Annotated in this window: 54 protein-coding genes (1 of these 54 running past the window's edge); 3 read left to right on the forward strand and 51 right to left on the reverse strand. The window is 42.7% G+C overall.

Annotation, left to right across the window (positions count from 1 at the left end; translation table 11 throughout):
• The 35 genes from D8877_RS08975 to D8877_RS09150 form a co-directional block, all read right to left on the reverse strand.
• On the reverse strand, positions 1–2796 hold a 2796-nt coding region (locus D8877_RS08975), incomplete at its 3' end, for an SPM autocatalytic domain-containing protein (protein ID WP_221761542.1).
• Positions 2797–3240: 444 nt separating this feature from the next.
• Positions 3241–4038: a formate/nitrite transporter family protein gene (locus D8877_RS08980; RefSeq protein WP_125341236.1), complete on the reverse strand. Its 798-nt coding sequence runs from the start codon at positions 4036–4038 to the stop codon at positions 3241–3243.
• Positions 4039–4151: 113 nt separating this feature from the next.
• The gene (mmuM, locus tag D8877_RS08985; RefSeq protein ID WP_061591817.1) at positions 4152–5099 is read right to left on the reverse strand and encodes a homocysteine S-methyltransferase; all 948 of its coding nucleotides are present in this window, start codon (positions 5097–5099) and stop codon (positions 4152–4154) included.
• Positions 5100–5224: 125 nt separating this feature from the next.
• On the reverse strand, positions 5225–5923 hold the full coding sequence (locus D8877_RS08990) for a glucosaminidase domain-containing protein (RefSeq protein WP_061591818.1): 699 nt from the start codon (positions 5921–5923) through the stop codon (positions 5225–5227).
• Between the two features lie 147 nt (positions 5924–6070).
• Positions 6071–6658, reverse strand: coding sequence for a ribosome biogenesis GTP-binding protein YihA/YsxC (yihA, locus tag D8877_RS08995; protein WP_002915299.1), 588 nt, complete (start codon positions 6656–6658; stop codon positions 6071–6073).
• Between the two features lie 10 nt (positions 6659–6668).
• On the reverse strand, positions 6669–7898 hold the full coding sequence (gene clpX, locus D8877_RS09000) for an ATP-dependent Clp protease ATP-binding subunit ClpX (protein ID WP_002917310.1): 1230 nt from the start codon (positions 7896–7898) through the stop codon (positions 6669–6671).
• 51 nt (positions 7899–7949) lie between these two features.
• The gene (locus D8877_RS09005; protein ID WP_002895584.1) at positions 7950–8120 is read right to left on the reverse strand and encodes a hypothetical protein; all 171 of its coding nucleotides are present in this window, start codon (positions 8118–8120) and stop codon (positions 7950–7952) included.
• Between the two features lie 2 nt (positions 8121–8122).
• The gene (locus D8877_RS09010; protein ID WP_125353101.1) at positions 8123–8635 is read right to left on the reverse strand and encodes a dihydrofolate reductase; all 513 of its coding nucleotides are present in this window, start codon (positions 8633–8635) and stop codon (positions 8123–8125) included.
• Positions 8636–8759: 124 nt separating this feature from the next.
• A complete protein-coding gene (locus D8877_RS09015; RefSeq protein ID WP_125353103.1) occupies positions 8760–9599 on the reverse strand; it encodes a thymidylate synthase in 840 nt (279 codons plus the stop codon).
• Positions 9600–9703: 104 nt separating this feature from the next.
• Positions 9704–10663 carry an ROK family glucokinase gene (locus tag D8877_RS09020; RefSeq protein ID WP_125353106.1) on the reverse strand — a complete coding sequence of 320 codons (960 nt, stop codon included), beginning with the start codon at positions 10661–10663 and terminating at the stop codon, positions 9704–9706.
• A gap of 755 nt (positions 10664–11418) precedes the next feature.
• Positions 11419–11829 carry a GNAT family N-acetyltransferase gene (locus D8877_RS09025; RefSeq protein WP_061591823.1) on the reverse strand — a complete coding sequence of 137 codons (411 nt, stop codon included), beginning with the start codon at positions 11827–11829 and terminating at the stop codon, positions 11419–11421.
• A gap of 71 nt (positions 11830–11900) precedes the next feature.
• Positions 11901–12488, reverse strand: a complete 588-nt coding sequence (locus D8877_RS09030) for a hypothetical protein (RefSeq protein ID WP_061591824.1) — start codon at positions 12486–12488, stop codon at positions 11901–11903.
• Entirely contained in the window at positions 12485–14353 is a 1869-nt protein-coding gene (locus D8877_RS09035) for an ABC-F family ATP-binding cassette domain-containing protein (protein ID WP_061591825.1), read from the reverse strand. Before D8877_RS09035 ends, D8877_RS09030 begins: the two co-directional genes overlap by 4 nt.
• A complete protein-coding gene (locus D8877_RS09040) occupies positions 14350–15549 on the reverse strand; it encodes a CCA tRNA nucleotidyltransferase (protein WP_125341237.1) in 1200 nt (399 codons plus the stop codon). The genes D8877_RS09035 and D8877_RS09040 overlap by 4 nt, the downstream gene beginning before the upstream one ends.
• Entirely contained in the window at positions 15546–16313 is a 768-nt protein-coding gene (gene dapB, locus D8877_RS09045; RefSeq protein WP_061591827.1) for a 4-hydroxy-tetrahydrodipicolinate reductase, read from the reverse strand. Before dapB ends, D8877_RS09040 begins: the two co-directional genes overlap by 4 nt.
• A 41-nt stretch (positions 16314–16354) precedes the next feature.
• Positions 16355–17203 (reverse strand): DegV family protein, encoded by an 849-nt coding sequence (locus D8877_RS09050; RefSeq protein WP_125341238.1) that lies wholly within the window; start codon positions 17201–17203, stop codon positions 16355–16357.
• Between the two features lie 2 nt (positions 17204–17205).
• Entirely contained in the window at positions 17206–17580 is a 375-nt protein-coding gene (locus tag D8877_RS09055) for a DUF1149 family protein (protein WP_002915309.1), read from the reverse strand.
• Between the two features lie 125 nt (positions 17581–17705).
• A complete protein-coding gene (locus D8877_RS09060) occupies positions 17706–19667 on the reverse strand; it encodes a PTS fructose transporter subunit IIABC (RefSeq protein WP_125353109.1) in 1962 nt (653 codons plus the stop codon).
• Complete coding sequence (pfkB, locus tag D8877_RS09065; protein ID WP_002906648.1) at positions 19664–20575, reverse strand: 1-phosphofructokinase; 912 nt, start codon at positions 20573–20575, stop codon at positions 19664–19666. Before pfkB ends, D8877_RS09060 begins: the two co-directional genes overlap by 4 nt.
• Complete coding sequence (locus tag D8877_RS09070) at positions 20572–21315, reverse strand: DeoR/GlpR family DNA-binding transcription regulator (protein WP_002897650.1); 744 nt, start codon at positions 21313–21315, stop codon at positions 20572–20574. The genes pfkB and D8877_RS09070 overlap by 4 nt, the downstream gene beginning before the upstream one ends.
• A 169-nt stretch (positions 21316–21484) precedes the next feature.
• On the reverse strand, positions 21485–22468 hold the full coding sequence (locus D8877_RS09075) for a CPBP family intramembrane glutamic endopeptidase (protein WP_048773311.1): 984 nt from the start codon (positions 22466–22468) through the stop codon (positions 21485–21487).
• 19 nt (positions 22469–22487) lie between these two features.
• Positions 22488–23111 carry a TIGR01906 family membrane protein gene (locus tag D8877_RS09080; protein WP_048773309.1) on the reverse strand — a complete coding sequence of 208 codons (624 nt, stop codon included), beginning with the start codon at positions 23109–23111 and terminating at the stop codon, positions 22488–22490.
• Entirely contained in the window at positions 23104–23874 is a 771-nt protein-coding gene (locus D8877_RS09085) for a TIGR01457 family HAD-type hydrolase (protein WP_125353111.1), read from the reverse strand. Before D8877_RS09085 ends, D8877_RS09080 begins: the two co-directional genes overlap by 8 nt.
• An 11-nt stretch (positions 23875–23885) precedes the next feature.
• On the reverse strand, positions 23886–24626 hold the full coding sequence (locus tag D8877_RS09090) for an acyl-[acyl-carrier-protein] thioesterase (RefSeq protein ID WP_125341245.1): 741 nt from the start codon (positions 24624–24626) through the stop codon (positions 23886–23888).
• A gap of 3 nt (positions 24627–24629) precedes the next feature.
• The gene (gene hemW, locus D8877_RS09095) at positions 24630–25760 is read right to left on the reverse strand and encodes a radical SAM family heme chaperone HemW (RefSeq protein ID WP_125341246.1); all 1131 of its coding nucleotides are present in this window, start codon (positions 25758–25760) and stop codon (positions 24630–24632) included.
• Between the two features lie 116 nt (positions 25761–25876).
• The gene (locus D8877_RS09100; protein WP_125341247.1) at positions 25877–26839 is read right to left on the reverse strand and encodes a phosphotransferase; all 963 of its coding nucleotides are present in this window, start codon (positions 26837–26839) and stop codon (positions 25877–25879) included.
• 65 nt (positions 26840–26904) lie between these two features.
• The gene (gene proC, locus D8877_RS09105; RefSeq protein WP_125353114.1) at positions 26905–27705 is read right to left on the reverse strand and encodes a pyrroline-5-carboxylate reductase; all 801 of its coding nucleotides are present in this window, start codon (positions 27703–27705) and stop codon (positions 26905–26907) included.
• 2 nt (positions 27706–27707) lie between these two features.
• Positions 27708–28970 carry a glutamate-5-semialdehyde dehydrogenase gene (locus D8877_RS09110; RefSeq protein WP_125341249.1) on the reverse strand — a complete coding sequence of 421 codons (1263 nt, stop codon included), beginning with the start codon at positions 28968–28970 and terminating at the stop codon, positions 27708–27710.
• A gap of 21 nt (positions 28971–28991) precedes the next feature.
• Entirely contained in the window at positions 28992–30101 is a 1110-nt protein-coding gene (gene proB, locus D8877_RS09115) for a glutamate 5-kinase (RefSeq protein WP_125341250.1), read from the reverse strand.
• A 115-nt stretch (positions 30102–30216) separates the two neighbouring features.
• A complete protein-coding gene (locus tag D8877_RS09120; protein WP_125341251.1) occupies positions 30217–31113 on the reverse strand; it encodes an RluA family pseudouridine synthase in 897 nt (298 codons plus the stop codon).
• On the reverse strand, positions 31097–31564 hold the full coding sequence (gene lspA / locus D8877_RS09125; RefSeq protein WP_125353116.1) for a signal peptidase II: 468 nt from the start codon (positions 31562–31564) through the stop codon (positions 31097–31099). The genes D8877_RS09120 and lspA overlap by 17 nt, the downstream gene beginning before the upstream one ends.
• 3 nt (positions 31565–31567) lie before the next feature.
• Positions 31568–32470 carry a LysR family transcriptional regulator gene (locus tag D8877_RS09130; protein ID WP_032908183.1) on the reverse strand — a complete coding sequence of 301 codons (903 nt, stop codon included), beginning with the start codon at positions 32468–32470 and terminating at the stop codon, positions 31568–31570.
• 119 nt (positions 32471–32589) lie between these two features.
• Entirely contained in the window at positions 32590–33447 is an 858-nt protein-coding gene (locus D8877_RS09135) for a GNAT family N-acetyltransferase (protein WP_185760210.1), read from the reverse strand.
• A gap of 111 nt (positions 33448–33558) precedes the next feature.
• The gene (locus D8877_RS09145; RefSeq protein WP_125347781.1) at positions 33559–35520 is read right to left on the reverse strand and encodes a peptide ABC transporter substrate-binding protein; all 1962 of its coding nucleotides are present in this window, start codon (positions 35518–35520) and stop codon (positions 33559–33561) included.
• Between the two features lie 284 nt (positions 35521–35804).
• Entirely contained in the window at positions 35805–38603 is a 2799-nt protein-coding gene (locus D8877_RS09150; protein WP_185760211.1) for a glycoside hydrolase family 3 N-terminal domain-containing protein, read from the reverse strand.
• A 236-nt stretch (positions 38604–38839) separates the two neighbouring features.
• Between D8877_RS09150 and D8877_RS09155 the strand changes: the two genes are divergently transcribed.
• Complete coding sequence (locus tag D8877_RS09155; RefSeq protein WP_125353122.1) at positions 38840–39580, forward strand: hypothetical protein; 741 nt, start codon at positions 38840–38842, stop codon at positions 39578–39580.
• Between the two features lie 94 nt (positions 39581–39674).
• Here D8877_RS09155 and D8877_RS09160 read toward each other — a convergent pair whose 3' ends face one another.
• The 11 genes from D8877_RS09160 to D8877_RS09210 form a co-directional block, all read right to left on the reverse strand.
• Positions 39675–41027: a vWA domain-containing protein gene (locus tag D8877_RS09160; protein ID WP_125353124.1), complete on the reverse strand. Its 1353-nt coding sequence runs from the start codon at positions 41025–41027 to the stop codon at positions 39675–39677.
• Between the two features lie 250 nt (positions 41028–41277).
• On the reverse strand, positions 41278–41571 hold the full coding sequence (gene rpmA, locus D8877_RS09165) for a 50S ribosomal protein L27 (protein ID WP_002895619.1): 294 nt from the start codon (positions 41569–41571) through the stop codon (positions 41278–41280).
• A gap of 17 nt (positions 41572–41588) precedes the next feature.
• A complete protein-coding gene (locus tag D8877_RS09170; RefSeq protein ID WP_002930300.1) occupies positions 41589–41933 on the reverse strand; it encodes a ribosomal-processing cysteine protease Prp in 345 nt (114 codons plus the stop codon).
• A gap of 15 nt (positions 41934–41948) precedes the next feature.
• Positions 41949–42263, reverse strand: a complete 315-nt coding sequence (gene rplU / locus D8877_RS09175) for a 50S ribosomal protein L21 (protein ID WP_002904398.1) — start codon at positions 42261–42263, stop codon at positions 41949–41951.
• A 315-nt stretch (positions 42264–42578) separates the two neighbouring features.
• A complete protein-coding gene (locus D8877_RS09180) occupies positions 42579–43169 on the reverse strand; it encodes a hypothetical protein (protein WP_260468721.1) in 591 nt (196 codons plus the stop codon).
• 104 nt (positions 43170–43273) lie between these two features.
• Positions 43274–43795 (reverse strand): methyltransferase family protein, encoded by a 522-nt coding sequence (locus tag D8877_RS09185; protein WP_125341260.1) that lies wholly within the window; start codon positions 43793–43795, stop codon positions 43274–43276.
• 21 nt (positions 43796–43816) lie between these two features.
• Positions 43817–45031, reverse strand: a complete 1215-nt coding sequence (gene thiI / locus D8877_RS09190) for a tRNA uracil 4-sulfurtransferase ThiI (RefSeq protein WP_125341261.1) — start codon at positions 45029–45031, stop codon at positions 43817–43819.
• Positions 45032–45034: 3 nt separating this feature from the next.
• Positions 45035–46177, reverse strand: a complete 1143-nt coding sequence (locus tag D8877_RS09195; RefSeq protein WP_125337399.1) for a cysteine desulfurase family protein — start codon at positions 46175–46177, stop codon at positions 45035–45037.
• 100 nt (positions 46178–46277) lie between these two features.
• On the reverse strand, positions 46278–48188 hold the full coding sequence (locus D8877_RS09200; protein WP_125341262.1) for a fructose-1,6-bisphosphatase: 1911 nt from the start codon (positions 48186–48188) through the stop codon (positions 46278–46280).
• Positions 48189–48229: 41 nt separating this feature from the next.
• Positions 48230–49048, reverse strand: coding sequence for a pyruvate, water dikinase regulatory protein (locus D8877_RS09205; protein ID WP_011836893.1), 819 nt, complete (start codon positions 49046–49048; stop codon positions 48230–48232).
• Positions 49049–49053: 5 nt separating this feature from the next.
• Entirely contained in the window at positions 49054–49683 is a 630-nt protein-coding gene (locus D8877_RS09210; protein WP_002915339.1) for a CBS domain-containing protein, read from the reverse strand.
• Positions 49684–49928: 245 nt separating this feature from the next.
• On the opposite strand from D8877_RS09210, the gene ppdK reads away from it, so the two are divergent.
• Positions 49929–52550: a pyruvate, phosphate dikinase gene (gene ppdK / locus D8877_RS09215; protein ID WP_125341263.1), complete on the forward strand. Its 2622-nt coding sequence runs from the start codon at positions 49929–49931 to the stop codon at positions 52548–52550.
• A 184-nt stretch (positions 52551–52734) separates the two neighbouring features.
• Entirely contained in the window at positions 52735–53151 is a 417-nt protein-coding gene (locus tag D8877_RS09220; RefSeq protein ID WP_125341264.1) for a DUF6556 family protein, read from the forward strand.
• A gap of 71 nt (positions 53152–53222) precedes the next feature.
• Here D8877_RS09220 and D8877_RS09225 read toward each other — a convergent pair whose 3' ends face one another.
• The 5 genes from D8877_RS09225 to murB all read right to left on the reverse strand — a co-directional run.
• Positions 53223–54293, reverse strand: a complete 1071-nt coding sequence (locus tag D8877_RS09225; protein ID WP_125341265.1) for an ABC transporter substrate-binding protein — start codon at positions 54291–54293, stop codon at positions 53223–53225.
• On the reverse strand, positions 54290–55063 hold the full coding sequence (locus D8877_RS09230; protein ID WP_125341266.1) for an ABC transporter permease: 774 nt from the start codon (positions 55061–55063) through the stop codon (positions 54290–54292). Before D8877_RS09230 ends, D8877_RS09225 begins: the two co-directional genes overlap by 4 nt.
• Complete coding sequence (locus tag D8877_RS09235) at positions 55060–55866, reverse strand: ABC transporter permease (protein WP_002895634.1); 807 nt, start codon at positions 55864–55866, stop codon at positions 55060–55062. Before D8877_RS09235 ends, D8877_RS09230 begins: the two co-directional genes overlap by 4 nt.
• Complete coding sequence (locus D8877_RS09240; protein WP_002904388.1) at positions 55847–57004, reverse strand: ABC transporter ATP-binding protein; 1158 nt, start codon at positions 57002–57004, stop codon at positions 55847–55849. Before D8877_RS09240 ends, D8877_RS09235 begins: the two co-directional genes overlap by 20 nt.
• A gap of 181 nt (positions 57005–57185) precedes the next feature.
• Positions 57186–57671, reverse strand: partial view of a UDP-N-acetylmuramate dehydrogenase gene (murB, locus tag D8877_RS09245; RefSeq protein ID WP_125341267.1) — the 3' portion only. Its footprint extends 420 nt past the window's final position; the window shows 486 of its 906 coding nt (coding positions 421–906); the start codon falls outside the window, past its right edge; it ends in the stop codon at positions 57186–57188.

Consider the following 57671-nt stretch of genomic DNA (forward strand, 5'->3'; position numbering starts at 1 on the left):
TGATCCTCCTTGAATCGTCATATCTTTGAGATAAGCTGAGATTGAATCATCGCTCTCAGTACCTTGAATGACTCTCAGAGGATGTGCTGCCGAATCCTGATCCAGAACTGTGCCGTCGTCAAACTCCAATATGAAGTTCCGGTTACTGCTGTCAGAGCGGAAATATTTGAGAGTCAACTGGTCTTCTGTACCCTTCACCTTGATAACGATATCTGAAGAACCACTGGCATAAGTTTGAAGATCAGATGGACGGATTCCATTGATAAATTTAATCTTGTTCCGACCATAACCATCAGAAATCGTATCCTGACCATAGCCTAATCCGAAGATGTAGGTATCATCACCATAACCGCCAGTCAACTCATCATTACCTACACCGCCGTCTAATATATTATTTTGCTTGTCTCCTTGGACATTATCATCTCCCCCGGAAGCCATAACAAAAGCTTGCCTTTCCGTCGCCTGTAAACTTTCTCCCTGTTCGCTACCCATTACGACCTCTCCAGCTCCTATCATAATAGCCTTGAGGTAGTCATGAGACATAGAGCCAAAGTAAGTCTTAAAGTCCTGATAACCACCGATACCCTGATTCTCCATGTGTTTGAGATAACCTGCTACATCGCTTAACTGGATTCCGTCTTTGACCTTCAGATAGCCCGGCAATACCGACTTGAGAAGCTCAAGATCAATGACCTTATCTTCCTTAATCTGTATAAGAGGTACTACACCAGAGAGGTGGCTGCTGCTCATCATAGCATAGTAATAATAATCTACCATCTTCTGATATAGTTCCTTGAGAATTGGTGCTGAACTTGCGTGTGGATTAGCCCCTGAAGTCCCAGTATAATCACGCCCTAGGAGAGCTTCTATAACCTGAAGCTGTTTGGCATCTATAGCAGTTCCTCGACTGTTAGAGGCAATATTTTGAGCTCCTGCCATCTGAGTTAGGATACTTTCAACTAGCTGACGTCTCTCTGCTACATCGTAAGACAAGATAAATCGACCCACCTTATCCTTGAGTTGACCTGTAACATCCATTGCCATTGCCTGATGGAGAGAAGGGATATTACCCGAACCAGCTACATTTGGCAAAAAGCGGACTTCCAGCGGAATAACAATATCATTGAGTATCTTAGTATCATAACCTCTCTTCTTGACCCAATATTCAGTCGCATCCCCAGTCTCACCGTTCGCCTTGATAAATTTGGCGCTATTACCGAAAATAACCTCCTCGTGACCACCCAATTGACTCTTTAGGTAGTTAAGCTGAATAGCAGCTACCCCTGCTTGTGATAAACTGCGTAGCTCTTCTTTTTCAGAAATACCATTTTGGTTAGCATCTTGCCAAACTTGAAGACGACTGAAATTAGCATCTTTATCATCAATAACCTTATCACCATTTGTATCTTGCTCCATCAACGCCTCAAAACCAAACCTTGCAAGCTTACCATTAGATAAACGATAGCGATCCCCAAAAAGCTCATTGCCATCGTTTATCACGCCATCCCCATTCTTATCCAGGGCTAACAGAGCATCATCACCTTGAATCCAATTAACTCGCTCTGCAAAACCATTTCCATCCAAATCAAAATGAACGCCCTTATCCAAGGATGTTGGCTTGAAGCCATCCCCTAATAAATCAAGCACAAGCGGGTCAAGGTTCGGAGTTTCGCTTGCTTTGTCAGCATCACCATCCCATCTTTTTGCTGCTCCATCACGAAGAAAATTCTCAGCTCCATCTGCCGCCATTTCTGCCAAAACAGCCTCTAAAATAGCAGCTGACAAGGTTAGTCTATTTTTTGGAGTAAGCATCAAAGGTAGAGCCGCAAGCAATTTGGTTGAATATTTACCAACAGAACCAGATGAATTTATAAATCTATCTCTTGGATTTTTTGTATAGGCCTTTTTTACATCCCTAACCCCTTCGTATAAGGTTTGAACAATATTTAAAGCATCAAAAGCAGTAATTCTCCCTCCTCCCTCCTCAATAAAATCAGGGAGATATTCATCTGGTACGGTATAGTTTTTACTATTGATTTTTTCTATCCAATCGTCAACGATTTTTCCGACTTTCCTAACCTTAGGTCCAACTTTATCTTCAATTACTCCCCCAATATCTTTAAAACCAAGTCCTTTTTCAACATTAACATGCTTCTCTTTTTCTATAATTTCCTTACTATATTCTTCAATTGTGTTACCTAAATCATAAATAGTTTTGGTGAAATTATAAAAATCATTTAAGCTTTTCTTTACCTTTTCTAAATCCAAATCTGATTTCGAAGACTGCTTATCATCCGATTGTTTCGGATTCTTCTTTTGTCCTGGATTATCACTATTTTTTTTATGGATCGGGGGTACATAAGGATTGGAATCGGGACTGGAAAATTGACGATAAGTTTTAAGGAGATAGTATACTTCTCCACCAGTTGGTGTAGATTGTTGATTTCCTGAAATATTAGACGAGTTATTTTCTTCGTCCAATTCTCTCACACCGTAAATAGCAGCAGAATCTTTAATCGGATCTGTGATTGGTTTGACATTAGCAATGACACTAGCCTTGATAACTGGAGGCTTTGCAGGATTAACTTCAGCAACTACACTAACTTCGTTTCTTGTGATTTCTTCAATTGAAGAAATAGATGTTTTTTTATTTTCGTCGTTTTTCTGCTCCGCGATTCCACTAGCAACTGCTCTTTTCAGCATATTTTGCAAAGCTAAATCAAAAAGTCTGCTATCATTGACTCCATCCTGTTTTAAATCCTCTTTAAGCACTTGCGACATTTTACCATCTGCCATCATTTTACTCCTTATATAATTTACTGGTATAATACTATATATGGTAAGTGAAAATTTCGGCCTTGGATGCTATCTCGTTTTTATGATAGATAATCGAAAAAACAAAGAGAATAAAAGAGTTAGGAAAATAGATTATCAACAGAACCTTTTATTTAATTGCATCAGGTGATTGAAATATTACTTTTCAAAAAAACGTCAGTTATCTTTATATAGTATCATTGTCAGTATAACAAAAAATCACTTAACCTGTCAATCGCTTTTTTATCATACTATCTTCTTCAATTATTTTATTAGGTTTAAAAAAAATCCCCTACTAGTTGCGAGTGAACTAAATCTACTAAAATAGCTTATCACAAACAAATAACAATGGGTTATCAAATTTGTCCATAGGATTCTATTTATTTTAAGGAGACATCAAAAAAAGGATTCGAAAATCCTTTTTTGTCAGTCCACATAATTACTTTCTTCCTTATTAAACCAAGCGTATGGCAAACCTATGAGTAGACCACCACCGATGAGATTACCGATAAAGGTTACGCCCCAGTGGCGTAGGATATTTCCAATACCAAAATTTTGCACTTCCGCTGCTGCTGAGCTGAATTTCACGATAGCAAAGGAAGCAAAGTTGGCTGCCAAGTGTTCGTTAGTCAGGAATACAAACATATAAATAGCTGATATAACTAAGAAGAGCTTAGCTGTACTATCCTTGACCAAAACGAAGGAAAGAATAGCGATATTAACAAAGATATTGGCTAACACTCCCTCGAGCAGAATCAGTTCATTAGATCGAGCAAGCTTCATCTGCACAACACCAGATATGAAACTATCTTTGTTAAGCCCTGCATAAGCAGCCGAGTTAGCAAAGAGCCAGCCGGCAATCAAAGCGCCAATCAGATTGAAAAAGGTACAATAAAGCAAAATCATCAAGGCTTTTTTCCAGTCAATCTTCTTCAAAAAGGTACCAGCAGTCAGAAACATCATGTTGGAAGTCATCAACTCTGCATTTAGAAAGACAATGTAAGCCAATCCCCAAGCAAAGATGAAAGGAAAGAGAAAACGCCCAGTTCCTGGAACGATTTTATTCGTCAAATCTGCCGCAATGGCTCCAGCCCCAGTACTAAAGGTTAGGAAAGCTCCAGCAAAGATGGAACGAACAGCATACTTGGCCTTGCTTTTATCAAACAAAGCTTCTTTCTTGCGGCAAGCTGCTTCAATTTTAGGGATAAATGTCGATTCAGGCATAAAAATTTCTCCTATTAATTTAAACTATGTATAGTATATCACAAAGTTCTTGTTTTTGATAGCGTTTTCGAGAACCTTTTTAAATTTTCTAAAAAAGGATTGAAAATCTATTTTCAACCCTTAAATCCTTTTGCTAACTGATCAATATCTTCTGGCCGTGTTCGACAGCAACCACCAAAAAGACGCACTCCTTGATTTTGCCAAAGTTTACTATTTTCCAGCAAGCTTCGCTCCTGCTCTGGATCATCGTGCCAAGTTTTGGTCAAGCCATTATAAGTTTCGCCAGAGTTTGGATAGGTCAGAAAAGGTTTGTTGCACACTTGTCCAAGCCCATCTAATAAAGGAGTAATTAAATGTGGAGCTGTACAGTTAAAACCAACTGCTAAGACTTGTGGACTTTCTTGAGCCAAGTTTCCTAAATCCTCAATCTTAGTGCCATCTGATATAGCTGTCTCCGACTGGGCGACAAAGGACAAATAAGCCTCAGCCTGCGGAAATTCCTCAGCTAAAAGCCGGAGGATTGCTGCCGCTTCTGCTCCATTTGGAATCGTTTCAATAGCCAATAAATCACAGCCTGCTTCTAACAAAGCTTGAATACGAGGTCGATGAAACTCTTGGAATTCTTCTTCACTCAGCTGGTAGTCTCCCGTATACTCCGAACCATCAGCTAAATAGGCAGCATAAGGCCCTACCGAGCCTGCAACCAGAGGATAGGGCCGCTGCTTTTGTTCTTCCGGAGATAATGCTTGCCAGACGTTTTCGATTGCTTTTTTTGCTAAGAAGGCTGTCTCTTTTAAAAAATCATAACCCTTTTCAGGAGTCAGTCCTGCCTCTATAAATGCTGAAATACTGGCCTGATAACTGGACGTAGTGATGATATCGCTGCCAGCTCTCACATAGCTTTCATGCACATCTTGAATAATCTGAGGCTGGTCTAATAGGTATTGAGCGGACCAAAGCTTACCAGATACATCATAACCCAGGCTTTCCAACTCTGTACCCAAGGCTCCATCTAAAATAATAATCTCTTGCTTTTCAAGCAAATCTTTAAATTTTCCCATGAAACACTCCTAGAATCTACTTAAGTGAGCAGGATCAACACTAGCAAATACGAAAATTCGAAACTAGAGAGAGAGACCGGCAAGGAGACATAAAAAAGAGGTCTCCCTCTTTTTTGTTGTCTTCATTAAAATCTATTCGCCCAGGCAGTATCGACATCCAAGATATCTTGAGTAGTGTATTGCTGGCGATAGGGATTGTAAACGATATAGCCAGCACCAGACTCATAGAGTGGTGAATCAAAGCGAGTCAAATCGTATTTTTCAATAATATAATTCAATTTAGCATTGTAACTAGTATCTGTCGCATAGACACCAGTCAGGGCAGCTGTTGCATCCTGATAGGTTGGCGCATTGCTCTTCCATGCGCCTGCAAAATGCCCCTGTTTGAGAACCGCAACATAGTCTTGCAGAGACTCTACATAGCTAGGATATGAACGGAAACTGTCGTTGATGGTATAAGCATTTCCCTCTCCATCATCTTCCCAAGTCTCCATATTAGCAGATTGGCCATCATAGTGACCTTTGATACCGAAAAGGTTATAATGAGGTTCACCAGACAGACCAGACTGCCCTGATCCACTTTCTAAAATAGCCTGTGCAATCATAACAGAAGCATAAAGATCATTGTCCTGTCCCAACTGACGCGCTGGCTCACCGATTTGTGAGATGAAGTAGTCTGTTTGATTCATAGGCTGCTGATCGCTATTATTGGCACTAGCAGGATTAATATGCTTGGCCAAGACAAAACCAACAGCAATCGTTGTTGTCATGATGAATAAAGCTGAAAGGATTCTCTTACCTTTTTTTGAAATTCTCTTTTTCACAGCACTTCTCCTGAATAAGATGTTAATGATACCATTGTAACATACTAAAGATTAAAAAAACACTATTGATAATTTACAAGTATATGACATTTTTCGTTTTATTTCAAAAAATCCAACTCAAAAGCAAGTTGGATTTAATTCGTATTATTAAATTTTTGACAAAATCGCGTCCCAAGCAGCATCTAAGCCATCCTTGGTGACTGAGGAAAAAAGAATGAAATCATCATTTTTATCAAAGTCAAGCTTTTTCTTAATAGCTGACTCGTGCTTATTCCATTTTCCGCGAGGGATTTTATCAGCTTTGGTCGCTACTAGGATAACCGGAATGTCATAATATTTCAGAAATTCATACATCTGCACATCATCTGCGCTCGGATCATGACGAAGATCAACAAGGCTGACAACCGCTCTGAGATTTTCACGACTGGTCAGATACTCCTCAATCATCCGGCCCCATTTTTCACGCTCTTTTTTGGAAACACGGGCATAGCCATAACCTGGCACATCGACAAAACGCAGTTTGTCATCAATGTTGAAAAAGTTTAGCAGCTGAGTTTTTCCAGGTTTTCCTGAAGTTCGCGCTAAATTCTTACGATTAAGCAGTGTATTGATGAAGCTGGACTTTCCGACGTTTGATCGGCCAGCCAAGGCAATTTCTGGAATATCATCTTGAGGGTAATGCGATTTATTGGCTGCACTCAGCAAAATCTCTGCGTTGTGGGTATTGATTTCCATAAGCACCTCGTTAGGCAGTTTCTAGAATAGGCTTATCTGTTCCATCTACTGCTTCTTTGGTAATACGGACAAGTTTGACATTTTCCTGACTTGGAACTTCAAACATGACATCCATCATAGTTTCTTCAATGATAGAGCGAAGCCCTCGTGCACCTGTTTTACGTTCAATCGCTTTATTTGCGATCTCCTGCAGAGCATCCTCGTCAAATTCAAGCTTAACATCATCATAAGACAGAAGTGCCTGATACTGCTTAATAAGGGCGTTTCTAGGCTCTTTCAGAATACGAACCAAATCATCAACTGTCAGTTGCTCCAGAGCAGCAAAAACAGGCAAACGGCCAATCAACTCAGGGATAATTCCAAACTTTTGAACGTCTTCTGAGATAATTTCCTGCATATAGGACCCATCTTCGTCAATCGCCCGGTTATTCTGACCGAAACCAATGATTTTCTCACCCAGACGCTGTTTTACGATTTCTTCAATACCATCAAACGCACCGCCAACAATGAAGAGAATATTCTTGGTATCAACCTGAATCATTTCCTGCTGCGGATGCTTGCGTCCACCTTGCGGCGGAACACTAGCTACAGTTCCTTCAATAATCTTCAAAAGGGCTTGCTGAACTCCTTCACCCGAAACATCACGAGTGATAGAGACGTTCTCACCTTTCTTAGCAATCTTGTCAATCTCATCGACATAGATAATGCCGCGTTCTGCACGCTCAATATTAAAATCAGCTGCCTGCAAAAGCTTGAGAAGAATATTTTCCACATCTTCCCCGACATAACCAGCTTCAGTCAGAGCTGTTGCGTCCGCAATGGCGAAAGGCACATTGAGGCTGCGAGCTAAAGTCTGCGCCAGGAAGGTCTTACCTGACCCGGTCGGGCCAATCATCAAAATATTTGACTTTTGAAGTTCCACATCTTCTTCTTCTCGGCTGTCGTGGTAGTTAATACGCTTGTAGTGATTATAGACCGCCACGGCTAAGGCACGCTTAGCTCGGTCTTGCCCGATAACATAGTGGTTCAAGATATTAAGCAGCTCCTGAGGTTTTGGTACCTCAGACAGATCTGCTAGTACTTCCTCGGCTAGCTCTTCACGGATGATCTCCTGCGCCAGCTCCACACATTCATTACAGATAAAGGCATTGTTACCAGCTATAATCTTCTGCACCTCATCTTGGTTCTTCCCACAGAAAGAACAAAAAACCATCATATCATCATTACGACTTGTAGGCATTGTTTACTCCAATTCTAAAATTCTAAATCTATTTATTTTCTTTCGTACATGTTAAAAAAGTGTCATATAAAAAGCATGAATGGAATTTACTAAGTTTGTAAAAGCATTCAGCAAAAATAAAGCCGCCAGTCCAAACCGCTTTTTCCGAAAGGTTTGAACGGCACAAATAAGACAAATGACACATAAAAAGGCCGTAAAAAAACCAAAAATACTACGTTCCATTCTTACGAGTCCTTCCTTTGGTATCTTTTTATAGTGAAATCATAAAGATTCTTTTCATCTTTGGCATGAAATTCACTGCTAACTTCCTGATAAGGAGCCCAGTCAAATGTCTCAGGGAAATAGGTATCTCCTTCCAGCTTAGCAGCAATCTGAGTCTGAATCAATTCTTCTAAAAACGGCTCAAAAGCCCTGATAATTTGCGCTCCGCCGATAATATACAAGTTTCTATCCTGCTTGTGGTACCACTCCAAGACATCTTCCACATTGCTGAACAGCAAGATATTTTCATTGTCAATTTGATAGTTCTTGTCCTTGCTCAAAATCAAACTGATTCGATTTGGCAAAACGCGACGCTGCAGACCATCAAAGGTCACACGCCCCATCAAAATAGCATGTCCAGTCGTCGTTGCCTTAAAATGCTGCAATTCTGCCGGGAGATGCCAGGGCATGACCTTGTCTTTTCCAATCAGACCATCCTCTGTCTGAGCCCAAATGGCAATAATCTTTTTTGTCATCCTTTTATCCTTTGTATTAGTAACTCTATTCTATCAAATTTGCTGTAAAAAGGCATGTTTAAAGTATAATTCAAGCAGAACTTTTGCAGAGGTTGGCAGTTTTCGCATACACTCATCAAAATCGTTAAATAGCCAAATCAAACTTCAGCTGAGGTTTTACTGGATCATAGTCTAATAACTCAAAATCTTCTGCTTTGATATCGAAGAAATTGGTTCCATCCGGCACATTTAAAACGAGCCGAGGTTGACAGTCGCTAGGTTCCCGACGCAATAGCTCCTCCGCCTGCTCGAACTGATTGTCATAGATGTGCAAGTTATTGATAAAGTAAAAGAACTTACCGACCTTCCAGCCAAAATGCTTGGCAATCATCATCTGCAGAGCCACATACTGCATAGCATTGATGTGGTGAGCAACCAACATATCATTTGAGCGCTGAGTCAGAGTCGCATCCAGATAAATGTCTTCATCTACACGCCGAACGTCAAACATGGTCTGAAAAGCACATGGAAGCAAGCCATCTGTTTCTTCAAAAGCTTCATAATCCCAGAGAGAGATGATATTGCGACGATTCCAAGGATTATCTTCCAGCTGTTGAAGAATTTTATGGATAATATTGTGCTTCTTGACAACAGCTCCGTAACGCTGCCCGATAGTCCCCGTATCGCCAACTTCCCAATCATTCCAATAGTGAACATTATACTTGTCGTTGAGGAGTTCCAGACTATTGGACTGGTCTTGATAGATCCAAAGGACTTCCTTAATGGCAGACTTGATGGCAATAGGGCGCAGAGTCGTGATTGGGAACTCGCCCTTGCTCAAATCATATTCCGCAAAAGAACCAGTGATATATTTAGAGTTAGCTACATTTCCATCCTTGTAGCGCGGACGAGCATTTTCAGAAAAAACACCCTGCTCCATAATCTTTTTAATATTCTCTTTGAAAATCGCATCTGCTAGCGTCATGATTTCTCCTTCATTCAGTGAGCTTTTTCTAGTATAGCAAATTTTCCATAAAAATTCTCCTACAGACCTTTCTGCAGGAGAACAAATGAAGCAAACTTGTTGAATTATTGTAAAACCAATGATGCTGCCCCGATAACACCAGCATCATTTCCAAGAGTAGCCAAGGCCAACTTGGTTGAAGTACGAACCTGCGGGAAGCTATTCTCTTCATAAACCTTGCGTACGCCATCCAGCAGGAAGTCACCCGCAGCTGATACGCCACCACCAATAACAATTGTAGATGGATTTAGGATAGAGCCGATATTGGCACAGGCGATTCCTAGATAACGAGCAAAATTGCGATAGACAATCAGAGCCAGCTCATCGCCTTCTTTCGCCAAGTCAAAGACAATCTTTGCATTAACATCTTCACCGTTGTCAATCAGTTTTTTCAACTCGGCATCACCAGCATACTCATCAGCATAGCGGCGAGTCAGATTGACAATACCAGTCGCAGATGCAACCGTCTCCAAGCAGCCCTTCTTGCCACAGGTACATTGAATCGGCTGATCAAAGTCAACAGTGATGTGGCCCAACTCCCCTGCTGCTCCAGCAAGTCCGTGCAAGAGCTTGCCTTCGGCAACAATTCCTCCGCCAACACCTGTACCCAGTGTCATAAAGACTACATCAGGCTGGTTTTCTCCAGCGCCCATCCAACGTTCACCCAAAGCAGCAACGTTAGCGTCGTTGTCAATATAGAAAGGAATCCCAGTCGCTTTTTCAATCTTATCCTTGACCGGCTGCAGCGTCTTCCAATTGAGATTGTAAGCACCGATAACAGTCCCTTTCTCACGGTCAACTACTCCTGGCGAACCCATACCAATCCCGATAAAATCCTCTGCTGAAAGCTGAAGTAAGTCCAAACGGTGCAGGATCGACTCAACCATATCATCTACGATGTGGCTACCTTCGTCCAAAATATTGGTTTTAATGGACCATTTTTCCTGGATTTCGCCCTCTGAAGTCAAAATAGCAAACTTAATAGATGTTCCACCAAGGTCAATTCCGATTATTTTTTTCGACATGATGTTCTCCTCTGTGTTTTATTTATCATCATTATATCAGATTTTTTCAGTAAGGAAAAGGTTTGCATAAAGAAAAGTGAAAATCAACAAAAATCTAACTTTGCTACTTCTCTTAGCCACTTTTATCCTTTACTTTCTTGTACTAGTAATTTCTTTTTCTTAACCAATGGCTTATGGTTAGATTCTATCCTCCACTCTCTTTCATAATACTTCATTGAATCATATATACGTTCCAGAAACGTTTCTTCAAGAAAAATCAACGGGATAATTAAATCAACTTGATTTTTAAAGACGCGCTTCTTATTTTTACGTACAATAGCTGAAGTTTTACAAAGTCCCTCGACGTCATTAAAATTTATTTCAATTCTGTAAGAAGTTGTAAACCTGTTTCGTATTATACGAAAATTTATCTCTGACACATCTTTCCATGAAAAAAATTCTCTATCAGCCACTAGAGAAGGCTTATAATAGAAACCGTTCACCGTTAGTCTAACGAACTCTTTGTCAGCAAAAAGAAGACTCCAAGAAGCGAACAAAATTAGATATAAAATCAAAAGTAATACTAATAAAATGTAAGAATAAAAATATGTCAGTCGATTTTCCAAAACGATAAAACAGACAAAAAAATAAGACAAAAAAATAGAAAATAAACTATTAAGAATTGCCCAAAAAAGTATTTTTTTCGAACTTCTTTTTATTATTCTTTCTTGCACTATTTTTCACCAATAATCTTTTCTATATTTACTCATCCTAACTCACAACTCTTTTGTAAAATAATATCTTTCACCAGTATAGGGGTATTCTTTCAACGCGAACACTTCTGTATAGCCGTGCTGTTTATAAAAATCTGGGGCTTGAAACCGATACGTATCCACAAATGAATATTTGCATTTTCTTACTCTGGCTTCTTGTTCAGCCCTACACATTATTTTTGAGCCTATGCCTTGCCCTCGTAAATCCTCACTCACATACAAATATTCAATCTCCAGCCAATTACCAAAAGTTTCGGCCGCCATACCAGCCAGCAGATTTCCTTGTTCGTCTTCTACATAGATGTTAAGAGGCTCACTTTTGGAGGACTCTCTTTTAGAGCGATTGTAGGATCTGATTAAATTTCCCAGTTCTTGTGTCTTCTTCGAGTTGGTATTTTCCAATCTTAGTTTCATAGATGCCTCCGTTCCATCTCTAAAGGTTTTAGATTTACAGTTTATGAAACTGTTCGGACTATATCTTCACTTTAAATATCCTTCTGATTTGCTTGCCATTGATTATGGTAATCCATCATCGTTTCATAAATATATTTTGGTTTCTCTTTTTTCAATAACATAAGAGTAATTTCTAACGTTTCAGGAATACCAAACTTATATCTTTTGCTCTTTCTAGAAGCAAGCCTACTTCTCTTCAAAACTGCAGGATCCACTGAATGAAAACAAATCGTCAAAATATGACTCTTATTGAATAATTGATATTTTGCATAATGTCGAATACGTTCAATTCTATAGTCTATTCTCTGGATTTCTTCCCAACTATAAAACGAAACTTCTCTAAAAAGAAGGGGTTTAAAGTAAAAGCCCTGTTCCGTTAGACGAAGAAAACGTTTATCCCTAAACAAACAAATCCATACCAAAATAGAAAGAAAATCAAAAACAATTGTACCTATCACTAAAAATATTTTTTCAATCTCAGAAATATTGGAATCGAATAATAGGTATCCGTTTTTAGATGGTAATACAAGAACTGCAGTCATAAAGACAGCAAGAGCGCCCGCCGATATAGCTATGATGAATATCTTCAACCAGCTCTGCCTAAACACTACTTCATTCATTCGTTTAACCCACTCAGGTATTCATAGCGCTCGTATTTTTCCAGCAGCTTGTCATTCTGCTCATCCAGTTCTTGCTGGAGTTCAGACAGGCGAGTAAAGTCCGAACCATTCTCCTGCATGGCCGCTTCAATCTCAGAAATCCGCTCCTCCAGCGCCTCGATATCGGCCTCAATAGACTCCCACTCCTGCTTTTCAAAGTAGGTCATGCGCTTTTTCTCCTCACGCACTTTGGCCGATTTTTCCTTTTCCGCCTTTTGGGAAATAGCAGAGCTTTCTGCCAGAAAGGCTTTTTCATCCAGGTAATCCGTGTAATTACCGAAAAACTCTCTGATACCCCCATCTTCAAAAGCTAAAATCTTGCTAGATACCTTGTCTAGGAAATAACGGTCGTGGCTGACTGTAATAACTGGCCCGGCAAAGCCTTGCAGAAAATTCTCCAAGACCGTCAGAGTCGCAATATCCAAATCATTGGTCGGCTCATCAAGAAGCAAGACATTCGGCTTTTCTAAGAGCAGCTTGAGCAGATAAAGTCGCTTTTTCTCTCCACCAGAAAGCTTTTCGATTAAAGTCCCATGAGTAGAACGAGGAAAAAGAAACTGCTCCAAGAGTTCTGCAATGGAAGTCGTCCCGCTGCCTATCTTGACCTCCTCAGCCACTTCTTGCAGGTAATTGATTACCCGCTTACACTCATCCAAGCCCTCAATCTGCTGAGAGAAATAGGCCACTCGGACTGTCTCTCCGATAATGAGCTGACCAGCCTGAGGCTGAAGTTTACCGGCAATCAGATTAAGCAAGGTTGACTTGCCGACACCGTTATCTCCAACAATCCCAATGCGGTCCTTGTTCTGGATCAAAAGACTGAACTGAGAGAGAATAGGCTTCTGGTCATAAGCAAAGTCTACATTTTGAAACTCGATAACCTTCTTACCGATACGACTGGTTTCGAAGTTCATTTCCAGATTGCTCTCAGTCGTCTGGCCTGCCAAATCTTTCTTGAGGTCATGGAAACGATTGATACGAGCCTGTTGCTTGGTTGCCCGAGCCTGAGGCTGCCGTCGCATCCAGGATAACTCCTGCTTGTATAGTTGCTGCTTTTTGTGGAGTAAGGCCGCATCCCGTTCATCCTGCTCCGCCTTAAGACGGACATAATCTTGATAATTTCCTTGGTATTCAATCAAGCGACCGCCATCTAGCTCAAAAATCCGAGTTGAAATGTTATCCAAGAAATAGCGATCATGGGTGATGAAAAGCACGGTCTTCTTGGAATTTTTCAAGAAATGGGTCAGCCATTCAATGGTATCAATATCTAGGTGGTTGGTCGGCTCGTCCAGCAAGAGCAAATCGGCATCACCTAAGAGAACCTGAGCCAGCTGAACTCGGCGACGAAGACCTCCTGATAACTGACCAACCTTAAGTGACAGATTAGTCAGACCAAGCTTGGACAGAACCGTCTTGACCTGACTTTCGATTTCCCAAGCATGGAGCGAGTCCATCTCGGCCATAACCGCTTCTAGTCTTGACTGTTGGCTTTCATCATAAGCCGTCAGGAGCAGCTCATATTCTCGAATCAACTGCATTTCCCGTAAATCACTTGATAGAACAGTGTCAAGCACCGTCTGCTCTTCATCGAAATCAGGCTCCTGAGTCAGATAAGCAATTTTATAGCCCGTCTTAGCAGAAAAAGGGCTGACATCTCCGTCAAAGCCCGACTTGCCTGACAAGACATCCAGCAGCGTTGTCTTTCCTGTTCCATTAACACCAATCAGACCAATCCGGTCTAGCTCATGAATGATAAAGGAAATATCCCGAAAAACAGTCTTATCTCCTACTGATTTGGTTAGCTTGTCAACGATAAAATCGCTCATTTCTTCTCCTCGATATAAGCATAAATGGCCTCTAAGTCATTAGGTAAGCAGCCGTCTACAATAGCGTGTTCCAACTCTTTCAGAATTTGACCCAGTTTTGGTCCTGGCTCAAAGCCGAACTCCCGCATCAGCATGCCGCCATTGACCACCATTTCCTGCTTGCTGCGAATAGTCAGACTGGCATCAAGATTCTGAATCGCAGAGAAATCAACTACCAAACCTTGCGCCTGTCGAAGCTCCTCTGCTTGTAGCAATAAGTCTATATCGTAATCATAGCAGTCCCGCTTGGTCAAGTCTCGTTCTGAGCGGATGGCCGCAATCTCAACCAAATCTTCTACTTTCTTGGCAAATTCACGAGAGGTCTTCCATTTTTTTAGAAAACCTTTAACATTTTGAACATCTAAAGCCAGTAAAAGCGCTGCCCAAGCTTGCTCGGATGCTGAAAAGCAAAAATCTGAAGCCAAGTCAAAGAGCCGTTCTAGCTTAGCTCTGCTTCCTTTTAAATCTGGTAAAAATTCAATAGCACCGCTTGTCAAGAGTGCTTCTAAACCCTTGCGCCAGAACGGAGCCAGCAAGAGCTTGTCGAACTCGATAAAAATTCGTTCAACTGAAATTTTTTCAAGCAAAGGAGCACAATCCTTCATAGCATCAAAAGTATCTTGCTCTAAATCAAAATCCAAGGCAGCTTGAAAACGAAAGCCCCGCATGATGCGGAGAGCATCTTCATTAAAACGCTCTGCTGCCGTTCCAACTGCCCGCAAAATCTGATTTTCCAAGTCAACCAAGCCTTGGAAAAGATCAATAACCTGGCCGTTTTCATCCAAAGCTAGAGCATTGATGGTGAAATCGCGCCGCTTGAGATCTTCTTCCAACGAGCGCACAAAAGAAACCTTACTAGGCCTGCGGTAGTCCACATAGACATCCTCGGTCCGGAAAGTCGTCACTTCGTATTCGCGGTTATTTTCCAAGACCAAGACGGTTCCATGCTCAATCCCCACATCAACTGTACGGTCAAAGATACGCTTGGTTTCCTCAGGATAGCTGGAGCTAGCGATATCCACATCGTGAATAGGTCGCAGCGAAAGAGCATCTCGAACAGAGCCCCCAACAAAATATGCTTCAAAGCCAGCCGCTTTTATCTTCTCTAATACTGGCAAAGCCTCCTGAAATTCAGAAGGCAGAGTTTCTAATCTCATAGTAAATGTTCCAATCCATAGACTAATTCTGAGCGTTTGACAACTTCTTTAATGGCAAGATTAACTCCTGTCATAAAGGAAGCACGGTCATAGGAATCATGCCGCAGCGTCAATCCCTCTCCCTGGCTGCCAAAGATTACTTCTTGATGGGCAACCAGACCAGGCAAGCGAACCGAATGGATACGCATGCCATCGAAATCAGCTCCTCGGGCGCCAACTATAGACTCTTCCTCATCAGCAGCTCCCTGCTCCTTGCTTGATCTGACTTGACTGATGAGCTCAGCTGTCTTGATAGCTGTCCCACTCGGTGCATCCTTTTTCTGGTCATGATGCAGCTCGATAATTTCTATATTTGGGAAATACTTAGCTGCCTGAGCCGCAAACTGCATCAGCAAAACAGCTCCCAAAGCAAAGTTTGGTGCAATCAATCCGCCCAGCTTCTTTTCCCTAGACAATGTGATTAACTCTTCCAACTGCTCTGGAGTAAAACCTGTCGTTCCAACCACCGGGCAAAATCCCTGTTCCAGAGCGAAGCGAGTATTGTCATAAGCTACTTTTGGGGTTGTAAAATCAACCCAGACATGGGCTTCCAGACCAGCCAATTCTTCCTTAGCATTGAAGACAGGAACACCAGCCACTTCTTTTTCATCCGTGAAAGGATCCAGCAGTCCAACTAATTCTAGTTCAGGATCTTCTGTCACCATTTTATAGGCTGCTTGACCCATTTTCCCTTTAAAACCAGCAATAATAACTTTGATACTCATGTTTCTCCTCCTTACAGAGACAAGCTCAGGCACTCAGACAATCAAATTACAGGAATATAAGCAAGTGCAACACTACCCCTGCCTAGGTGCGTCCCGATAACACTGCCAAAGGTTGCGATAGGAACTTCGCCAGCAATACCGCTGTCTAGCAGATGTTGCCGTAGCTCAGCTGCTTTTTCTGGCGCATTGCCATGGATAACCATAATCTGACAAGCACCGCCTGCTGTTCTTTCTTGGACAAGTTCCAGCATACGCTTGGTAGCCTTCTTCTCCGTCCGAATCTTTTCAAAAACCTCTATCACACCATGATCGTTAAAATACAGAATAGGCTTGATGCTGAGCAGATTTCCCAGAATAGCTGCACCGTTAGACAGGCGTCCTCCTTTGACCAAGTGGTTCAAGTCATCCACCATGATAAAGGCGCTGGTGCCATCAATCTGCTTTTGAACATTAGCTAAAATTGTTTCAAAATCTAGGCCTTGTTCTGCCCATTCTAGAGCTGATTGGGCCATGATACCGAGCGGTGCACTGGTAATCTTGGAATCCGGAAAGGCAATTTTCAAACCATGAAACTCATCTTTTAGATACTGAATATTTTGGTAAAAACCAGAAATACCGCTAGATAGAAAGAGCCCCAGAACATGGGTATAGTCCTTGCCATCTAGAATGGTGAGAATCTCTTCTAACTCAGCAATGCTAGGCTGACTGGTCTTGGGCAGTTCATCTGACTGAGCCATTTTTTCATAAAATTCACTAGCTGTTAAGTTTCTGCCTTCGACATAAGACTCACCAGCAATCACGACTGGAATATCCAAAACGAAAAGATTTTCATTCTCCAGTAGGGAAGCCGGCAGATAGGCCGATGAATCTGTGATAACCGCTAACCTCATGATTAAAACTCCAAATTAATGCCCGGCAAATCCAGAGCAATTTCTGTTACTTCATAAGTCAAGCGGTTGAGCATGGTCAGGCAAGGCCGAGCCAGCTCTTCTACTTCATCGTGGTCAAATTCACTTGGTTCCTCAATAAGACGACCGTGAATGTGGTTGGCTTGCGAAATGGTTCCGCTGATAACAAAATTCTCAAAAACAATCATAAAGGTCAAAATCACAATCAATGAAGTTGTGTGAGCTTCGACGTCTCTTTTGACCAATTGGAAATTCACATCAACCTTGGTTTCAGGTGTTCCATTTTCTTTTTCCCACTCAAAATTTCGGGCGTCAAAATGGTATTGACTAACAAATTCTTTTTCGCGCTGTATGTTCATTTTTATTCTCCTAAAAATATGCGATAGGCCCATTATACCATATATCGAGCGAAGTTTCCATGCTAAAATTTGCAGGCCAGAAAACACAAAAAAGAATCTCACTGACAAGCGAGATTCTTTAAATATTATTTTTTAAGTGGTTTGCGCAGGTAACCAAAGATAATACCGCTGACTAATGCACCAATCAATACATATACCAAGTAAAGGATTGGATTATTTGTCAAACCGATAACGAAGATTCCTCCGTGAGGAGCCATGAGCTTGATACCTGACAATCCTACAAGAGCACCTGTTAGAGCTGAACCTACGATAAAGCTTGGAATAGCACGGGCTGGGTCAGCAGCTCCAAAAGGAATCGCTCCTTCTGTGATGAAAGATAGTCCCATGACGATGTTTGTCAAACCTGAATCACGTTCTTCTTCAGTGAATTTATGTTTGAACAAAAGAGTTGCAATAAATACTGCCAAAGGCGGAACCATACCAGCTGCCATTACCGCTGCCATAACAGGCGAACCACCAGTTGAAACAGTGCTTGCAAGTGTACTAGTACCAAATACGTAAGCAGCCTTATTAACCGGCCCACCCATATCGACAGCCATCATACCACCGACTAAGAGACCGAGGAGGACAGCAGAGCTTCCGCTCAGACTTGCCAAGAAATCATTCAAGGCTGTATTGATTGCTGACATTGGAATATTGACCGCCAACATCACAAATCCAGTCACAAGAACGCCAAGAAGAGGCAAGAGCAAGATTGAACGGATACCTTCAAGTGAACGAGGCAGACCTGCAAGAAGCTTGCGAAGAAGCAAGATAACACCACCGGCTAAGAATCCTCCTACCAAAGCACCAAGGAAACCAGATGATACACCAGTTAATTCAAGAGTCTTCTGACCGCCTTCAGCATAGGCAACACCACCAAATGATGCACCGCTGCTCGCAATTGCTCCAGCTACAAAACCAGAAACCAGACCTGGCTTTTCAGCGATTGAGTAAGCGATATAACCAGCTAATACCGGCAACATGAAACCAAATGCTGCTCCACCAATTGCTTTAAACTGCGCTGCAATCTCATGATAACTTCCCAGATTAGAAAGCTGATCTTTTGGTACACCTAAGATCTGATCCAGCAAGAATGCAATGGCAATCATAATCCCGCCACCAATAACGAATGGCAACATTTGGGAAACACCGCTCATCAAGTGCTTGTAGAAAGCGCCGCCCAGACTAAGTTTCTCATTGCTGGATTCTGCAGCACCGCTACCGTTAGCTGCCTTGTAAACCTCTGCATTTCCAGAAAGGGCCAGATTGATCAGTTCTTCTGTCTTACGAATACCGTCTGCAACTGGACGATTAATTAACGGCTTGCCGTCAAAGCGGTTCATTTCTACCGCCTTATCTGCAGCAATGATAACAGCCTTGGCATTTTTGATATCTTCTGCTGTCAGTTTATTTCCGACACCGCTGGCACCGTTGGTTTCAACCTTGATGCCGACACCCATTTCAGCAGCGACCTTCTGCAAGGCCTCTTGAGCCATGTAGGTATGCGCAATCCCTGTTGTACATGCTGTTACAGCCACAAGGAAGTCTCCGCCTTCATTGGCAGGTTCAACGACAGCAGGTTCTTCTGCTTTTTCCGAAGCTTGGTCAAAGAGCTCAACCACCTGATCAGGCGAAGTCACTTGGCGCAATTTATCCGCAAAACCATCCTTCATCAGGTATTGAGACAATTCAGCCAAGGCAGCCAAGTGAGTATCGTTAGCGCCTTCTGGAGCTGCAATCATGAAGAAAAGATCAGTTGGTTGGCCATCCAAACTTTCGTAATCTACGCCTTTATTTGACTTGGCAAAAAGTACAGTAGCTTCTTTCACTGCAGCATTTTTGCTGTGGGGCATAGCGATTCCGTCACCCAAACCTGTAGAAGTCAAGGCTTCACGAGCCAAAATCCCTTCTTTGAAAGTCTCAAAGTCTGTCACATAGCCATGATTCACTAGGCTCTGAATCATTTCTTCGATAACAGCTTTTTTCTCTGTTGCCTGCAAGTCTAGCAACATCACATCTTTTCTTAGTAAGTCTTGAATTTTCATATTTTTTCTACCTCTACTTTTTCATAGATTTCTTTTATATAATCAGCTGTCGCCAAATCATCTGAGAAGGTGGTCGCCGTTCCGCAGGCCACTCCCCATTTGAAGGCTTGAATAACATCACCAGAGCGGACAAACTCTCCGGTAAATCCAGCCACCATAGAGTCGCCAGCACCAACAGAATTTTTCACATTGCCCTTGATAGGTTTAGCGAAATAGGCACCCTCTCGAGTTACCAGCAAGGCACCGTCACCAGCCATGGAAATGATGACATGTTGGGCACCCTTGTCTAAGATTTGACGGGCATAACTCTCAATCTGATCCAAGCTTTCGAGCTTGACTCCGAAAATATCACCTAGTTCGTGGTTATTAGGTTTGACCAAGAGCGGCTCAAACTCTAATGAATCAAGCAACGTCTGGCCTTCAAAGTCACAGACGACTTGCGCTCCTGTCTTTCTGGTCAGGCCAATCAACTCCTTGTAGACAACATTTCCTAGATTTTTAGGACTGCTGCCTGCGAAGACTACCGTATCTTCTGAGGTCAGAGAAGAAAGGAACTTCTCAAGTTCTTCTAGTTTCTGACTGGAAATTTCTGGACCAGGTCCATTAATTTCTGTCTCAGCATCTGCTTTAATCTTGACATTGATACGAGTATCCTGCTCAACTTCTACAAAATGGCTTGAGATTCCTTCCTCTTCCAGAGTATCTGTGATGAACTTGCCAGTAAAACCACCGATAAAACCAGTCGCTGTATTCTCAATACCTAGACGTTTGAGAACTCGGCTAACGTTGATTCCCTTCCCGCCAGCGAATTTGTCGTCACTGTCCATCCGATTGACGCTTCCTATAAGGACCTTGTCCAGACGAACAATATAGTCGATGGAAGGGTTTAGTGTGACAGTATAAATCATACCTCAATCACCTCCGTTTTTTCTTTCAGCGCTTGAATCACTTCCGATTCATTTTGAATAGTAATAATGCTTGCTTTGGCAAGAGGAGCGACCTTGACAAAGGACGTCTGTCCTAGTTTAGAAAGATCAGCCAAGACATAAGTCTTCTTAGCATTCTCCAAAATCGCTCTTTTGACAGCTCCTTCCTCCATATCTGGAGTGGTAAAGAAGCCATCGTCAATGCCATTCATCCCAATAAAGGCCTTATCGAAATTCAACTGACCGATTTGATTTAGGGCAACACCGCCAATGCTGGCATCCGTTGAGCGCTTGACCTTTCCGCCGATAATGACTGTCGGGATATTACGCTCTACCAACTTGGTCGCATGGTGAATGGAGTTAGTGACGACTGTCACTCTAGGGTCATGCAGCTCATTAACTAAAAGCTCATTGGTTGTCCCCGCATCAATAAAAATCACATCATGCTCTTGAATCAAGCTTGCTGCCATCTTGGCAATAGCTGTCTTTTCTTGAATGCTTTTGATAGATTTTTCCTGATTACTCTCCTCTTCTTGTAGAAAATGAAGGCTCTCGGCTCCACCATGAACTCGTCGCAGTTTATGCTCGCTCTCCAGTTCATCCAAATCTCTTCTGATAGTTGATTCTGAAGTGTTTAAAGCATGTACTAGATAGTCTAAAGAGACAAATTTTTCTCTTATGACTGTCTCTAGAATAACTTGCTTTCTTTCCGACTTCAGCATAAAGCACCTCCTTTGAAATCGTTTACGATTATTATTATACCTCTTTAATTTTCAATGTCAAGCACTTTCTATCAAAAACTTTCATTTTCTATCTTTTTATCGAACAAAAAAGAGCTGGACTATATCCAACCCCTTTCATATCGTTGCATAGCTGCCAAATAAAAGGCAATTAGCTATTATTAATCAAGGATACAATATAGGCTGCCATGACAGGCAGAAACGTTCCAAGAAAAGTAAACACAACCAAAACCCAGAACCAGACTGATTTAAAAGCCTGTCGGTAAGTCCCTGGGAGCGAACGATTTGTGTCAATGTATTCCTTAAATTTTGGCCATTTCAAGATTAAGAGCAAAAGAAATACTGTACTGCCAGCGATTAGTAGGCCGTAAAAAACGATGTTAACAATAGGCTCTGGAGTTTTTTTTGAAAGAAAAGCTATACCTTCTGCTATGACAAAGTTATTGAGAGCATGAAAAATGATAGACCAGATAATCGAATACTCAAAAGCGATATAGCCAAAACCTAAACCAATCAAACTAGCAAAATAAAACTGATAAAGATTTTCATGAAAGAGACCAAACAAAATCGCAGTCAGAAGAATGGCAAAAATCTTTCCATGCTTCTCTAACGCTCTTAATCCAGCACCTCTGAAAATAATTTCCTCCGTAACCGGAGCCATCAAGGATGAATAAATCAACATGGTCAGTGTTTCAGAACCGCCGCCTCCTGATTCCATACTAGAAAGATCTAGATTGAAGAGTTGCATGATAGCATGCATGATCTGATTGACAACAGCTGTAAACATTTGGGCGAATAAAAGGAAGCAAATCATATAAAAGAAAACTTTAGGAGTCATCTTCCGCCCCTTGCGACGAAGGTCGTATTTAAAGAGCTGCTTACCCCGAGACACCGTAAAAGTAAGAACACCGAGACAGGAAGCTAGAATATAGGCTCCGCCGTCCTTTTCCATGAATTTGGTAACAATGTCTTGCGTCTTTTGAATGTCCATACCTTGTCCTGGCATGATGACAAAAAAAGCAACAAATACGTAAATGAAGACAGCAGCAAGCATAACCCATAAATAAGTGAAGCAAGTCGCTGAAAATCGTCCTAGATCTTTTTTAGGATTTAAAGGTTCGGGTATATAATACATAAAATCTCCTGTTTTAAGTTTACTCTTTACCCTTTCTGCTCAGCAAATACAAGGTCAAAAAGATTCCCTCATAAAGCAAAGCAAAAAGAATAAAGGCGTGCATGAAAAATTCTTCTGGTAGAATCCAAATGACTGGATCATTGGCTGGGTCAAACATCCAGGTATTGTCTCCGGCAAAGAGAACTTGATGAAAGAGTGTAAAAAAACTGTTAAAGCCAATCAGAAAGGCAAGTACACCTAAGGCAAGCGGCAAAAGACTAATCACCAGAAAAGCCCGTCTATAGAGACCTAAAAATCCCTTTTTGACTACTTTTTTGATAAAGAAAATCAAAGCCGGCAAAGTAACTAGAAAAATAGCTTGCGCCAAGTGAAAAAGATACTTGACCGCCTGAAAATGATGCAGACCTGCTGCTGACGAACGAAAATCCGTCATCGCCAGTTTCTGACTAAAAGGATTGGTCAGGTAATTCATCAAAATATTAAAATTATACTGAATGGTCTCTGCTTTCAAATACACCTTATCCGGCAAGTTGAAATAAGAAATCTCCATCGGGTATAAGAGCCAAGCCAGATAAATGGTTAACAAGATAGCTACTGCCAACAAGCACAAGATGCTGGCTGAAAATCTTAACTTATCACGCATCGAAGTCCCACTCCGCTAGACTGGACAAGACATGCGTTGGTTGGATCGGCAGATTGGGCACCTCTTCTGGCAGGGTAAAACCTGTCGTAACCAAGAGGGTCGGAATGCCGTTATCAATTCCCGCTCGAATATCTGTCAGATAGTTATCACCCACCATGATCACTTCTTCACGCGCCAACCCTAGATGCTCTATGGCTTTTTCCATGATGATAGCATTAGGCTTGCCGATAAAGGTCGGCTCAACCCGAGTGGCTGCTTCCAAGAGGGCATTGATAGCACCTGCTCCTGGCTGCAGACCTCGTTCCGTCGGAATATTGAGATCAGGATTGGTCCCGATAAAATGAGCACCCTTTTGAATAGCCAGCGTCGCTATTGTCAGCTTCTCATAGTCCACTTCCCAGTCCAGACCTACTACCACATAGTCAGGATTTTCTGTGTCTTCTATATATCCAGCTTCTTCAATGGCATGTTTAAGCCCGACATCTCCGATAACGTAGACTTTCTTGCCCAGTTTTTTCTCCTGCATATAGTCAATGGTAGCTAAAGTAGCTGTGTAAATAGTCTCTAGTGGCGTCTCAATATTGAAATTTTCAGCCAGCATGGTCTGCACTGCTTCTGGCGTGCGAGTGGTATTATTGGTCACGAAAAGATAGGGAATCTTGCGCTTCTGCAGCTCATGCACAAAGGCTTCACCAGCTGGAATCCGGCTCTTGCCCTTGTAAATCGTCCCGTCTAAATCAATCAAATATCCTTTATAAGTCATTTCTACTCTTCCTAATTCTCTTGTTTAAACTCTTGCCAGGTCACTAAAGCCTGGGCATTGACTTCACCATCACTAGAAATCTGGTGATTGCTCTGCAGACCTTCTAGGTCATAGCTAGAAGCAATCATGCCGCCCGGTCGAACTTCCTTGACATACTTAAGATGGACTTTCTTGGGAATGTGCTGGGTGAGGAAGTCTGCACCCATGACCTCAAAGATCCAGTCCAGATACTTGCTATTATTGACATGGCCGTTCATATCCAAGTCGTAAAAGCGCACATGGTAGTCCTTGCTGACAGGATTTTCCAAGTCTGGATACTTAGGACCGCGCAGTAATTTCTTGGAAAAATCAGACTGATAAGGAGCGACAATCTCAGGTTCAACTGCATGAACCTTGCGACTATCCCGATCCATAAGGACAAAGGTTGCCATCATCTGGATAATGGCTTCACCCGATTCATCAAAAATCGTGAAGCGACGGTAGCAAAAGAGCCGATTGTAGGTCAAAGCTTCTGTCTCAATGGTAATCTCCTCTGCAAAGCGAGGAAGTCTTGTCACATCAATATCATAGTCCGTGATAATCCAAACCAGATTGTACTGTTCCAGCATATCCTTGTCACTGACGTCAAGCTCAATCGACTGCATCCCCGATACCTGCAAGGATAGCAGGAGGACATCCGGCAATTTGATATGGCCATTCATATCTGCCATATCAAAAGGAATTTTCATTTTCATTTGATAAGTTAAGCCCATGATTTACTCCAATATAAATTTCTCAGCAACCGTATCGCCCAAAAAGAGGCCTTGTTTAGTCATGCGCACGATGTCTCTGTCCGGCACTAACAAGCCCTGCTGAGTCAGTTCAGACACAACAGCTCCGTACTGGTCTTCAAAGGAAATACCGAATTTTTCCTCAAAACGTTTTTTTGACACGCCTGATTTCTTGCGCAGTCCTAGAAACATCTCTTCTTCCATTTTTTCTTTCAGCGTCAGCATTTCTTCCTGCACACGGGCATTGCCCGCTTCCACCGCCTGCAGATAATGGCGAATGGGCCCGTGGTTTTTATAGCGAACACCATTGACATAGCCAGACGCTCCCGCTCCAATACCATAATACTCCGCATTGTCCCAGTACATGAGATTGTGGCGGCTCTCAAAGCCTGGCTTGGAAAAGTTTGAAATCTCATAATGCTCAAAGCCGGCCTTTTCCAGCTCAGCTATAATGTAGTCAAACATCTCCGCTTCCAAATCTTCCTTGGGCAGAGGCAGTTTCCCTCGCCGCATCCGATTCATGAAGACCGTATGATTTTCCAAAATCAAGCTGTACAAACTCATGTGAGGAATGTCCAGAGCAATGGCCTTGGCCACATTGGTTTTCACATCCTCCATAGTCTGCTTGGGCAGGGCATAAATCAGGTCAATCGAGATATTATCAAAACCCGCTTTTTTGAGATTGACAATATTCTCGTAGATGTCCTTTTCCGAGTGACTGCGGCCAATTTGCTTAAGCATGCGGTCATTGAAAGTCTGTACACCAAGCGAAACCCGATTGACAGGTGAGTCTTTGAGTACAGCAATCTTCTCCTGGTCCAAATCCCCAGGATTGGCTTCAATGGTCAGCTCTTCTAGATAAGACAAGTCCAGCTTGTCTGTCAGCTTTTCAAGCAAAAAAGCCAACTGGGGTGCCGATAGAGCCGTCGGAGTTCCGCCACCGATATAGAGTGTACGGAGATTTTTGATATCGTAAGAATCATACTCCTCAATCAAATGCTCCAGATAACTATCTACCGGCTGATTTTTAATAAAAACCTTAGAAAAATCGCAGTAATAACAAATCTGAGTACAAAAAGGAATGTGCACATAAGCAGAAGTCGGTTTGGTTTGCATAGTAAGATTATAACATAAATCACAAAGACAAGCGGGATAAATGTTGGATTAATAAGGTTAAAATCATAATCGCCAAATCCCTGCTTCAAGCTTTAAACACTTTTATTAAGCAAGTATTATTCAGTAATTTTCGATATGAGAAAATTAATCATTGCTTCTTCTTTGTTGAATTTTTCTTTTTGATACTTGATTAAGCCTGCTTCTTTCAGATTTTCATTCAGATAATACAAATGAATATCTAAAAATCTCTGCAAGGCATAACGAAAACAAACAGTTTTATCGATTGGTCTGGAATAATATTTTAAAAAATGATCTAGCATTTCTTCATATCTTGACCTTTCAACTTTCTGCAGGATTCCCCAAAACAAGGTTCCAATATCCTCTTCAGGCAATGAATATCTGCAATCTCCAAAATCCAATATGGCTACTTCCTTTTCGCAAAGCAGCAAATTTTCATTATGTAAGTCGTTATGAATAAAAATATTCCGCCTCTCAGATTTCATTGACTTCAAAATTTCTGTGTTCTCTTGAAATATTTTCCACAATGCCTGATAGCCTGGAATGATTCTTTCAAGCTGAGGATTGTAAGAAAAAGCTCTGAAATGCAAAGAAGAAATCAAGTCGTCATAAAAGGGGACTCTTTCAAATGTCATCAAATATCTCTGAGAAAAATCATGTATATTTGCTAAGTTTCGAGCAAGTTCTGACAGATTAGAGGAAGAGAAAGTCATTCGTTCACCTATTAAATAAGGGGATTTTAGAAAAAAGAGACTGCCATCCTTCACATCCAGCCGATGAATGAACTTCCCATCTGGAAAAGACAGATACCGAAGCGCATTTAACTTGTTCTCGTACAAAGTATTGACAAAATACACTTCTCTTTCTAGATACGGAAAGGCTTGCGAAAAAATTGGCGAACTTTTGGCCAAATAAAGCACACGAATCACCAACTGGCCGCCAATCAAATAATTTAGATTTTCACTACCTTTTGAAAGTTGAGAAATCTGACAATCATGACCATACCATTTATGAAGATTATTCAAGATAAGATTTTCATCTGTAAATTGTTGAAAGAACATAATTCCCCCTCTGATTTGACTACCAACCTATACAAAATCTACCAGCTTAAAACTGGTAGATTTCTTTATTTCCCCAACTCCTGCGTCCTCTTGTAGGCAGCTTGAACGGCATCCATGACTGTTCCTCGAAAGGCATTTTCTTCCAGACTGGCCACCCCAGCAATGGTCGAACCAGCCGGACTGCAGACCTGGTCTTTGAGTTGAGCAGGATGTTGCCCACTGACCTGACTTAGCTTAGCAGCTCCTAAAAGTGTCTGATTGGCCAGCTGCAGGGATATATCGCGACTGAGTCCTGCTCGGACACCAGCGTCCGCTAAGGCCTCTATAAAGAGATAGACGAAAGCTGGTCCACAGCCAGCAAGAGCTGTCGCCGCATCCAGCTGCTTTTCCTCTAGTTTGACCAAAAGACCAGCCGAAGACAGAAGTTCCCGCAACAAATCTTCATCCGTTGGGTTTGCCTGCTGGGATAAGGCATAGGTAATAACGCCCTCACCTACGGCTACTGGAGTATTAGGCATCATCCGAATCCAACGATGGTGGCTAGATGTCAATTTTTCTAATAGCTCCAAGGTCAGACCAGCAGCCATTGAAACCAGCAAAAGAGACTCTCGTTTTTCTAGAACTTCCTGATATTCAGTCAGCAAGTCAGCAAATTGAGCTGGTTTGATTCCCAGAAAAATCACTTCTGCCTGAGCAAAAACTTCTTTATTACTGACCGGATGCCCACCAAGTTCTTCAGCAATCTTTTCAGCCTTGTCACGACTGCGATTAGCCAGGAGTAATTTGCTTCTAAATCTTTCATCTTGGGCAACTAGACGAGCGAGACTGCCGCCCATATTTCCCAGACCGATAAATCCAATTTTCATCATTATTTCCTCACTTGACCAGTCCCTTGGATGACGTACTTATAGGTGGTCAGCTCTTTCAGCCCCATAGGACCTCTGGCATGCAGTTTTTGAGTAGAAATCCCCATTTCGCAGCCAAGGCCAAATTGACCGCCATCTGTAAAGCGGGTTGAAGCATTAACATAAACTGCTGCGCTATCCACCTGCTCTGTGAAGTAAGCTGCCGCTGCATCGTTCTCCGTCACAATGGCGTCCGAGTGATGAGTGCTGTGAGCTTCAATATGATCCACCGCTTCTTCCAGCGAGGAAACCAGCTTGACCGCTAAGATATAGTCCAAAAATTCGGTATCAAAATCTTCTGGTTTAGCTTGCGAGCCCGAGATATACTGAGCTGCTTTCTCATCCAAACGCAATTCAACAGGATTTTCTTGCGCAGCATCACGATCTGTCACCAGCATCTTCTGCAAAAGTGGTAAAAATTCAGCTGCAATCTCTTCATGAACCAGCAGTACCTCCATGGCATTGCAGACAGAAGGGCGACTGGTCTTGGCATTCTCAATAATGGCCAAAGCCTTGTCTTGATCAGCATCCTTATCTACATAGACATGGACAATTCCAGTACCTGTCTCGATAACAGGCACAGTCGCATTTTCCACGACCGCCTGAATCAGTCCAGCACCTCCGCGAGGAATGAGCAAATCCAGATAACCCTTGGCCTTCATCATGGCCTGGGCGGAAGCTCGACTGGTATCAGAAACCAACTGGATACAATCCGGTGAAATCTTTGTCTGACCCAAACCTTCTTTCAAAGCTGTGACAATAGCTAGCGCTGTCTGATAAGCATCCTTACCACTTCTGAGAACGACTGCACTACCACTCTTTAGAGCCAGAGCTGCTGCGTCAGAGGTGACGTTAGGCCGGCTTTCGTAGATAATCCCAATCACGCCCATAGCCACCTGCTTTTTACTGATGACAAGGCCGTTATCAAGCTCGGTCCTTTCCAAGACTTGCCCTACAGGATCCTCCAAGTCAATCAACTGGCGAATGTCCTCTGCCATGGCAGCAATCCGCTCCTCATCCAGATAGAGGCGGTCCAGCATCACATCTGAAATCCTACCTTTAGCCGTGGTCATATCCAATTCATTGGCTGCTAAAATATCCGCACGAGAAAGCCAGAGCTGCTTTGCCATTTCTTCCAAAGCATGGTTTTTCTCAGCCGTTGTGGCCGTATTGATCGTCTTCTTGACTTTCTGAACCTTTTCAAAAATCGCTTGTGTTGAGGTCATGGCCTCTCCTTTCCTCGTCTTCTAAAATTCTGCAAATAAATCATTCAACTCCGGTGTCAGAGAAATCCAGTCATCCCGATGAATGACGACACCTTTAGGCTTATTGGACTTGAGCATATCTTTAAGAGCTGACTTGCCAAAACGCACGCGCCCTTTACCAAGAATAGCTCCGCTGCCTTCCTCGTAGACGGTCACCGTATCCTGATAGGCAAAGTTCCCCGATACAGATACAAGTCCGGATACCAACAAACTTTTTCCATTATTTCTGAGAGCGTCGGCTGCTCCTTGGTCTACATAGATTTCTCCTTGACTTTTAGCATAGAAAGCCAGCCATTGCTTCTGCGTTTTTAGACCTTTTTCCTGAGCCAAAAAGAGACTGCCATCCTTGGTTTCCTCCGCAGCTTCCAGCAGAGCATCCGTCTTGAGCGAAGAGCAGATATAGACCGGAACACCAGACATGGTTGCCAACGTTGCAGCTTTGATCTTTGTCAGCATGCCGCCAGTTCCGTTGCTCGTTCCTGCACCGCCTGCCATATCAATCAGCTCAGAGCTAATCTTCTCAATCTTTTCAAGCCGGAGAGCATCTGGATCGGTAGAGGGATTGGCTGTGTAAAGGCCATCTACATCTGTCAGAAGCACCAAGAGGTCTGCCTGAACCATAGCCGCTACTTGAGCACTAAGTGTATCATTATCCCCGACCTTGAGCTCCTCGATGGCCACTGTGTCATTTTCATTGATGATAGGAATAGCTCCGCGATTCAGCAAGACAGACAAAGCCTGATGGGCGTTCTTGTACCGCCGCTTGTCTGCAAAATCATCCTGAGTCAAAAGAATCTGAGCAGAAATGATTTGCTTCAAAAGAAGATTGGTTGTATATTCCTCCAAAAGCAAACCCTGTCCAACCGCAGCTGAAGCCTGCTTATCAGCCACCTTGGTCGGTCGCTTTTTAAAGCCCAGAGAAGAAAAACCTGCCGCAATAGCTCCTGATGAGACCAAGATTAACTCATGTCCCGCCTCATGCAAGAGAGCCAACTGCCGAGTAATTTCCTTTACCTTGGCGCGTGACAGACTGCCATCTGCGTTTGTCAACGATGAAGTACCCACCTTAAATACGATTCGCTTTGCTTTCATTTCCTTTTCCTTCACTGCTAGATTGTCTTATTATACCATGATTTACGGAAAATAAAAACGACCGCAATTGAAGCGATCAAAGGAAAATTTGTATTTTAATAATGAATAAACCTACCTATTCTTGTCGCAGTTTTGCCAAGGTTTCTTGGAAAATGGCTGGCGCTTCAGCTGTAAATTCCAGCACTTCACCAGTTCGAGGATGGGTAAAGCCCAGCGTTCGTGCGTGCAGAAACTGGCCGTGTCCTTTTAAAGTCTTACGTGGTCCATAGACCTCATCGCCAGCTACAGGATGTCCGATGTAGGCCATGTGAACGCGGATCTGATGAGTCCGTCCCGTTTCCAGCTGAAGCTCAACCAAGCTATAGTCACCAAAACGTTCCAAGACCTGAAAACGCGTCAGAGCAGGCTTGCCTTTAGCCGTCACAGCTTGCTTCTTGCGGTCTTTTTCACTGCGGCCAATCGGAGCCTCAATCACCCCACGGTCATTAGGCAAATTCCCATGAACAATAGCCCAATACTTGCGTAGGGATTTCTTATCCTTAAGTTCATCAGCTAGAGCCACATGGGCTTGGTCATTTTTTGCAATCATGAGAAGCCCTGAAGTGTCCTTATCAATCCGATGGACAATCCCCGGCCGGAGGACTCCGTTGATGCCGGACAAGTCTTTGATGTAGTACATAAGGGCATTGACCAGCGTACCACTGGTATGGCCTGCAGAAGGATGGACGACCATTCCCTGAGGTTTATTGACGACTGCTACGTCCTCATCTTGATAGACGATTTCTAGCGGAATATCCTCTGCCACATACTCAACTACTTCCGGCTCAGGCAATTCATAGGAGATGACATCGCCTTCTTTGACCGCATATTTGGCTTTTTTGGCTTGTCCATTGACCAAAATCCGGCCGTTCTTAATCTGCTCATGAGCCAAGCTCCTTGACAAGTCTGTCAGCTCGGCAACCGCCTTGTCCAATCGCTGACCAGCTACTGAAGCATCAATTCTTACTTCCATCTTTTTCTTCCTTCAAAATCATCAGCAGTAAAATAGCTACACCAAAGGTCAGATACATATCAGCCAAATTGAAAATAGCAAAATTAATAAAATCTAACTGAAACATGTCCACGACAAAACCTTGACGTATCCGGTCAATAAAGTTCCCCAAACCGCCAGCAATCACCAAGGTCAGCCCAGCCAGCATCCACTTTGAGGCATTGAGGTGCTTGATGAGGTAGTAAACAGCTCCGCCGATGACCAAAAATGTCACTAAAGTAAAGAGCCATTGCTGATTTTCCAGCATGGAGAAGGCTGCGCCGGTATTCTGAAGATAGGTCAGACTCACCAGATGCGGAATTAAACTCTTGACCTGCCCCAGCTTAAAACCGCTGACAATATATAACTTAACCAGCTGGTCTACAGCAATAAGAACCAAGACTGCAAAAGGAATAATAATTTTTCTTTTCATACTTTATTTTTTCTGTGCAAAATACTCTTTCATAACCGATACAAAGTCTTCCCCGACCTGAGTCAGCTCCACATCTTCACGCTTGACATAGACCATGTGGTTGTCCAAATTGTCACGAAGCTTGATGACAGTAATACCATTTACACTGTTACTGTCCAAAAAGCCAGATCCGGTCGCATAAGCATCGGTTCGCTCCAAAATCCCATTCAAAGTTGCACGGTCCGTCACATTAAACATCTGTGAGCTGGCACTGGTATCGACAAAATTCTCTGAATAATAGAGATACTCGTCCTTTTCCTGAGTGAAACGAACAGTCGGCAAGGCTGCCAAATCTTCCATGACCAACTCCTTCTTCTGAGTCAGAGGGTGATCTTCCCGCAGGTAAATATGGGTCTGAAAAGGAATCAGCTCAATTACTTCCAAGCCTAGCTTTTCCACCCGCTGCATAATGCCCTTGGTATTCTGATTATTAAGGTAGATAATGCCGATTTCACTATGGCCTTGCGCTACTTCATCCAGAATCTGCACGGTTGTTGACTCAAAAATCCGGAAGTTCTTATACTCTGGATAGGTCTGAGAAAATTGTGTAATCAAAGGCGGCAAAAAATCATAGTGCTGGCTGGCAATAGAGAACTCATCACGCTCCTCCTCAGGATTGGCATATTGGTTTTGAAAGACATCAAAACCTTTGACCAAATCTTGAGCTTTTTCGTAAAACTCCATTCCTCGGCGAGTCAGAAAAGTCCCGCTGCTGGTCCGTCGAAAAATCTTGAAACCCAGCTCTTTTTCCAGATCACGGACAGAGATAGACAGACTAGGCTGGCTGACATACATTTTTTCCGCAGCTTCTCGAAAAGTCCCACTATTAGCAATGGCGACCACATAACGCAATTGTTGAATATTCATAACATTTTCCTTCTTTACATATCGTCTCATTATACCATAAACAAAGGCAGAACAAAAGAAACCAGCTGTAAGAAGCCAGTTTCTCTTTTTAAGTTAATGAGCAATCTGAGACAAATTTGCTATTTTTCTTTCAGATAGACAACCTCTGTCATCTCTTTGAAGCCTAGCTTTTTATAGAGTTTCAAAGCTCGAGTATTCTGCTTTTCTACGACAATCTGAAACTCCTGTCCATTGAGCTCATTCAAATCCTGCATACTTGCAAGCAAGAGATAGCTTCCTAACCCCTGCCCCTGAAAATCTTGATAAACCGCCAAGCCAAAGAAATAATTGGTCCCAAAATCCGTATCAACCGACACAGAAGCCACAACCCGACCATCTTTCTTCAAGATATAAAGCAGACTGGAGCCACTACTTATGGATTCTTGGGCGTATTTCAAGGCAACATCCAGGGGTGTCTCAAATACTTGGGACTGAAAGGCTGCAATCTCTTCGGCCAAGTTCAAACTCCCTAGCAAGACCTCTATCCCTTCTCTTTCTTCCAGAGGAAAAATTTGAGCAGACTGCGCTAGCCAGATTTCTGCTTCATCCTCTTGGTAATCAAATCTCCTAGCAAAATCGGGATGACCGTTCAAAAAAGCTAGCTCCGCTACATACTCAATCTCGGTCAAATTATACTTATCAGCTACTTTTGCAAAAGCTGCCAGAAGCTGATTAGCCACACCCTGACGGCGATACGTCGGCAGAACATAGAGAGAAACCTCTGCTTGACCAGGTTCGTCCGCATAGACTGATAAAAATCCGATGGTTCGGCCATCCATCTCAGCTAAGAAAAAGGCTGGCATTTCAGGATCTGCATTATAATTATTATCTAGGTAGGGCAGCCGATAGCCTCTGTCCACCTTATTACACTCTTGAACTAATTCAAATAATACCTGCTTTTCTTTCTCAGGTAATGCACTATAAATTCTTACTTTCATCTCTTTCACTTCCTTCCAGTATTTCTTTCTATTTTACTACAAAAACCTTAGTCAAGTCATTCAAAAAGAGGCTGGAAAAATCCAGCCCCAATGTCGCTAAGTTAATTTTTTTTATTTTTCAACGTGGTCAGCAAGTTCTTCCTGGGCTTTTTTATTTGCCGCAGTAGCTTCTTCTTTCCATTTTTTCTTAGCAGCTTCATATTCTTTGGTCGTTACAACATCCTTCTGAAGCTGAGTCAGCTTGAAGTTGTAAGCTGAACCTTTGACACCAACTGGTGAGTAGGCCTTTGTAAATGGCACTGATTTAGTAACAGACGGTGTTGCTCCTTGTGAAACAGTCGGAATAATCAAGCCGCTATCTAGCAACCAAGCTTCCGCTTCTGCATACTTTTCATAACGCAGCTGCACATCGTTGGTTTCAGCATTGGCTTCTTCCAGCATCTTAGTATATGTATCCAAGCCAAGCTCTTTAATCTTATCATTGTCTTGACCTGGTTCAAAACCAAAGTTTTGCAAGCTTCCGCCGTTCTTGATATTGAGAGTATCAAGGTAGGTAGATGGGTCTTGGTAGTCACCAGTCCAGCCACCAGTAGACATATCATAGTCTTTCTGAGCAGCAGAGTTAGCAAAATAGGTGATATTATTAAGATCGTCTGTGCTCATCTTTTGCAGGTCAATGACGACATTTTCTGCTCCAAGAGCCGATTCGATAGACTGCTTGGTTGAGCTAGCCCATTGAACTCCAATCGTGCTAGACTGATCCACTGGCATATCTAAGTGAATTGGGAATTCAACACCCTTAGCCTGCAAGGCTTGCTTCGCTTCTGCAAATTTCGCCTTAGCCTTTTCAGGATTATAGTAAGGGTCTTGAGCATCAGAGAGGTCAATTCCTTGCCATTGACTGCCATAGTTGACTAATTTTTCTCCAACAACAGTTCCAAAATCCTTGTCGCCAATTTGGACAAAGCTAGGCGGTACCAAGGTATTTCTCAAGACCTTAGTCGCTCCGTCTTCACCATTTCCTTGCGCACCATAAGATGTACGGTCAAAGGCAAAGTTAATAGCCTGACGGAAGTCCTTGTTCATGATTGCTTCGTTGGTCGCAGATTTTTGAGCATCTGTTGTTTTAGAAGTATGATTGTAAGACTGACGGTTGTAGTTGAAATTATAGTAATAAGAAGTAGAATCCTGCGGGCTGTATACGATATTGTCCGCATATTTCTTCTTGACTGAAGCAAAGCCAGAGCTATTCGGATAGAGACGAGCTGTGCTGTAAACGCCATCGCTGAAGTTACGAATCAGCGCTTCCTGATCATTTCCATCATAGTAGGTCAGCTTGATGCTATCCAGAGTGACATTGTCTTTATCGTAGTAGTTTTGGTTCTTGACAAATTCCATCACAGACTTGGAAGTCAGAGATTTGAGCAGGTAAGGACCATTATAAAGGATGCTAGATGGCTTGACAGAGCCAAAATTGCTTCCTTCTGCTTTCAGAAACTCTTCGTTGACTGGGAAGAGAATTGTGCTGGTTGTTTTAGAGTTCCAGTAAGGCTCAGGGCGGGTCAGAGTATATTGCAGGGTATGGTCGTCAATAGCCTTGACACCAACATTGTCAAAATTCTTATCTTCACCCTTGATATAAGCATCCAAGCCCTTCACAGAGTCCTGAACTAGATAAATAGCTTCAGAATTTTCATCCGCTGCATACTTCAAGCCAGTCACAAAGTCCTGAGCTTTTACTTCTGCATATTCTTCACCATCGGATGTGTACCATTTAGCATCATCACGCAGCTTATAAGTATAGGTCAGACCGTCCTTAGAAACTGTCCATGACTTGGCGATAGAGGGAACCAGATTTCCGTACTCGTCATTTTCAAAAAGTCCATCGACCAGGTTGGAAATGACATCATTTGTCGTTGTACGGTTTGTAGCAAGATAGTTCAAGCTGTCAGGGTCTGAACTATAAACGTAAGTATAATTATTTGTGCTAGATGAAGACTGGCTACAAGCCGTTAGAAATAGCCCGGCACTCAGTGCAACTCCAGTCGCAATCAGCCACTTTGATGCTTTCATGGATAGAACCTCCTTTGATGTTACATTTTATAACATGAACTATTATACCAAAAAGCGTATAAAAAGTAAATAGTAAACCGATGACAGTTGAGTAAAATATTCAAGCCTACGTATTTTTAGAAAACTCGCAAAGCTCTCTGCTGCAGCATTCCTACAAAATTCCAAGTAAAAAAGAAGAATCCGCTTTTACTGCAAACTTGCTTTGGATTCTTCCTTTTTGTTATTTTATCAAGAATGATTAGAACTGTGAGCTCTTCAACACTGCTCGCTCATTCTTTTATTCCTTATAGTCTGCGAGAAGACAAGTCATACAGATAGACAGCCCCAAACAAGAACAAGGCACCCAGCAAGACTAAGAACAAACTGTTGCTGTCTCCTGTTTTTGGAAGCTGATTAAACTGTGCAGCCTGCTGACTTAGCTGCCGACGAGAACTTACAGGTTGAACAGAACTCAAACTCAACTGAGGAGGAGTTTGTTGGCCTGGAATCGTGTTCTGCCCAGCTGCAGCAATCTGAACAAGCTCCTTGTAATAACCTTCTCCCATGCTGAATTCTCTGTCTTGACTGTCAATCAAGGTTAGGGAAAGCACTGGACTGAACTGACCTTCTACTAAACCTTTCAAGCTGATCTCAACCGGATTGGTATCATTGGCTTTTTTAGAAATCAAAACAGTATCACCAGAGATGGTATAGTCTTGACTTGGTAGGATGCTAAAATGCTGAGTATCCATCTTAAGGGCAAGACGGTAGTCATTTTTTTCTAAACCGTTTAGTCCACTCAGGGTAACGGTAGCTGTAAAAGGCTGATCTAGCCGAGCAGATGAAGGGATATTCACCTTTATATCCTTAACTGGATCGGTATAAAAGAGACCATGCCCTATAGGATAGGCCACCTCTGTCTCAGACATGATACCATCCTTGATGCGCGGCACATTTACTGGTAACTTCCCAACATGATTTTGACCATTGAAAATGACTTCCACACCTGCTGGGATATTAGGACCGAAGGCGTTGTCAGGCTTCAGAGACTCTGTTGGATCCATGCCCTTGTTTCCATAAACTGCTACAATAGCCTTGGCATTAGGGTAATTCGCTACATCATAAGGTTTAGAAATGCTCATGATAGCTGCTTGTTTTCCAGTTGCGTTTGCATAGTCCACGACTTCTGTCGGAACTCTTGTCAGCCAGAAATCGCTGGCTAGTTGAGATTGACGTCCAATTTCAGAGATTAAGACAAGGTGTGTCGCTTGGTCAATCTTTCCTTTCAAATCTTCTAACTTGGTTGTTTTGTTGTAGTTTAGCGCTTCGTATGTGACACCTGCTGGAATCACTCCGTCCGCTATCAGACGCTTGACACCCAGCTCTAGTCCAGGCACTTCATCGTCATAAGCCGCGAGTAGCAAAATCCTGTCGCCAGATTTGACCTTAAAGGGCAGAACAGTATCTTCGTTTTTAACTACCGTCACTGCACTAGCAGCGATTTTTCTCTCGGTATCTCTGTTTAGCTCTGATCCAACAGTTGCTTCAGCCTTAGCTTGGGTACGCTCAGATGGGTCAAAGTCTAAAATACCCCGTTTTTCTTTTAGATTCAAGATGCGAGTCACTGACTCATCCAATCTGCTGACTGGAATATCGCCTCTCTGAACTGCCTGCTCAATATCATTGATAATCTTATCGATTTTAGCTAAATCACTCTTGCTACGTAAGACAGTTGGCATCAGCACCACATCTACACCAGACTTGATTGCCATGATGGCTGCTTCGGATTCTCCGAAGTTTTTGGCAATCGCATCCATGCCCATAGCATCAGATACTACTACACCCTTGTAGCCAAACTTCTTGCGAACAATACCAGTAATAATGTCATCAGACAAGGTAGCAGGGATATAGATGGTTTCCCCAGTTTGTTTAGATATAACCGTGTCTTTTTCAATCTGAGGATACTGAATATGGGCTGTCATCAGCATATCAGCGTTTTTGTCAATGGCAGCCTTGAAAGGAAGCAACTCCAGTGCTTCTAACTCTGCATAGGACTTATCTACCAGAGGCAGACCAGTATGAGAATCTACCGCCGTATCACCATGCCCAGGGAAATGCTTAGCCGCTACTGCAACATTGTATTTCTGAATCCCCTCCATCATAGCCGTTCCCAAACGGGCAACCACCTTAGGATCAGAAGAGAAGGAACGCAACCCAATAACTGGATTCTGTGGATTATTATTTGTATCAAAAACAGGAGCAAAGTTGACATTCAAACCTAGAGCTGATAGCTCCCGTCCGATAATTTGACCTGCTTGATTAGCTAACTCTGGATCTCGCGTCGCGCCAACTGCCATATTGCCTGGAAGAGCAGTCCCGCTGCCCAAACGATAGACAATACCACCTTCTTGGTCAATAGCGAGCAAGAGCGGCAACTTGCCATTATTAGCTTGGTTACTGATAGCTGCTTGCTGCAGGGCCTGCGTCAAGGCCAAGGTTTGAGCAGTTCCTTTCACATTCTCAGCAAAAAGAATAACTCCGCCAAAGTCGTATTTATCAACCGCTTCTGCCACTTCTTTATTAAGCTCCGTCATATCGGACTGGGCGGCTTGACCCTCTTGCTGCCATTTTCTGAAGTCTGGCATCAGCATCTGGGTAATCTTCTGACGAAGCGTCATATCCGCCACAAGCTGCTGCACTCTCTTAGAAGCCGGCGGCGCATCAGTCTCAGCCTGACCTTGATCTTGATTAGCACCTGAGGAAGCTTCTACAGCCTGGACAGTCGCTAGTTTGGCAGAATTATCCACCGAATTTTCCGCATTGACAGCTTGGGTTGAAACAGCCGTTTCAGTAGCTGCAACTGCCGGAGTATCAGAAACTGGCAGAGCTTTTGCAGCAATCTGACTATCCTGTCTTGGCGTGCCACTAGCTCCTACACCACTATCAGAAGAGTCCAATACAACTGCAGCACTTGCTTGTTCAGACTGGTTAGCAGATTCCGGTGGCTGATTAACCGTATCTGCCTTTATAGCTCCCAATGGCCAAAAAACCAGCAATGACAAGGCAAGCGCCAATAGCAATTTATACCTTTTCATCATAGGCATTCTCCTTTCATCCCTATAATAATAGCACAAAAAACGATGTTTGTAAACGTTTACATATTATCTAATGATTGTTCGTTTTTATCACCAATTAGTAATACAATCTCTATAAAAATGAAATAGTATTACAATATTATAGAAATGTTACAGAGGTATAATTTTATAGAAATAACATAACCTAACTGTTAAAAATGAGATTCTTTAATCTTATACTAACAGTTGCATAGAAAGGATTTGCTATGAGACAAGAAAAGAAGACTAAAGTAATGCTCAACCGCCGCTACTGGCTGGGGCTTTCCCTGGCTTCTGCTGCGACTTTAGCCGCTGCTTTGATTTCCACTGGAACAGTTCGAGCGGAGAACAAGTCAATCCCTGACTGGGTTTCTAGACGTGAAGTTGGTATTTACGATCCTAGTGTACCAGATATTGAGGACGACCCTACTATCTTTGATGATCCAGGACCTATCAAGGTTCCGGAAGCTCCTAAGCGTGACCTTCCTAGCTCTATTGATGAAGAAACTGGTGAAAGGATTAGAAATAGAATCGTTCTTTACAAGGGTAAATACTATGCACTTGATCCTAATAGATCTATATACGAAGTTCGGGATGATCCAGGAGAACAAATTCCGACGAATCTAAAAAACTCTTTCTATACTAGCCCAACAGGTAAGGTCTATTATTTTGACGAAAAAGGACGAAGGGTCATCAATCTTTACAGTGTAGATGGCAAGCAATACTTCTTTGATTCTTACGGAGAAATGGTTAAAAACAGATTTGTTAGTTACTCTGAATATACTTATTACTTTGGTGAAGATGGAACACCTTATGAAAACGGACTTTTTAAGATTGGCAAGTACTATTATTACTTTAGCGAGTATGGTGATCTATATAGGGAAGCTATTGTCAACTATAACGGAAAGACCTATTATGCAAATTGGCACGGCGTTGTCAATATAAAAGACGAAGAAGTTACACCATAATGAAAAATACCAGAAATGAGGACGTATGTCTTCGTTTCTGGTGTTTGTTTTATTCAAAACCCCTCTAATGGGAAATTCATTTTTTAGCAGATGGTTATTGTTCTTCTGATTTTCTTACACTAATACCTAGCCCCAATCCAGCCAGAAGCAAACCAAGCCCAACGACACTATAGACTACCTTTTCGCTACTTCCTGTTTTAGGAAGAGACTGTTCAGATTTGGCCAAAAGTGTTGGTGCTTGAACATGATAGACGGTAGATGTAGGCATTGTAGTACGACGCTCAAGATAGAATTGATAACTATCTTTTATGATTTTATAGTAACGAGCTTCATTGACACTTTCAACAATCCATGAAGTGGTTCCTTTTGTTAGAGCATCAGCTAAGTTATTTTCGATATCAAGCACTCTGCCTTCTGTTGCAAAATTTTTGTAAATTCCCTCAATCGCTTTTACCGTTGCTACGGTTCTTTCTATACCAGCAGCTTTCAAAGCCGCAAGTGTATCAGCAACCGTTGGAATTGAAGGGTCTTCTTTCATTTCAGCATCTGTTAATAAAACGACGAATTTCTTATTTTTAGATGACTTAGACCAATCATAGGTCGAAATAATCTGGTTCAGGGCAGGCGTTGGTGTTTCTGGAGTATCCCCTCCACTCGCAATACGAATCGCAGCCAATGCCTTTTCGAGCTCAGTAGGATCAGTTGTAAAATAAGATGACCCAAACCGTGTTAGAACCGTATCTTCATCTTTACTGCCAGAATTATGGCCGTAGACTTCATCACTAAATGTCGCCAAGCCAAAACGTGCTGTAATCCCCTCTTTAGTAATATTTCGCACAAATTCATTAATATTTGCACGAACAATATCAATTGTGCCACCCATCGATCCTGAACGGTCGACAACAAATACAATATCAGCTGAACCAGCTTTTGTCACAGTTGGTGGCGTTGAGGTGTAGGTAATAGTTGTAGTCTTATCTACTCGCTCATACTGCGTATAGGGATTCCCATTTTCATCTGTGCCAGATAAAGTATTTTCAGTACGTCTAGTTATTGGCTCTGGCGCCTTATCAACCTTTGCCGGAGCCACTTCTGTCTTTGTAACATCAACAGTCGACGTTTCTACACGGACTGTTTGATTGCCTTCTTGACTTTCTTTGACATCAACAGGTGATACATTTTTTGAGACATCGATCAAATCTCCTGGTTTCGCTGTAGATTCTTCAACAACAGGTTTCGTCGTATCAGCAGCAATTTCAGTACCAGCAGCTTCAATCGGAGACCTTACTGCTTCAGTTTTTGCTATACTGCTTGAAGGTGGTGTGCTAACCTGGTCTGCAAAAACATGCGAAGCTTGTGAAAAGGCAAATAGAAGAGTTGCTGATGCTAATCCAACTTTCAATTTATACAATGAAAAGCCTGGAAGTTTAAATGATTCTTTTTCCATAATTTCTCCTTATCTTTTTAGATTTAGAAACATGATTGCATCTATTTTATATAGAATAACATAAAAAAATAGGAACTGCAAGCGATTTCAAATATTTATTAGTATAAAAATTAAAATTTTAGAATATTATCAGAGTTTGTATGCTAAAATTGATGAGCATCATCATGAATTATTAAATAAATGCTTTATCGTGCCGTCTCTAATAAGAAATCCCCATGCTCAATATCCGAGCATGGGGATTTCTTATTAATTATTTAGCGATTGGGTAAACAGAAACTTGTTTCTTATCGCGTCCTTTGCGTTCAAAGCGTACTACGCCTTCAACTTTTGCGAACAAAGTGTCATCTCCGCCGCGTCCAACGTTGACACCTGCATGGATGTGAGTGCCACGTTGACGGTAAAGGATAGAGCCGCCTGTTACGGTTTGACCGTCAGCTGCTTTAGCCCCCAGACGTTTCGCTTGCGAATCACGTCCGTTAGATGTAGAACCTCCACCTTTTTTGTGGGCGAATAGTTGCAAGTTAGCAAGATTCATTTTTAACATAATGTTTTTCCTCCGTGTTAGTTTTCTGTGATAACTCTGGTTTGGACGAACTCAGATGAGTCCTCCGATAAGTTTGCCATTCCTAGGAAAAATGATTCAAAGAAAAGCTGAGTCATCTCTCTCTGGCTCGGTGCAATATCTGTCGGGATTTCAACCCGTAAGAATCCACCTTCATCTTCGTTTAATTCTAAGGTCGGTTCGTAGCCTGCGAATTTCTCAACTGAATTGACAAAATTAATGGCGAGCGTCGAAACGGACGCACACACGACATCATAGCCGTATTCGCCACTCGCGGCGTGACCTGTGATTTCTGCACGCCTCAGTTCGCCATCTTCGGCTCTTTCAAAGACTGCGTGTATCATTTAATCTCCTTAAAATTAAGCGTTGATAGCGTTGATGACAACTTTTGTATATGGTTGACGGTGACCTTGTTTACGATGGCTGCCTTTTTTAGGTTTGTACTTGTAAGTAACAACCTTCTTTTGCTTGCCTTGTTTTTCAACAGTTCCGACAACAGAAGCTCCAGCAACAAGCGGAGTTCCTACAACAGTGTTTTCACCACCAACAAGAACAACTTCGTCAAAAGTAACATCTTGACCAGCTTCAGCGTTTAACTTTTCAACGTAGATTGCTTGACCAACTTCAACTTTAACTTGTTTTCCGCCAGTTTTAATGATTGCGTATGTGCTCATTATGCACCTCCTATGATTTTTAGGGTTTCCCCGAATTTTGTGAAGACTCGCCTAGCATCGTGGGACGAACCACTTAAGAGAAGAGCTCTAAGTATAACAAAGAATAAACTAGGAATTGAGCCGAAGGCATAACTTGTGTTAGGCAAGGCGATAATGACGAAGTTTAAATTTGTTATACGACGAGCAACGATGTTCGTGCGGTTGCACAGGAATGTGCATAGTCAACTCTATAAGTATAGCACTTCTGCCGCTCTTTAGCAAGCTTTTTCGTCTCATGAAAACGGATTTTCAAGGATTATCTTTAGATTTTGTTCACTAATGCACAAAGACTATTTCACCCTTACTATTTACATGAACGGAAATATTTGTTGGCGTTTCAAGATTTTCTTTTAAAAATTCTGCCTCATACTGTGTGGCATCGGAAATGTTCACTTTACGAGTCCCTTCTTTTGTTTCAACTATGAAGATAAGATTACTAAATATCTTTCTTCCATATTTACCAGTCGTAGTATGTATATCTATATCGATTAAGCGAACAATATCAGGGTGCACGTTTTGTTCTTTGAAATATTCATAAACATGTAGAGCTTCTATAGGTCTATGAACTTCATAAAAAACAAGAACAAGAATCATAATTGGTAAACCAAAACCAAGAACTAATACAGATTTAACTGGGTTCTTTTGATATTCTTTGCTAATAAGAGCTTTCCAAGAACCTGCTTTTAATTTAGCAATATTTAAACCATAAAAAACAAGAAAAGTAATCAATACGGCTAACAAAGAATGTGAGAAGACACCTAACAAATATGATTCCCCTGGCACCTCTCTTAACAAAGCATTGTCATAGCCATCTTTCCAAGAAAATGATTGAAGCAAGCCTCTCGAAAAATAATCCCAATATCCCATCTCAAACTCCATCTAGTATTAATTCTGTTACAAATCAGATAAATAGTATTTTCTATTGTTATCCGCTAACTGCTTTATTAAATAATTATTAGTTCAGAAAATTTCTAAATATAACGCCGTACCCTATCTTGATAGTCTTGATAAGCTTTCCCAAATTTTTCAAGACACCAGCGCTCCTCAGAGATAATAATCCAGTGAGCCGCAGTCTGAAAAGTCACTAAAATCAGAAAGAAAATCATTGATTTGGTCAAAAAAGCTATTCCCAAAAAATAAACAAAGTAAGCTACATACATGGGATTACGGGAATAGCGATAAATGCCCTTTGTATTCATGCCGTTTGCATCTGGTCTAGCGAAATCTCTCATACTGATAGCACACAAAGCCAAACCAAGCAGGTAAATAGCTATACCAGCATAAAAGAAAACAGAAAAATCAAACTTAATTTCAAGCAAAAAATGAGTTATGAACAAGGCTAGATTGCTCAATTGATAAATCATATAAGCTATCTTTTCCATTCCTTGGACTGGTGCAAAATAAGCTGCGCGTGACAAAGCATTTTTGCCAAAATGACTTAATAAAGGAAAACGAATCAGCAGAAAAGGAATTAAGAGAAAAACAGCAAGCATAAACGTCACCTTCTCTCGCTTTTACAAGAGCCCCTCAATCAGCTCATCAACTTCGTCGGTCTCAGCTTCTGGTGTGATTTCTGTAATCATAATGCCTGCGACAGCACGTTCTACCAAACCTTCAACATCTAGGTAAGTTTCGTACTTCTCAGCATTCTTGATTTTTGGATTAGTTTTAGGCCGGTCTGGAGCAAAAATGGTACAGCAGTCTTCAAATGGCTGGATAGAAATTTGGAAAGTATCAATTTTCTCTGCAATCTCAATGATTTCCAGCTTGTCCATGGTCACGACAGGACGGATAACCGGTGTATTGGTTACAGCATTGATAACCTGCATACTCTCAATCGTTTGACTTGCCACCTGACCAAGACTTTCTCCGTTGATAATGACTTGAGCACCCCGCTCCTCTCGAATCCGGTCCGTAATACGCATCATAAAGCGACGAGTCAGTGTCATCAGGTAGGCTTCTGGAGCCTTGGCCTTGATTTCCTCCTGAATCTCTGTAAAAGGGACTTCGATAAACTGGATATTGCCGCCAAACTTGGTCAATTTTCGCGTCAAATCTTGAGCTTTTTTCAACGCACCTGGACTGGTGTAAGGTGGACTTGCAAAGTGAACCGCCTCGATATCCACACCTCGCTTGAGAGCCAGATAGCCAGCCACCGGTGAGTCAATCCCACCTGAGAGCATGAGCATGCCTTTGCCTGAAGTGCCGACTGGCAGTCCCCCAGCACCACGAATCGTCTCATACGAGATATAGGCCGCTTCTTCACGAATTTCGACCCGCAGTTCAATATCTGGCGCTTTCATCTTGACCTGAACATTAGGAATGGCCTCAAAAACAGCATCACCAAGTGTCTGATTGAGCTCGTGGCTATCCAATTCAAAGCTGTGATCACTGCGTTTGCTGGAAATCTTAAAGGTCATGCCCTCTTGATAGACTTCCTTCATGATAGATTGGACAGCTTCGATTAGGGCTGGTACAGATTTTTCAATTTTGTAAGACGGCGAGAAATTCTGAATCCCGAAGATCTGCTTGAGTGACTCAGCGACTGGCTGATAGTCTGTACCGTGCAGATAAACATGGGTCCGATCACGGTCAGCCTTGACATGGACCTGCGGATAGACTGACAAGACAGCCTGGATATTGCGTTTAAGTTTGTTGATAAAGCGCATGCGGTTCTTCCCTTTGGTTGAGAGCTCACCATAGCGCACCATAATTTCTGAATATTGCATTGTTTACCTTACTTTTCTGGTTTTTTCGTAAATAATTTTAAAAGTTGTTAAAAACTGCTCCATCTGACTCATATCGTTGTCAAGATCCAAACTGATACGGACAGCAGTCTGAGCCAGAGACTTTTCGACGCCCATAGCGATTAGAGTTCCTGCTGGCTTTCCGGCCTTAGAAGAGCAAGCACTAGTAGTCGAGATATAGATCTCGTAGTCTTCAAATGCATGGACGACAACTTCACCCCGCACTCCCTTAATACCAAAAGTTAGTATATGAGGCGCAAAATTTTCCTGATCTGAGAAAATCATCACATCTGGATACTTCTGCAGCTCTTCAAGGAGAATTTGCTTCATCTGAGCCGTCCGCTGGGCAAATACTTCTTGCTTTTCCATGGACAAACGCAGAGCCTTGGCTGTCGCTGCAATACCAGCTAAATTTTCTGTTGTGGAGCGCTTATCCGACTCCTGTCCTCCACCAGTCAAAAGCGGACTGATTTTCTTGCCAGACTTGATATAGACAAATCCTACGCCCCGGACACCGTGAAATTTATGACTGGAAAATGTCGCAAAATCCACGCGATCCGTCAGATAAGAAGCTGTCGGAATCTTCGTAACAGCCTGTACAGCGTCCACATGAAAGGAAATAGTTGGTTTATCTGCTAGAAGTTCGGATATTTTCTGAATGGGCTGAATACTGCCGATTTCATTATTGACAGCCATGATAGAGATTAGAGTGGTATCTGGTCGAATCAACTCCGCTAGCTTGTCTACCTCAACAAAACCAGATTTATCGACTGGTGCAAAATCGACTTCAAATCCCTGACTCTGCAACCAGAGGGCTGATTCTTTAACCGCGGGATGCTCAATATTAGATACGATGATGTGTTTTCCAAAAGGAATCTTTTCAAAGGCGACTCCTTTAAGCACCCAGTTGTCTCCTTCTGTTCCTCCAGACGTAAAAAAAATCTCCGATGAAGACTTGCCTAAAAGCTCTGCTATTTGCTTGCGTGAAGCTTCTAAGAGACGGGTTGCCTGACTGCCTAAACTGTGCAGACTGGATGGATTTCCCCAGATTTTAGAAGCTACTTCTGTGTAAGCGGCCAAAGCCTCAGGATAAGGCTTGGTTGTCGCTGAATTATCTAAATAAATCATGTTCTTTCCTCTAAATTTCAATACTCCTATTGTAACACGAAAGAGAAACTGGAACAAGAAAGAAAAAGCCCTAAATTCTGTTAAAACTTAGGGCTAAACTTCACCGGTCATAAAACTCATGCAATAAGCCAAAGAGTTCCTGTTGTTGAGCTAACAAGCTCTGACCGATGGTAGTAGATTTGATGAGGGTTCGTTCCTCTACATTTTCAATCACCTTCTTCAGGGAGGTTTGAGCAAACGGCGATTCTACAACTTTTTGAGCATTTTGGAAAGGCTGATGGGTCACTAGCTGGAAGCCATAGGAATTATTGAGCAGTGAATAGCCAGCCGTTCCAGTCTTCTTCTGATAGGCCTTGCAGAGGCCACCATCAATGACAAAGAGCAGACCGCCCCCACGGATAGGCGACTCTCCCTTGCCTGTCTTAACCGGAGTATGACCGTTGACCATCCTAGACTCTTGAGAAAAGAGACCAAATTCTTCCAAAATCAGCTGGCAGACTTTCTCAGAATTACGATAAGAAAAATAAGAATTTTCCACTTCCTTGTGGGTCTCCTTATCTTCAATGAAATAGCGCTCCAAGGTAGTCATCTTTTCTTTGCCAAACAGAGGAGAAAGCTTACCTTGCCAGCAATACCAAATCAAATCAGTCGACAAATCATCGCCCACTTCCTTGTCCTTGGCCGCCTGCCGAATATGATACTCAAAGAAATCCAGCAATTCCTTGCCCGCATAATGGGCTTGATTGAGAATGAAAGGCTGGAATTCTCCTGATGGCTCCAAAGGAATGCAGCCGTGAAAAAGCAAGTGCTTATTGTAGATTTTATACATAGAGCCCTTGTTCATCAGAAGACTCATATGCTCTGCCATCTTAAGAGAACTTTGGAACGAGGCCAGCATACTGTCTACAGCTTGATTTTCTTCTGGTGTCAAAGCTGAAGGATTTTCCGGATTGATAGTTTGGAAGCAGGTATTAACCAGGGCATGTTTAGTATCGTCAATCGTAATGCTTTCTTCCCAATAGTCAATCTTGTCCAACATGACATGGTCCTGCATCTGGAATTCAGGCCGTCGTTTGATAAGTTGATTTTCCAGCTTGAACTGGATAATCGACAAGGCTTGGTGAACCTTTTCCAGTTGCAGAATTTCCTCTTCAGAAAACTCCTGCTCTCTGCCACCAAGAATAGGCCTAAACTTAGGATTAGACTGGTAAGTCTTGTCCGCAAAAAGGGTCAAAGAGCGCAGGTTTAAACCATAATCTTTCTCGATATCCCAGAGATAGCCATAGCGAGCTGCGATGCGCAACACATTGAGCAAGCAGGCCTTAGAGCCAAAAAAGGCTCCCATCCAGATAATGTCGTGATTGCCCCACTGAATATCGAGCGAGTGAAAATGCTGCAGTTCATCAATGACCTGAGCACTACCAGCTCCTCTGTCAAAAATGTCTCCAACCACATGCAGATGGTCAATCAACAACCGCCGGATACTTCGAGACAAGCCTAGGATAAAAGGCACAGCTTCCCGCAATTCAATCACATAAGTCAGGATATTCTCAAAATAGGACTTTTTATCAGCTAGAGCCGTGTCACTATAGAGCAACTCCTCGATAATATAGGCATACTGTGGCGGCAAGGCCTTTCTAACCTTGGACCGACTGTATTTTGCACCCGCAAAAGCCAGCAAGTTCAAGAGCTGGGGAATGGTTTCCTGATACCAGTCTTGGCCTTTAGTTTCTTCCCCCAGCACAAGCTCAGGATAGGAAACCAGCGCTGAGAGCCGGTCCTTATGAACTTCTGACAAGCTGTCCCCAAAACAGTCCTTGATCTTCTCATTGAGGATACCTGCACAGCTTCTCAAAATATAGTCAAATGCAGCAAACTCCCCGTGAATGTCACTGATATACAGCTCCGTCCCTTTGGGCAGGTTCAAAATTGCCTCTAGGTTGGTCAGTTCTGTAATGACTTTCTGGCGACTGTCAAATTCTTTCAATAAAATACGCTTATATTGCTCCATCTTCAGTCCTCACTCTATAACCGCTCTCTCGATCTTCTCTCTTATCTCAATTTCTTCAAATGATCTTCAATCAAGAAAGCCGTCTCCTCAATTGATTTATCCGTGATATTGATGACATGTGCCCGATACTTTTTAAAGACTTCTTTTGAGTAGTCTAGTTCTTCGTATATCTTTTCCAGATCCGTGTAGCTGGTCGACTGGGTTAATCCCAGAGAATTCAAGCGATTACTGCGTATCTTAGACAGTTTTTCTGGCTCACATAAAAGGCCGATAATCCGCTCCGGATCTACCTTTTCCAAGACCTGAGGCAGAGGGACTTCTGGAATCAAAGGCAGGTTAGAAACCTTGTAGCCTTTATTAGCCAGATAAATACTGAGTGGCGTTTTGGATGTTCGGGAGACGCCCAAGAGCACCAAATCCGAATCCAAAAATCCTTGTGGTGCCTTGCCATCGTCGTATTTGACCGCAAACTCAATAGCAGAGATTTTATTAAAATACTCAGTGTCCAGCCGGTGCAGAGTACCCGGCACCTCTATAGGACTGGTGCCCGTCTTTTCTCTGATAATCTCAAAAAATGGATGCATCAAATCTAGATAAGCAAGCCCATTGGCCTGACTGAACTCTCTAGCTACAGCTGCTAGCTTGCTATCGACTAGAGTACTGATGACAAGGGCATCGTCCTTGATGGCATCGCGCAGAATAGCCAGCAATTCTTCTTCCTTGTTGATAAATGGAAAACGATAGCTGTTATTAAAAATAATATCTGGGTACTGAGCTGTCACCGCAGACAACAGCTTCTGCGAAGTCCCCCCCAAAGAATCTGAAATGCTGTAAACAATAATTTCTTTCTTCATGTTCATTCCTCTTATCTATTAACCTCAGCGCTTCTGGCCTCTTGAATAATATAATCCAGCAGGGCTGACTTGGTCACAGTTCCTAAAATTTTACGCTCATTATCCTCATCGACTACCGGCAGTGAATCAATCGCAAAATCCTGCAAAACTGCTGCCGCTTCCAAAATATTCATATCCTTGTAGCAAGTTTTAATATGGGGCATTCGGGTCATGCAAACCGCTACAGGCGTGCTGTCAATGTTAGTATTGAGCGAAGCCCGCAGCAAGTCCTTACGCGACAAAATCCCCAAGAGCAGCTTATGCTCATCAATGACATAGAGAACATCCGCATCATACATAAATAAGGTGATAATGGCATCTTGAATAAAAGAATCATGAGATACTAAAACAGGAGATGTCATAATTTCCGCCACTTCCTTTCGAAAGGTATCGAAAAAGAAAAGCGTCTCTAAATCTGAGCCCGAATATGTGTAACCAACTTTAGGCGTAGCCTTCAAAATACCAACCAAGGTCAGAAAAGACAGATCCGAGCGCAGGGTCGCCCGAGAAATATCGAGTAATTCAGAGATTTTCTCACCGCTGAGTGGCTGGTGTTCTTTTACAATTTCTACAATTTTCTTTTGCCGTTCACTTAATTTCAAATAGGTCTGACTCCTTCGTTCTTTATAATAGATGATTAGCCTGATTTCGCTTAAAATTTAGGAATTATTGCTCATATTTCATTTTTAAACATTTAAATAATCATCATTTTGTAACACATTATAACAAAAAAAGAAAAATTGTCAATAAAACAAGATGATTTTTTCGGTTGACAAATATATGTGATGTATATTACAATGTAGTTGTTCTACAATATGACACATATTTCATAATTTTGGAGGTAAATATGGCGAAATGGATTTACTCCTTCGAGGAAGGATGTGCAGATGATAAGGCTTTGCTTGGCGGAAAAGGAGCCAACCTAGCTGAAATGACCAATTTGGGACTGCCTGTCCCTCCAGGTTTTACTATTACTACAGAAAGCTGTATCGAATATTTAAAAAACCCTTATTTCTTTGAATCTTCTTTAAAAGAAGATGTTTTGAAAGCGGTTACTGTCCTGGAAGAAAAAACAGGTAAATATTTCAGTGGCAACGACTCAGCCTTGCTCTTAGTGTCTGTTCGAAGCGGAGCCAAGTTTTCCATGCCGGGCATGATGGACACTATTCTTAATCTAGGTCTAAACGATTTAAGAACCCAGACTCTGGCTGAGCAGACCAACGCTGACTTTGCCTACAACTGCTACCGCCGGTTGCTGCAAATGTTTGCTGATGTAGTTTATGGCATTTCCAAGGATGAGTTTGATAACCTCTTGGGCTATTTTGAAAGGAATGCTGGCAAACAAGCCAAGGATTTTACATTGGATGAACATCAAGCATTAATCGACCAGTACAAGCAGCTTTATCGTGAGCATCATCAAACCTTCCCCCAAAGCTCGAAAGAGCAGCTTTATGCTGCTATCAAGGCGGTCTTCAAGTCTTGGAATAATCCCCGAGCTCAGGTCTACCGCAACTTGAATAATATTCCTCATGATTTGGGAACAGCGGTAAATGTCCAAGCCATGGTCTTTGGCAATAGCGACCAAGCCAGTGGTACAGGAGTCGTCTTTACGAGAAACCCTGCCAGCGGTGAGCATCAGTTATTTGGCGAATTTCTGCTCAATGCACAAGGAGAGGATGTCGTAGCCGGCATTCGGACCCCTGAGCCTATTGCTGCACTTGAGACAGCTCTCTCTCAGGCCTATGCAGCCTTCCAAGACTATGCTAAGATTCTCGAAAACCACTACAAGGACATGCAAGATATCGAATTTACCATTGAAAAGGGTAAACTCTATATTCTCCAAACTAGAAACGGTAAACGGACCGCTAAGGCATCTTTGAAAATCGCCTTAGATCTGGTAGACGAGGGCATTATCAGCAAAAAAGAAGCTCTCCAGCGCGTATCTCCCGCTACGATTAGCCAGCTCATCCATCCTGTATTTGAAGAAAAAGCTCTGCAAGATGCTCCTTTCTTGGCTCAAGGACTGCCAGCCAGCCCTGGTGCAGCAACTGGCGAGATTGTCTTTACAGCTGAGCGCGCCAAAGACTACCACTCCTTGGGTAAAAAGGTCATTTTAGTCCGTCAGGAAACTTCACCTGAAGACATTGAGGGCATGGTTGTCAGTCAGGCCATCGTAACCAGTCAGGGCGGTATGACCTCTCACGCAGCTGTCGTAGCCCGGGGAATGGGAACCTGCTGTGTGGCTGGCTGCAGTGAGCTGAACATCAGCGAGGAAAGCAAGACCGTTTCCTGCGGAAATCTTGTCTTGACCGAAGCTGACGTCATTTCAGTTGATGGCAGCTCGGGACGCATTTATAGCGGTGAGATTCCGACCGTCCTAGTCGAAAATGACCAAGAACTCCAACGACTGCTTTCATGGGCAGACGAAGTCGCACAACTCAAAGTCCGTGCCAACGCAGAGACCGTTCAGGATTTGAAAACAGCTATTAAGTTTGGGGCAAAAGGTATCGGTCTTGCTCGTACTGAACACATGTTCTTTGGTCAGGAACGAATTCTAGAAATGCGGCGCCTGATTCTAGCCGACAACGAATTGGAAACCAGATCCGCCCTCAAAAGACTGCTGGAGTTCCAAGAAGAAGACTTCTATCAAATGTTCCAAGCAGTTCAGGACAAACCTATGATTATCCGTCTTTTGGATCCGCCGATGCATGAATTTCTACCTAAAGATTCACAGGAAATCAAGGCTTTGGCTGACAAGCTGCACAAGTCACCAGAAAAGCTGACTCGCCGCATTGAACAGCTGCAAGAAAGCAATCCAATGCTAGGCCACCGTGGCTGCCGTCTGGGGATTACGCAACCAGAGATTTACAAGATGCAGGTCGAAGCCGTCTTCAATAGTGCTATCAAGCTGAGTCAAGAAGGATTGACTGTCAAGCCAGAAATCATGATTCCGCTGATTGCTGACAAGGCTGAGTTGGACTCTGTCAAAGCCTTTCTCATCCAACATATCAACAAGCTCTTTAGACATCAAGGTCTAGAGCCTTTCCCTTATGAAATCGGCACTATGATTGAACTTCCGCGTGCCTGTCTGGTTGCAGACCAGCTAGCTCACGAAGCGGACTTCTTCAGCTTTGGTACTAACGACCTGACCCAGATGACCTACGGTTTCTCACGGGACGATATTGGAAAATTCATCGGCCATTATAAAGAGAAAGAAATCCTTCCTTTTGATCCTTTCCAAAGTGTTGACCAGGACGGCGTTGGTGAATTGATGCGGATAGCTATCAGCAAAGGGCGTCAAGTCAAACCTGAACTTCCTATCGGCATCTGCGGTGAGGTCGGGGGCGATCCGGCTTCCATCCCCTTCTTCCAGGAAATTGGTGTCACCTATGTTTCCTGCTCGCCTTATCGGGTTCCAGCAGCAAGACTGGCTGTCGCTCAAGCGGCACTCCAAGATAAGAAGTCATGATTACTTTGCTATTCTAGCTCAAGAAGCTGCTCAATCCAAATTTGAGCAGTTTCTTTTCTTAACAGCAATCTTCTGTGTACGTTTTCATAAATAAAAATTTGATTTTTTTAAGACATTTTCAGATAAAAAACGTATAATGAGAGATAAGAAATCATTGAAATTTTAAAAGGAGATTCTTTCGAGCATGGAAAACTATTCTCGCAGCAATAAAAACAAGACAAAATCAACTAAAAAACCCACTAAACAACATATCAAAACTGGTCTTTCAGCCTTCCAAAAGACTATTGCAACGGTTGCCAGTATCTTGTCTATCATCATTGCCAGCATCACGATCATGAATCTGACTGGCCAAAAGGATGAAAAATCAAAAACTGATACCAGCAGCTCTACTGCAACGACTACCATCATCAAGGAAATCGAAAAAGAAACTAGCAACCCTGCTTCAACAACTGCAACTGATACTGCTGCTTCCAGCAGTGATACAACAGCAGTTGAGACTAGTGCGTCTAGCTCTGCAGCAGATACAGCAGCAGGCGACACTACTGCCTCTAGCTCTACGGCAGATACAGCAACCAATACTCAGACAGAAGCTTCAAACTAAACAAGCAGAAAACGCCCAGCTCATTGAGCCAGGCGTTTTTCTTGTATTCATCAAGCAGCCTTGCTTGACTATCACTTCCGATACATCTTGACTTGAAGATAGAGGTCGTTATAGGTCCCCAGCCATTTAGGACCCAACTGCTCATAAACTTCCAGATGTTTCATCGTTTCCTCAGTAGGATAAAAGGCCTCATCTTCCTGAATTTCCTTAGGCAACATGGCCTTGGCAGGAAGATTCGGTGTCGAATAGCCAACATAAAGAGCGTTCTTATAAGCATTTTCCGGTCTCAGCATAAAGTTAATAAACTGATAGGCTGCTTTTTTATTTTTGACCGTTTTAGGAATGACAATATTATCAAACCAAAGATTGCTGGCTTCTGTTGGTACGACATAGCGCAGGTCTTCATTGGCCTCCAGCATCTGCCGAGCCTCGCCAGAAAAGGTCACTCCGATAGCAGCATTGTTCTGAATCATGTATCCCTTCATCTCATCAGCTACAATGGCCTTGATATTTGGCGTCAGAGTGTAGAGCTTATCAACAGCCTCCTGGAGCTGATCTGCATCTTTGGAGTTGAGACTATGTCCATCCGAGTTCAGACCAATTCCCATGACTTCGCGGGCTCCATCAATCATCATGATGGAGTTTTTGTATTCAGGTCGCCAGAGATCATTCCAATGCTCCGGAGCTTTATCAACCATTTTTTCATTGTAGACAATGCCCAGCGTTCCCCAAAAATAAGGAATTGAATACTGATTTCCAGGATCGAAAGGCTGGTCTAAAAAGTCAGAACCGATATTTTCCAAACCTTTAATCTGGCTATGATCTAGCTTCTCCACCAAGCCTTCCTTCATCATCTTGGCAATCATATATTCACTGGGAATAGCAATGTCGTAGGTTGTGCCGCCCTGCTTCACTTTCGTATACATGGCTTCATTGGAGTCAAATGTATCATACTGGATTTGGACACCAGTTTCCTTGGTAAACTCCGTCAGCAAGGCAGGATCGATATAGTCACCCCAGTTGTAAATGACCAGCTTATCGCTCTCCTTGCTCTGCGTCCGACTTTCGATCTGGTAACTAACACCCCATAAGACTAAGATAATCAGCAGAATCCCCGCTAAAAATGAATAGAGCTTTCTCATACGGTCTCCTCCTTCTCACGGGTGATAAAGTAATACCCAATTACCAAAGCAATGCTGAAGAGAAAGACCAAGGCTGATAGGGCATTGATTTCCAGAGAAATTCCCTGCCGAGCGCGGGAGTAAATCTCAACAGACAGAGTAGAAAAGCCATTTCCAGTGACGAAGAAGGTCACTGCAAAGTCATCTAATGAGTAAGTAAAGGCCATAAAGTAGCCAGCGATGATGGCTGGAGTCAGATAAGGCAGCATGATTTCCTTTAGCATTTGCAGCTGACTAGCACCTAGGTCATAGGCAGCTTTAATCATATCATCATTCATTTCCTTCAGACGCGGAAGAATCATCAGCACCACAATCGGAATGGAAAAGGCTACATGGCTAGCCAGCACAGACAGAAAGCCCAGCTGGAATTTCGCAGTGGTAAAGAGAATCAGAAAACTGGCGCCAATCATGACATCCGGTGCTACCATGAGGATATTGTTGATAGACAGAAAGGCATCCTGATATTTCTTGCGGGCTTGATAGATATAGATGGCTCCAAAAGTTCCAATCAGCGTCGCAATCAACGAAGACAGGAAAGCCAGAAAGAAGGTCTGAACCAAAATCAGAATAAGGCGTGAATCCTCAAAGAGATTTTGAAAATGACTGAGACTGATTCCTGTGAAACGATTCATGTCTTCCCCAGCATTAAAAGCATAAGCAATCAGGTAAAAGATGGGGATGTAGAGCACCAAAAAGACAAAGACCAGATAGAGATTTGCAATTTTTTTCATCGCCCTCTCCTTTCCTTGGTTGCCCACATGGTAAAGAGCATGGCAACAATCAGTACCACTCCGATAGTAGAGCCCATGCCCCAGTTTTGAGTAGTCAGGAAGTGCTGCTCAATAGCAGTTCCCAGAGTAATCACTCGATTACCGCCGATTAAGCGGGTCAGCATGAAGAGACTGAGACTAGGGATAAAGACTGACTGCACCCCACTTCTGACACCATTCAAGGACAAAGGGAAAACAACCCGACGGAAAGTCTCCCAGCGATTAGCTCCCAAGTCATAGCTGGCATTGATAAGATTTGGATCCAAATCATCCAGAACATTGAAAATGGGCAGAATCATAAAAGGCAGCTCGATGTAGCTGGCTACAAAGATAAATGAAAAGTCCGTAAAGAGAATCTGCTGCGGTCCTACTCCGATAAAAGTCAAAAATTGGTTAATTGAGCCATTCTGACCAAAAATACCGATGAAAGCATAAGCTTTGAGCAGAAGATTGATCCAGGTCGGCAGGACAATCAGCATGAGCCAGAGCTGCTTGTGCTTGAGCTGAGTCAAAAAGAATGCGGTCGGATAGGAAATCAGCAGGGTTACGACAGTAATAATTCCTGCATAAAGAACCGAATTCAGACTCATCTTGAGATAGGTCCAGTTCTGCGATGTGAAGTAGGTCTGGTAATTTTCCAGCGTAAACTGGCCCTCAATGTTGAAGAAGGACTTCCAGATAATCATGACAACAGGTGCCAAGACAAAGAGGAAAATCCAGAGCAGGTAGGGCAAGAGAAAAAGATTAGAGGTTGTTTTCTTCATCGCGTTCCTCCTCAATAGCATTGATCAGCCCCGCTTCCTGCTCTTCTACTTCTACATATTCTTCGATACGGGCATCGAATTCTTCTTCAGTTTCATTGAGACGCATGATATGGATATCTTCAGGCTCGAAATGTAGACCAATTTCTTCACCAACAATGGCCTTGCGAGTCGAGTGAATCATCCATTCATTGCCCAGTTCATCATAAGCGATAATCTCATAGTGAACGCCACGGAAAAGCTGGGTATCAACTTTAACCTGCAGCTTGCCTTCTTCTGGCAGAGTAATCCGCAAGTCCTCCGGCCGAATCACCACTTCAACAGATTCATTTGGGCGCATCCCACCATCCACTGCTTCAAAGCGCTTGCCGTTAAACTCAACCAGATAGTCCTCAATCATCTTACCTGGCAGAATATTGGACTCGCCAATGAAGGTTGCAACAAAGTGGTTGATGGGCTCGTCATAAATATCAACAGGCGTCCCCGACTGAACAATCTCGCCGTCATTCATAACGAAAATCCAGTCGCTCATAGCCAGAGCTTCCTCTTGGTCGTGCGTGACAAAGACAAAGGTAATGCCGAGACGCTGCTGCAATTCCCGCAACTCATACTGCATATCTGTACGCAGCTTCAAATCCAGAGCAGACAGCGGCTCATCCAGTAAAACAACCCGCGGCTGATTAATGATTGCCCGCGCGATGGCTACACGCTGGCGCTGACCGCCCGACAGTTTGCGAATAGAACGGCGCTCAAAACCTTCTAGCTGAACCATTTTCAGCACTTCAGCAACCCGCTCTTGAATTTCTTTTTTATCAACCTTGCGCAGACGCAGCGGAAAGGCAACATTTTCAAAAACATTCATATGCGGAAACAGTGCATAGGACTGAAAAACCGTGTGGACGTCTCTTTTATTAGTGGGAATATCATTGATGCGGACGCCATCAAGAAAAATATCCCCGTCTGTCGCGTCTAAAAGACCAGCAATGATGTTCAGAATCGTTGATTTACCAGAGCCGGAAGAGCCTAGCAAAGTATAGAACTTTCCTTCTTCCAGCTCGAAATTAATATCTTTCAGAACGACAGTATTATTATCTTCAAAAACTTTTGAAACGTTTTTAAACTCGATGATTGGTTTTTTCAATTGTCATAAATTCCTTCTTTCTCGTATTAACAGATTAAGGGTTCTGTCAGACCGCTGCTACCTCGTGAGGGCTGTAAAGGCCCTTTATAAATTCCGTGTCGATAGGCTTTCACCCCCTTACTAAGTTGCAGCCAGCTGCAGTTCCTTATCCAGCATACTTCTACTGGAAATCATATCTGTCTTACAGAGATTCACCAATGATGCGGACTTCGCGCTCCAGAGTAATACCTGAATTTTCCCGCACCCTTTCAATCACATGAGCGATAAGATTTTCGTAATCTTGAGCCGTTCCTTTATCGACGTTAATCATAAAGCCGGCATGCTTCTCAGATACCTCTACACCACCGATCCGATGACCTTTGAGTCCTGCTTCACTAATGAGCTGACCAGCAAAGTAACCCAAAGGACGCTTGAAAACAGAGCCACAGGATGGATATTCCAAAGGCTGCTTGAGCTCCCGCAGATGGGTTAAGCGCTCCATTTCCTGACGAATCGTTCTGTGAACACCAGGCGAAAGAGCAAACTTAGCAGAAATAACAATGTCGCCTGTTTCCTGAACAAGTGAGTGACGATAGCCGAACTTCATATCTCTAACGTCCAACGTTTTGACTTGGCCCTGAGGAGTCAGTACCTTGCAAGATACCAAGACATGAGCAATCTCGCCGCC

It is taken from the genome of Streptococcus sanguinis, assembly GCF_003943735.1.
Classification (GTDB): domain Bacteria; phylum Bacillota; class Bacilli; order Lactobacillales; family Streptococcaceae; genus Streptococcus; species Streptococcus sanguinis_E.

Excerpts from the sequence above, each read along its gene's own strand:
- D8877_RS09130 (WP_032908183.1), bottom strand. The coding sequence starts at position 32,470 with ATGAATATTCAACAATTGCGTTATGTGGTCGCCATTGCTAATAGTGGG.
- D8877_RS09080 (WP_048773309.1), bottom strand. The coding sequence starts at position 23,111 with ATGCGTGATAAGTTAAGATTTTCAGCCAGCATCTTGTGCTTGTTGGCA.
- D8877_RS09185 (WP_125341260.1), bottom strand. The coding sequence starts at position 43,795 with ATGCTTGCTGTTTTTCTCTTAATTCCTTTTCTGCTGATTCGTTTTCCT.
- yihA (WP_002915299.1), bottom strand. The coding sequence starts at position 6,658 with ATGGAAATCAATACCCACAACGCAGAGATTTTGCTGAGTGCAGCCAAT.
- D8877_RS09025 (WP_061591823.1), bottom strand. The coding sequence starts at position 11,829 with ATGAAACTAAGATTGGAAAATACCAACTCGAAGAAGACACAAGAACTG.
- clpX (WP_002917310.1), bottom strand. The coding sequence starts at position 7,898 with ATGCCTACAAGTCGTAATGATGATATGATGGTTTTTTGTTCTTTCTGT.
- D8877_RS09075 (WP_048773311.1), bottom strand. The coding sequence starts at position 22,468 with ATGTATTATATACCCGAACCTTTAAATCCTAAAAAAGATCTAGGACGA.
- D8877_RS09030 (WP_061591824.1), bottom strand. The coding sequence starts at position 12,488 with ATGAATGAAGTAGTGTTTAGGCAGAGCTGGTTGAAGATATTCATCATA.
- D8877_RS09035 (WP_061591825.1), bottom strand. The coding sequence starts at position 14,353 with ATGAGCGATTTTATCGTTGACAAGCTAACCAAATCAGTAGGAGATAAG.
- proB (WP_125341250.1), bottom strand. The coding sequence starts at position 30,101 with ATGAAAGCAAAGCGAATCGTATTTAAGGTGGGTACTTCATCGTTGACA.
- D8877_RS09230 (WP_125341266.1), bottom strand. The coding sequence starts at position 55,063 with ATGAAAAAAATTGCAAATCTCTATCTGGTCTTTGTCTTTTTGGTGCTC.
- D8877_RS09060 (WP_125353109.1), bottom strand. The coding sequence starts at position 19,667 with ATGAAAATTCAAGACTTACTAAGAAAAGATGTGATGTTGCTAGACTTG.
- D8877_RS09005 (WP_002895584.1), bottom strand. The coding sequence starts at position 8,120 with ATGGAACGTAGTATTTTTGGTTTTTTTACGGCCTTTTTATGTGTCATT.
- lspA (WP_125353116.1), bottom strand. The coding sequence starts at position 31,564 with ATGAAAAGAAAAATTATTATTCCTTTTGCAGTCTTGGTTCTTATTGCT.
- D8877_RS09090 (WP_125341245.1), bottom strand. The coding sequence starts at position 24,626 with ATGGGCTTAACTTATCAAATGAAAATGAAAATTCCTTTTGATATGGCA.
- D8877_RS09155 (WP_125353122.1), top strand. The coding sequence starts at position 38,840 with ATGAGACAAGAAAAGAAGACTAAAGTAATGCTCAACCGCCGCTACTGG.
- D8877_RS09100 (WP_125341247.1), bottom strand. The coding sequence starts at position 26,839 with ATGTTCTTTCAACAATTTACAGATGAAAATCTTATCTTGAATAATCTT.
- D8877_RS09235 (WP_002895634.1), bottom strand. The coding sequence starts at position 55,866 with ATGAAGAAAACAACCTCTAATCTTTTTCTCTTGCCCTACCTGCTCTGG.
- D8877_RS09160 (WP_125353124.1), bottom strand. The coding sequence starts at position 41,027 with ATGGAAAAAGAATCATTTAAACTTCCAGGCTTTTCATTGTATAAATTG.
- ppdK (WP_125341263.1), top strand. The coding sequence starts at position 49,929 with ATGGCGAAATGGATTTACTCCTTCGAGGAAGGATGTGCAGATGATAAG.
- D8877_RS09010 (WP_125353101.1), bottom strand. The coding sequence starts at position 8,635 with ATGACAAAAAAGATTATTGCCATTTGGGCTCAGACAGAGGATGGTCTG.
- D8877_RS09180 (WP_260468721.1), bottom strand. The coding sequence starts at position 43,169 with ATGGGATATTGGGATTATTTTTCGAGAGGCTTGCTTCAATCATTTTCT.
- D8877_RS09050 (WP_125341238.1), bottom strand. The coding sequence starts at position 17,203 with ATGAGGTTAGCGGTTATCACAGATTCATCGGCCTATCTGCCGGCTTCC.
- D8877_RS09205 (WP_011836893.1), bottom strand. The coding sequence starts at position 49,048 with ATGAACATGAAGAAAGAAATTATTGTTTACAGCATTTCAGATTCTTTG.
- D8877_RS09085 (WP_125353111.1), bottom strand. The coding sequence starts at position 23,874 with ATGACTTATAAAGGATATTTGATTGATTTAGACGGGACGATTTACAAG.
- D8877_RS09135 (WP_185760210.1), bottom strand. The coding sequence starts at position 33,447 with ATGAAAGTAAGAATTTATAGTGCATTACCTGAGAAAGAAAAGCAGGTA.
- D8877_RS09225 (WP_125341265.1), bottom strand. The coding sequence starts at position 54,293 with ATGAGAAAGCTCTATTCATTTTTAGCGGGGATTCTGCTGATTATCTTA.
- D8877_RS09150 (WP_185760211.1), bottom strand. The coding sequence starts at position 38,603 with ATGCCTATGATGAAAAGGTATAAATTGCTATTGGCGCTTGCCTTGTCA.
- rplU (WP_002904398.1), bottom strand. The coding sequence starts at position 42,263 with ATGAGCACATACGCAATCATTAAAACTGGCGGAAAACAAGTTAAAGTT.
- proC (WP_125353114.1), bottom strand. The coding sequence starts at position 27,705 with ATGAAAATTGGATTTATCGGTCTGGGAAATATGGGCGGCAGTCTCGCT.
- D8877_RS09195 (WP_125337399.1), bottom strand. The coding sequence starts at position 46,177 with ATGATTTATTTAGATAATTCAGCGACAACCAAGCCTTATCCTGAGGCT.
- hemW (WP_125341246.1), bottom strand. The coding sequence starts at position 25,760 with ATGCAAACCAAACCGACTTCTGCTTATGTGCACATTCCTTTTTGTACT.
- D8877_RS09020 (WP_125353106.1), bottom strand. The coding sequence starts at position 10,663 with ATGTCGAAAAAAATAATCGGAATTGACCTTGGTGGAACATCTATTAAG.
- pfkB (WP_002906648.1), bottom strand. The coding sequence starts at position 20,575 with ATGATTTATACTGTCACACTAAACCCTTCCATCGACTATATTGTTCGT.
- D8877_RS09120 (WP_125341251.1), bottom strand. The coding sequence starts at position 31,113 with ATGGAAGTAAGAATTGATGCTTCAGTAGCTGGTCAGCGATTGGACAAG.
- D8877_RS09170 (WP_002930300.1), bottom strand. The coding sequence starts at position 41,933 with ATGATACACGCAGTCTTTGAAAGAGCCGAAGATGGCGAACTGAGGCGT.
- D8877_RS09040 (WP_125341237.1), bottom strand. The coding sequence starts at position 15,549 with ATGAGATTAGAAACTCTGCCTTCTGAATTTCAGGAGGCTTTGCCAGTA.
- D8877_RS09015 (WP_125353103.1), bottom strand. The coding sequence starts at position 9,599 with ATGACGCTAGCAGATGCGATTTTCAAAGAGAATATTAAAAAGATTATG.
- D8877_RS09070 (WP_002897650.1), bottom strand. The coding sequence starts at position 21,315 with ATGCTGAAGTCGGAAAGAAAGCAAGTTATTCTAGAGACAGTCATAAGA.
- D8877_RS09145 (WP_125347781.1), bottom strand. The coding sequence starts at position 35,520 with ATGAAAGCATCAAAGTGGCTGATTGCGACTGGAGTTGCACTGAGTGCC.
- dapB (WP_061591827.1), bottom strand. The coding sequence starts at position 16,313 with ATGAGTATCAAAGTTATTATTGCTGGTTTTAAAGGGAAAATGGGTCAA.
- D8877_RS09220 (WP_125341264.1), top strand. The coding sequence starts at position 52,735 with ATGGAAAACTATTCTCGCAGCAATAAAAACAAGACAAAATCAACTAAA.
- mmuM (WP_061591817.1), bottom strand. The coding sequence starts at position 5,099 with ATGGGAAAATTTAAAGATTTGCTTGAAAAGCAAGAGATTATTATTTTA.
- D8877_RS09110 (WP_125341249.1), bottom strand. The coding sequence starts at position 28,970 with ATGACCTCAACACAAGCGATTTTTGAAAAGGTTCAGAAAGTCAAGAAG.
- D8877_RS08980 (WP_125341236.1), bottom strand. The coding sequence starts at position 4,038 with ATGCCTGAATCGACATTTATCCCTAAAATTGAAGCAGCTTGCCGCAAG.
- rpmA (WP_002895619.1), bottom strand. The coding sequence starts at position 41,571 with ATGTTAAAAATGAATCTTGCTAACTTGCAACTATTCGCCCACAAAAAA.
- D8877_RS09200 (WP_125341262.1), bottom strand. The coding sequence starts at position 48,188 with ATGGAGCAATATAAGCGTATTTTATTGAAAGAATTTGACAGTCGCCAG.
- thiI (WP_125341261.1), bottom strand. The coding sequence starts at position 45,031 with ATGCAATATTCAGAAATTATGGTGCGCTATGGTGAGCTCTCAACCAAA.
- D8877_RS09055 (WP_002915309.1), bottom strand. The coding sequence starts at position 17,580 with ATGAACATACAGCGCGAAAAAGAATTTGTTAGTCAATACCATTTTGAC.